Source organism: Actinomyces sp. oral taxon 897, assembly GCF_002999235.1.
GTDB lineage: Bacteria > Actinomycetota > Actinomycetes > Actinomycetales > Actinomycetaceae > Actinomyces.
In genome coordinates this window covers 2,767,253-2,824,923 of record NZ_CP027236.1, presented here as the reverse complement: position 1 = coordinate 2,824,923, position 57,671 = coordinate 2,767,253, and the positions used below count along the sequence as shown (strand labels likewise).

General features: G+C 72.2%; 42 protein-coding genes and 2 pseudogenes (2 of these 44 running past the window's edge). 19 read left to right on the top strand and 25 right to left on the bottom strand.

What is annotated here, in order from left to right:
* The 4 genes in view from C3V41_RS11120 to C3V41_RS11105 are tightly spaced (at most 21 nt apart) and all read right to left on the bottom strand, a layout consistent with a single transcriptional unit that may run on beyond the window.
* Positions 1-218: the 5' end (the start) of a vWA domain-containing protein gene (locus C3V41_RS11120; RefSeq protein ID WP_246741991.1), read on the bottom strand. It extends 844 nt beyond the left edge of the window; only the first 218 of its 1,062 coding nucleotides appear in the window; the start codon lies at positions 216-218; its stop codon lies off the left edge, out of view.
* Positions 218-739, bottom strand: coding sequence for an alpha-amylase (locus tag C3V41_RS11115; RefSeq protein WP_106110304.1), 522 nt, complete (start codon positions 737-739; stop codon positions 218-220). Before C3V41_RS11115 ends, C3V41_RS11120 begins: the two co-directional genes overlap by 1 nt.
* Entirely contained in the window at positions 740-1,732 is a 993-nt protein-coding gene (locus C3V41_RS11110; RefSeq protein ID WP_106110303.1) for a DUF58 domain-containing protein, read from the bottom strand.
* Between the two features lie 21 nt (positions 1,733-1,753).
* Entirely contained in the window at positions 1,754-2,839 is a 1,086-nt protein-coding gene (locus C3V41_RS11105; protein WP_106110302.1) for an AAA family ATPase, read from the bottom strand.
* A 160-nt stretch (positions 2,840-2,999) separates the two neighbouring features.
* Between C3V41_RS11105 and C3V41_RS12935 the strand changes: the two genes are divergently transcribed.
* From C3V41_RS12935 to C3V41_RS11070, 4 genes are all read left to right on the top strand, one after another.
* Entirely contained in the window at positions 3,000-4,199 is a 1,200-nt protein-coding gene (locus C3V41_RS12935; RefSeq protein WP_129591593.1) for a variant leucine-rich repeat-containing protein, read from the top strand.
* A 5-nt stretch (positions 4,200-4,204) separates the two neighbouring features.
* Complete coding sequence (locus C3V41_RS11080; protein ID WP_106110297.1) at positions 4,205-5,596, top strand: MFS transporter; 1,392 nt, start codon at positions 4,205-4,207, stop codon at positions 5,594-5,596.
* 314 nt (positions 5,597-5,910) lie between these two features.
* Complete coding sequence (locus C3V41_RS14025) at positions 5,911-7,404, top strand: glycosyltransferase 87 family protein (protein ID WP_441299728.1); 1,494 nt, start codon at positions 5,911-5,913, stop codon at positions 7,402-7,404.
* A 57-nt stretch (positions 7,405-7,461) separates the two neighbouring features.
* A complete protein-coding gene (locus C3V41_RS11070) occupies positions 7,462-8,694 on the top strand; it encodes an App1 family protein (RefSeq protein WP_106110296.1) in 1,233 nt (410 codons plus the stop codon).
* Between the two features lie 218 nt (positions 8,695-8,912).
* Here the strand turns inward: C3V41_RS11070 and C3V41_RS11065 are convergent, their stop codons facing one another.
* The 4 genes from C3V41_RS11065 to C3V41_RS11050 form a co-directional block, all read right to left on the bottom strand.
* On the bottom strand, positions 8,913-9,215 hold the full coding sequence (locus C3V41_RS11065; protein WP_106110295.1) for a protoporphyrinogen oxidase: 303 nt from the start codon (positions 9,213-9,215) through the stop codon (positions 8,913-8,915).
* A 602-nt stretch (positions 9,216-9,817) separates the two neighbouring features.
* On the bottom strand, positions 9,818-10,570 hold the full coding sequence (ppgK, locus tag C3V41_RS11060; protein WP_106110294.1) for a polyphosphate--glucose phosphotransferase: 753 nt from the start codon (positions 10,568-10,570) through the stop codon (positions 9,818-9,820).
* Between the two features lie 234 nt (positions 10,571-10,804).
* Positions 10,805-12,148: a hypothetical protein gene (locus tag C3V41_RS11055; RefSeq protein ID WP_106110830.1), complete on the bottom strand. Its 1,344-nt coding sequence runs from the start codon at positions 12,146-12,148 to the stop codon at positions 10,805-10,807.
* A gap of 122 nt (positions 12,149-12,270) precedes the next feature.
* Positions 12,271-13,125 (bottom strand): trimeric intracellular cation channel family protein, encoded by an 855-nt coding sequence (locus C3V41_RS11050; protein WP_441299727.1) that lies wholly within the window; start codon positions 13,123-13,125, stop codon positions 12,271-12,273.
* 349 nt (positions 13,126-13,474) lie between these two features.
* On the opposite strand from C3V41_RS11050, the gene C3V41_RS11045 reads away from it, so the two are divergent.
* The 3 genes from C3V41_RS11045 to C3V41_RS11035 all read left to right on the top strand — a co-directional run bounded on the left by C3V41_RS11045 (position 13,475) and on the right by C3V41_RS11035 (position 16,740).
* A complete protein-coding gene (locus C3V41_RS11045) occupies positions 13,475-14,431 on the top strand; it encodes a cation diffusion facilitator family transporter (RefSeq protein ID WP_106110293.1) in 957 nt (318 codons plus the stop codon).
* A gap of 399 nt (positions 14,432-14,830) precedes the next feature.
* Positions 14,831-15,748, top strand: a complete 918-nt coding sequence (locus tag C3V41_RS11040; protein ID WP_246741990.1) for a copper homeostasis protein CutC — start codon at positions 14,831-14,833, stop codon at positions 15,746-15,748.
* A gap of 167 nt (positions 15,749-15,915) precedes the next feature.
* Positions 15,916-16,740 carry an alpha/beta hydrolase family protein gene (locus C3V41_RS11035; protein ID WP_106110292.1) on the top strand — a complete coding sequence of 275 codons (825 nt, stop codon included), beginning with the start codon at positions 15,916-15,918 and terminating at the stop codon, positions 16,738-16,740.
* 182 nt (positions 16,741-16,922) lie between these two features.
* On the opposite strand, the gene C3V41_RS11030 is transcribed toward C3V41_RS11035, so the two are convergent.
* From C3V41_RS11030 to C3V41_RS14450, 6 genes and pseudogenes are all read right to left on the bottom strand, one after another.
* The gene (locus C3V41_RS11030) at positions 16,923-18,437 is read right to left on the bottom strand and encodes an MDR family MFS transporter (RefSeq protein ID WP_441299726.1); all 1,515 of its coding nucleotides are present in this window, start codon (positions 18,435-18,437) and stop codon (positions 16,923-16,925) included.
* A gap of 311 nt (positions 18,438-18,748) precedes the next feature.
* On the bottom strand, positions 18,749-19,474 hold the full coding sequence (locus tag C3V41_RS11025; RefSeq protein ID WP_106110828.1) for a TetR/AcrR family transcriptional regulator: 726 nt from the start codon (positions 19,472-19,474) through the stop codon (positions 18,749-18,751).
* Between the two features lie 117 nt (positions 19,475-19,591).
* A complete protein-coding gene (locus C3V41_RS11020) occupies positions 19,592-21,310 on the bottom strand; it encodes an ABC transporter ATP-binding protein (RefSeq protein ID WP_106110290.1) in 1,719 nt (572 codons plus the stop codon).
* Positions 21,304-23,016 (bottom strand): ABC transporter ATP-binding protein, encoded by a 1,713-nt coding sequence (locus C3V41_RS13445; RefSeq protein ID WP_254423586.1) that lies wholly within the window; start codon positions 23,014-23,016, stop codon positions 21,304-21,306. The genes C3V41_RS11020 and C3V41_RS13445 overlap by 7 nt, the downstream gene beginning before the upstream one ends.
* A gap of 12 nt (positions 23,017-23,028) precedes the next feature.
* A pseudogene (locus C3V41_RS14455) lies at positions 23,029-23,247 on the bottom strand (glycosyltransferase); the annotation flags it as partial.
* A gap of 506 nt (positions 23,248-23,753) precedes the next feature.
* A pseudogene (locus C3V41_RS14450) lies at positions 23,754-24,122 on the bottom strand (glycosyltransferase); the annotation flags it as partial.
* Positions 24,123-24,279: 157 nt separating this feature from the next.
* Here C3V41_RS14450 and C3V41_RS11005 point away from each other — a divergent pair.
* From C3V41_RS11005 to C3V41_RS10995, 3 genes are all read left to right on the top strand, one after another.
* On the top strand, positions 24,280-25,494 hold the full coding sequence (locus C3V41_RS11005) for a hypothetical protein (RefSeq protein ID WP_106110289.1): 1,215 nt from the start codon (positions 24,280-24,282) through the stop codon (positions 25,492-25,494).
* 102 nt (positions 25,495-25,596) lie between these two features.
* Entirely contained in the window at positions 25,597-26,982 is a 1,386-nt protein-coding gene (locus tag C3V41_RS11000) for a hypothetical protein (protein WP_254423584.1), read from the top strand.
* A gap of 50 nt (positions 26,983-27,032) precedes the next feature.
* On the top strand, positions 27,033-27,788 hold the full coding sequence (locus tag C3V41_RS10995; protein ID WP_106110287.1) for a uridine kinase family protein: 756 nt from the start codon (positions 27,033-27,035) through the stop codon (positions 27,786-27,788).
* A gap of 70 nt (positions 27,789-27,858) precedes the next feature.
* Here C3V41_RS10995 and C3V41_RS10990 read toward each other — a convergent pair whose 3' ends face one another.
* From C3V41_RS10990 to C3V41_RS10975, 4 genes are all read right to left on the bottom strand, one after another.
* On the bottom strand, positions 27,859-29,238 hold the full coding sequence (locus tag C3V41_RS10990; RefSeq protein WP_254423583.1) for a hypothetical protein: 1,380 nt from the start codon (positions 29,236-29,238) through the stop codon (positions 27,859-27,861).
* A 289-nt stretch (positions 29,239-29,527) separates the two neighbouring features.
* Positions 29,528-31,105, bottom strand: a complete 1,578-nt coding sequence (locus C3V41_RS10985; protein WP_254423753.1) for an MDR family MFS transporter — start codon at positions 31,103-31,105, stop codon at positions 29,528-29,530.
* Positions 31,106-31,215: 110 nt separating this feature from the next.
* A complete protein-coding gene (locus tag C3V41_RS14535; RefSeq protein WP_106110285.1) occupies positions 31,216-32,142 on the bottom strand; it encodes a TetR/AcrR family transcriptional regulator in 927 nt (308 codons plus the stop codon).
* 259 nt (positions 32,143-32,401) lie between these two features.
* Complete coding sequence (locus C3V41_RS10975) at positions 32,402-33,187, bottom strand: siderophore-interacting protein (protein ID WP_246741985.1); 786 nt, start codon at positions 33,185-33,187, stop codon at positions 32,402-32,404.
* A gap of 393 nt (positions 33,188-33,580) precedes the next feature.
* Between C3V41_RS10975 and C3V41_RS10970 the strand changes: the two genes are divergently transcribed.
* The 3 genes from C3V41_RS10970 to C3V41_RS10960 all read left to right on the top strand — a co-directional run bounded on the left by C3V41_RS10970 (position 33,581) and on the right by C3V41_RS10960 (position 36,478).
* Positions 33,581-34,903, top strand: coding sequence for a Fic family protein (locus C3V41_RS10970; protein WP_165271644.1), 1,323 nt, complete (start codon positions 33,581-33,583; stop codon positions 34,901-34,903).
* A gap of 242 nt (positions 34,904-35,145) precedes the next feature.
* Positions 35,146-35,772, top strand: coding sequence for an NAD(P)-dependent oxidoreductase (locus tag C3V41_RS10965; RefSeq protein ID WP_106110283.1), 627 nt, complete (start codon positions 35,146-35,148; stop codon positions 35,770-35,772).
* 349 nt (positions 35,773-36,121) lie between these two features.
* Positions 36,122-36,478: a DUF6176 family protein gene (locus C3V41_RS10960; RefSeq protein ID WP_217350939.1), complete on the top strand. Its 357-nt coding sequence runs from the start codon at positions 36,122-36,124 to the stop codon at positions 36,476-36,478.
* 172 nt (positions 36,479-36,650) lie between these two features.
* Here the strand turns inward: C3V41_RS10960 and C3V41_RS10955 are convergent, their stop codons facing one another.
* Positions 36,651-37,046, bottom strand: coding sequence for a VOC family protein (locus C3V41_RS10955; protein WP_106110282.1), 396 nt, complete (start codon positions 37,044-37,046; stop codon positions 36,651-36,653).
* An 851-nt stretch (positions 37,047-37,897) separates the two neighbouring features.
* Here C3V41_RS10955 and C3V41_RS10950 point away from each other — a divergent pair.
* The 3 genes from C3V41_RS10950 (at position 37,898) to C3V41_RS10940 (ending at position 41,211) form a co-directional block, all read left to right on the top strand.
* Positions 37,898-39,226 carry an ATP-binding protein gene (locus C3V41_RS10950; protein WP_106110281.1) on the top strand — a complete coding sequence of 443 codons (1,329 nt, stop codon included), beginning with the start codon at positions 37,898-37,900 and terminating at the stop codon, positions 39,224-39,226.
* 91 nt (positions 39,227-39,317) lie between these two features.
* Complete coding sequence (locus C3V41_RS10945; RefSeq protein ID WP_106110823.1) at positions 39,318-40,622, top strand: AAA family ATPase; 1,305 nt, start codon at positions 39,318-39,320, stop codon at positions 40,620-40,622.
* A gap of 1 nt (position 40,623) precedes the next feature.
* Complete coding sequence (locus C3V41_RS10940; RefSeq protein ID WP_106110280.1) at positions 40,624-41,211, top strand: RloB family protein; 588 nt, start codon at positions 40,624-40,626, stop codon at positions 41,209-41,211.
* Positions 41,212-41,760: 549 nt separating this feature from the next.
* Here the strand turns inward: C3V41_RS10940 and C3V41_RS10935 are convergent.
* On the bottom strand, positions 41,761-44,061 hold the full coding sequence (locus C3V41_RS10935) for a serine/threonine-protein kinase (RefSeq protein WP_106110279.1): 2,301 nt from the start codon (positions 44,059-44,061) through the stop codon (positions 41,761-41,763).
* 263 nt (positions 44,062-44,324) lie between these two features.
* Positions 44,325-44,768 carry an RpiB/LacA/LacB family sugar-phosphate isomerase gene (locus C3V41_RS10930; protein WP_106110278.1) on the bottom strand — a complete coding sequence of 148 codons (444 nt, stop codon included), beginning with the start codon at positions 44,766-44,768 and terminating at the stop codon, positions 44,325-44,327.
* A 546-nt stretch (positions 44,769-45,314) separates the two neighbouring features.
* On the opposite strand from C3V41_RS10930, the gene C3V41_RS10925 reads away from it, so the two are divergent.
* The 3 genes from C3V41_RS10925 (at position 45,315) to C3V41_RS10915 (ending at position 52,696) form a co-directional block, all read left to right on the top strand.
* On the top strand, positions 45,315-46,169 hold the full coding sequence (locus C3V41_RS10925; protein WP_106110277.1) for a class I SAM-dependent methyltransferase: 855 nt from the start codon (positions 45,315-45,317) through the stop codon (positions 46,167-46,169).
* A gap of 191 nt (positions 46,170-46,360) precedes the next feature.
* Positions 46,361-51,679, top strand: coding sequence for a DUF3418 domain-containing protein (locus C3V41_RS10920; RefSeq protein ID WP_254423582.1), 5,319 nt, complete (start codon positions 46,361-46,363; stop codon positions 51,677-51,679).
* A gap of 234 nt (positions 51,680-51,913) precedes the next feature.
* Positions 51,914-52,696 (top strand): potassium channel family protein, encoded by a 783-nt coding sequence (locus C3V41_RS10915; RefSeq protein ID WP_106110276.1) that lies wholly within the window; start codon positions 51,914-51,916, stop codon positions 52,694-52,696.
* A gap of 7 nt (positions 52,697-52,703) precedes the next feature.
* Here the strand turns inward: C3V41_RS10915 and C3V41_RS10910 are convergent, their stop codons facing one another.
* The 4 genes from C3V41_RS10910 to C3V41_RS10895 form a co-directional block, all read right to left on the bottom strand.
* Positions 52,704-54,554, bottom strand: coding sequence for a dipeptide ABC transporter ATP-binding protein (locus C3V41_RS10910; protein ID WP_174714775.1), 1,851 nt, complete (start codon positions 54,552-54,554; stop codon positions 52,704-52,706).
* A gap of 179 nt (positions 54,555-54,733) precedes the next feature.
* The gene (locus C3V41_RS10905) at positions 54,734-56,383 is read right to left on the bottom strand and encodes an ABC transporter substrate-binding protein (protein ID WP_106110274.1); all 1,650 of its coding nucleotides are present in this window, start codon (positions 56,381-56,383) and stop codon (positions 54,734-54,736) included.
* Positions 56,384-56,576: 193 nt separating this feature from the next.
* Positions 56,577-57,566, bottom strand: a complete 990-nt coding sequence (locus C3V41_RS10900; RefSeq protein ID WP_106110273.1) for an ABC transporter permease — start codon at positions 57,564-57,566, stop codon at positions 56,577-56,579.
* Positions 57,563-57,671, bottom strand: partial view of an ABC transporter permease gene (locus tag C3V41_RS10895; RefSeq protein WP_254423581.1) — the 3' end only. 959 nt of this gene lie beyond the right edge of the window; only the last 109 of its 1,068 coding nucleotides appear in the window; its start codon lies off the right edge, out of view — the gene reads right to left on this strand; it ends in the stop codon at positions 57,563-57,565. Before C3V41_RS10895 ends, C3V41_RS10900 begins: the two co-directional genes overlap by 4 nt.

The following is a 57,671-nucleotide window of genomic DNA, read 5'->3' as shown; positions in this document are numbered from 1 at the left end:
GCCACCGCCACCACCCCGCCCAGGGCCGCGTAGGTCCAGCGCCGGAGCCTGATCCGACGTCGGACCGCGGGGGCGGTCAGGAGCCCGGCGGAGTTGGCCACCCGCCGCAGGCCCCGGCTCGCGGCCAGGCGCACGGCCTGGCTCCCCAGCACCCCGGCGACGGCCAGGCCCGCCAGGACCAGGCCCGCCAGGACCAGGGCCCATGCCAGCCAGCTCATTACCATCGTGTCACCACCTCCATGGTCTCGTGGACGGCCTCCAGGGCGTCGGCGCGGGTGACCGCGTCAAAGGAGGGCTGCTCCCACACGGTCAGCAGCTCCCCGACGTACCCCAGGGGGTTGCGGTCCACGGGGCGACGCCGGGAGCGCAGGAAGCGGATACGGTCGATCACGCTGCGCCGGTCGGCCCCCTGGGCCAGGTCGAGGATCTCGGCCACCGTGAGCGACTCCATGGGGGTTCCGGTGCGCTGGGTGGCGAAGCCCCGCAGGACGGCGGCCAGCTCCAGGTGGAGGTCGCGCACGCTGAGCTCACCGGCCTCGTAGGCGGCAGCGGCGTCCTGCACGCAGCCCAGCCACCGGCTCCGGTCCCCGGGCGCCAGGGGGATGTCACCGACCCGGGAGGAGGTGTCCCGGGCGGTGCTCACGAACACCCAGACCAGCCAGGCCGTCACCAGCAGCAGGCCCACGATGGCGGCCATGATCCACCACAGGGGCATGAGGACGGGGGAGTTGAGCGTCACTCAGATCACCCGCCGCCTGCGGGAGGAGGCCAGGCGCTGACGGCGCAGGAGCTCGGCCAGGGCGGGTACGAGGGTCGATGAGGAGGTCACGGTGGTGTGCTCCAGGTGTCGGGAGTCGAGGAGGGCGGAGACCTGGCCGCGGCGGGAGGCGTCGGCCCCGGCCATCTCGGCGGCCAGGGAGGCGTCCTCACGCAGGAAGGCGGGCAGCTCGTGGACCATCTCCACGTCGCGGCTGCGGCCCTTGCCGGGGGCCACCGGCAGGTCGTCGGCCACCTGGACGACCATGAGCTCGTGCTGGACGCTCAGGCGGCGCAGCCAGTCGCTGGCGGAGGCGTCCGGGTGGGAGGTGTCGGTGACCAGCGCCACCAGGCTGCGGCGTCGGAAGGTCGTGGAGACCCGCTCCAGGACGCGCGAGACGTCCGAGGCGGGGGCGGCCAGGGGGTCGAGCTCATCCAGGTGCCACAGCTGGCGGGCCATAAGGGTCAGGATCATCTCGGCGTGCTCGCTGCCCGAGCGCGGGGGGCGGGAGACCAGCCGCTGGGCGTCCCCGGCCACCACGGCCACGGTGTCCCCGCGCATCCGGGCCAGGTAGGCCAGGATCTCGGCGGTGAAGAGGGCCAGGTCGCGCTTGTCCTCCCCGCTGGGGGCCTGGGCGCCCATGGTGCGCCCGGTGTCCAGGGCCAGGACCAGGGGCAGGTTGGACTCCCTCTGGAAGCGCTTGATGACCGGCTTGCCGTTGCGGGCGGTGGCCTTCCAGTCGATGTCCTCCACATCGTCCCCGGGCCGGTAGAGGCTCAGGTCGGAGAAGTCCTGGCCGTGCCCCACGAAGATGGAGCGGTTGCGCCCGTCCAGCAGCCCGGAGGCACGCCGGACCACGGGCAGGCTCATACGACGTCGCACGCCCGCCAGCCGCGAGCCGCGGCTGGGCCGGGGGACGGACTGCTCCTGGGGCGGGTAGAGCGAGGAGGCGCCGGAGGGGCTGGGAGCTGACATGGGCGGCTGGCGGTCCTGTTCTCAGGGCGTGGGGACGGCCTGGAAGACCGCGTCGATAATGGACTCGGGGGCGACGTCGTCGGCCAGGGCGTCATAGGTCAGGACCAGGCGGTGGCGCAGGACGGGGTGGCGCAGGAGGCGCACGTCGTCGGGGGTGACGTAGCCGCGGCCGTCCTGGAGGGCGATGGACTGGGCCACCTTCATGAGGGCGATGGCCCCGCGCGGGGAGGCGCCCACCCGCACGTGCCGCTCGATACCGGCCACCGGGCGGGGCCCCGAGCCCCGGGTGGTCCCCACCAGGGCCACAATGTACTGGCGGATGACGGGGGCCACGTAGACGGCGTTGACCGCCTCCTGGAGCCACATGACGTCACGGATGGAGATCGGGGGGTGCTTGATCCGCCTCTCGAACGCGCCGCTGGCGACGCGCTCCAGGATGTCGGCCTCGTCGGCAGGGCTGGGGTAGGTCAGGACCTCCTTCATGAGGAAGCGGTCCATCTGGGCCTCAGGTAGGACGTAGGTCCCTTCCTCCTCAATGGGGTTCTGCGTGGCCAGGACCATGAAGGGGGTGGGGAGAGGGTAGACAACACCGCCGATAGACGTCTGACGCTCCTGCATGGCCTCCAGCATGGCTGACTGGGTCTTGGCGCTGGAGCGGTTGATCTCGTCCAGGAGGACAATATTGGCGTGCACCGGCCCCAGCTGGGTACTCATCTCACCGGTGGAGACATTGAGGACCTGGGTGCCGATAATGTCGTTCGGCATGAGGTCGGGGGTGCACTGGATACGCCGGAACGACCCCGAGACGGCGGCGGCCAGGGCCTGGGCCGCCGTGGTCTTGGCCAGGCCGGGCACGGACTCCAGCAGCACGTGCCCCCCGGCAATGAGGGAGGAGAGCAGGGCCACCCGCAGGCGCTGCTGTCCCACCACCCGCTCGGAGTAGACGCTGGCGACCTTGGACAGCAGGTCGTCGGCCCGGTCCAGGTCCGAGGCCGACAGGGTGGAGTGGGAGGAAGAGGGGGTGGGGGCCGGTGAGGTGGCCGCCGCGGGCGGGAAGCTCGGCGCGGCGTGGCTGCCAGCACGGCGCCGGGGATCGGGGGTGGTCATATACGGTCTCCTTGGTGTCTGCCAGAGACTAACCTGTCACAGGCGCCGGGGCACCTCCACACGCACCTCGGCTACGATATAGGCCAGATCCCAGTGGTACCGCGCCACCCCTGGAAGTGGCCGGGCCGCGGTACACCCCACCCACATAAGGACCTCAATCATGTCCCAGTCTCAGGCTGACCTCCTTGCACGTGCCTCAGACCCCAACGCCCCCCTGGAGGATCTCCACCGGCTGGCGCAGGACTACCCGGGACTGCGGCCAGCCATCGCCGCTAACCCGAGTACCTACCCGGCGCTGCTGGAGTGGCTCGGCAGCCTCGGCGACCCGGCGGTCAACGCCGCCCTGGCCGCCCGCTTCGGCGGCGCGGACCCCTCGGAGGCGGCCACCATGGCGATACAGAGCCCCAGGCCGACCGCCCAGCCGGGCGTGGGCACGGACACCGCCATCAGGCCCGGCCCCCCCGGCCGGGACACCAAGGTCATCCCCGCCCAGGACTCGGCCCAGCTCGCCCAGGACCAGTGGGCGGCCCAGTCCGCCCAGTCCGCCGCGGCAGCCACCACCAGCATGGGCGCGGTCGGCACCCCGGAGCCGGTCCACTACAGCCGGACCTACACCCGCCCCACCTCCTCCGTCGTCCCGGTGGGCCCCGCCGTACCGATCAGCCCCGGGGCGGGCGCCGTTCCGGGGGCCGGGACGGGGGCCATGGGCCCGCAGGCCGACCTCCTGAGCGGCCAGCAGGACATACTGGAGGAGCACCACCAGTCCAACGCCGTCCTGTGGGTCCTCACCGGCGTCGTCGTGGTACTCGTGGCAGGCACCCTGACGTGGTTCCTCACCGCCAACAACCGCAAGCCCACGGCCGTCCAGACCACCTCCAGCACCACCCAGGAGGCCTCCGTCCCCCAGACGACCGCTACGACCGGTGCGGGCAAGCCCACCCCGACCCCCAGTGCCACGCCCACGCCCACGCCCACCGCCACCCCCACCGCGCTGCGCTACCCGGCCCCCGCCACCGCCCAGCAGCTGTCGAGCTTCACCGCCCCCAGCGGCAACATCACCTGCCGCCTGGACGGGGACACGGCCTCGTGCACCATTAAGGAGTACAACTTCACCGCCCAGGGAGCCTCCTGCTCGGCCAGCTCCAAGCCCTTCACCAGCTCGGTGGGCAAGTCCGGCCAGGCCACGGGCTCGTGCTCCCAGTCCTTCTCCCCGGTGGGGGTGACCCTGGACTACGGGGCCAGCGCCAAGAACGGGACCGTGGCCTGCACGTCCGACGAGTCCGGGATCACCTGCTGGAGCCAGATCACCGGGGAGGGCTTCACCATGGCGCGCAACGGCGCCAACTCCACCCACCGGTGAGCCCGGTGACCTCGAGCTATGCCCGGATCCTGAGCAGGCCCGGCGCCCTCCAGTTCTCGGCCGCCGGCTTCCTGGCCCGCTTCCCCATGTCCATGGTGGGTATCTCCACCATCCTGACCGTCCAGTCCCTCTACGGGAACTACACCTCCGCCGGCGGGGTGAGCGCCGCCCTGGTCGTCGCCACCGCCGTCGGGGCCCCGGTCCTGGCGCGCCTGGTGGACGCCCGCGGACAGTCCCGGGTCATGCTGCCCGCCGTGCTCGGCTCGGCCCTGGGAATGGTGGGGATGATCACTGCAGCCGGCCTCCGGGCCCCGCTGTGGGTCCTGGTGGCCCTGGCGTTGGTGGCCGGGGGCCTGGGCGGGTCCATGGGTTCCCTGGTCCGCTCCCGCTGGACCACGGTGCTGGACAGCCCCGACGACATCCACACGGCCTTCTCCCTGGAGGCGGCCCTGGACGAGGTCGTCTTCGTGGTGGGGCCGGTGGCGGCCACCGCCCTGTGCACCTCCGCGGCGCTGCCGGTGACCTCCGGGTGGGTCGCCGCCCTGTGCCTGCACCTGGGAGGCGGGCTGTGGCTCCTCTCCCAGCGTGCTACCGAGCCCCCGGCCCACGGCCCGGGACCGGCGTCCGCCTTGAGCAGACCCAGGCGCTCGCAGGGCCGGGCGGCCGGGCGGGACCAGGCGGATGCGCAGGACCGCTCGGCCGGGCGGAGCCAGGCGGCCGACCCCGCGAACGGGCGGAGCCGGGCGGACAGGGCAGGCCCCGGGCCCGACGCGACCGCCCTCCACCCGGGGCCGTCCCGCACGGCGACGTCGGCCCTGAGGCACGGCGCGGTCCTGGCGGTGGTGGCCGTGTTCCTGGGCAGCGGCGCCCTGTTCGGCGCCAATGACGTCACCGCGGTGGCCTTCGCCACCGAGCAGGGGCGTCCCTCCTCCTCCGGCTTGGTGCTGGCGGCCTGGGCGCTGGGTTCCCTGAGCGCCGCGCTCGTCTACGGCTCACGGACCTGGGCCTGGCCCATGTGGAGGCAGTTCCTCGTGGGCGTCCTCGCCCTGGCGCTGGGTGCCTCCACCTTCATCCTGGCCGGCTCGGTCCCGGTGCTCATGGTCCTCATGCTGGTCACGGGCACGTCCATCGCCCCGACCGTTACCGTGGGCAACCACATCGTCCAGGCGGTCACCCCCCGTGACCAGCTCACCGAGGGCCTGACCTGGGTGGGTACCGCCATGAACGTGGGCGTCTCCCTGGGCTCGCTGCTGGCCGGCCGCCTGGTGGACACCCACGGCTCCCGCGGCGGGTACGTGCTCGTGACCGTCTTCGCCTGGCTGTCGGTGCTCGTGGCCCTGGCCACCATTGGCGTCGTACGCCGGGCCCGGGTCCACCACCACCTGCCGGAGGCGTAGAGATGCCCGGAACACCCTCCCGGCGGCCCAGGGCCACCCGCCCGGACCCGACGGCGTCGGACCCAGCGGCCGCCCCGGCAGAGGGCGCGGCGCCCGCACCGGCACCGGGGGCAGCGGCGGCAGCCCCGGCAGCGGGCCCGGCACTGGCGCCCATCTCGGCGCCCGCCCTGACACCGCCGTCCGCACCGGCACTGAGCCCGGCGGCAGCCCCGGCGTCGGGCCTTATCCGCCTGCTGGCCACGACCCTGGGGTGGGTGGGGCTGCTGGCGTCGGCCTACCGGTGGGCGTGGAACACCGACGGCTCACCACGCTTTATGCTGGACGCCTGGATCTACCACCACGCCGTGGAGCAGTGGCACGCCGGCGGCAGCCTGTACGACTGGTACGCCAACCCCGCCGACCACCTGTGGCCCTTTACCTACCCTCCCTTTGCCGCGTGGGCCCTGACGCCCCTGACCACGGTGACGCAGGACCGCGCCTTCCAGGTGGTCATGCTGCTGGCCACGCCCGTGTGCATGGCCGTGACGGCCTGGGCCTGCCTACGGGCCCTGGGAGTGCGGCGGTGGGCCGGGGCGGCGGCGCCCTGGCTGGGCCTGATCGGCGTGCTCACCCTGGAACCGGTCTACAAGACCATGGAGTACGCCCAGGTCAACGCCGTCCTGGCGGCCCTGGTGGCGGTGGACCTGCTGGCCGTGCCCGCCAGCTCACGCTGGCGCGGGGTCCTGTGCGGCCTGGCGGCCGCCTTCAAGCTGACCCCGGCCATCGCGGTCGTGGTGCTCCTGGTGCGCAGGCAGTGGCGGGCGGCCGCGACCATGGTCGCGACGGCGTCGGGCGTGACCCTGGCGTGCTGGGCCCTCAGTCCCCGGGAGTCCGCCCGGTTCTTCCTCCAGGCGGCCTGGGATCCCACGCGCGCGGGCTTTGCCGAGTACGCGGGCAACCAGAACCTCAAGGGGATGGTGGCCCGAGCCCTGGTGGGCGACGAGAGGCTGTGGACGCCCCTGTGGGCGGTGTCGGTCGTGGCGGTCACGGTACTGGCGGTGCTCCTGGCCGTCAGGACGGACGCCCTGCGGCCGTCGCGCCAGACGGGGCTGGTCCCGGGTGGTGCGGCGCCGGTTCCTGGCACGCCAGCTCCGGGCAGTACGGCGCCGGCACCGGGCAGTATGCCGCTGACACCGGCACTGGGCACCGCGGCTCCAGCACCCGACACGCCAGCCCCAGGCAGTGCGGCGCCGGCACCGGGTGACCCCTGTGCGCGTACCGGGCGTGAGCACCACCCCGCCCCGGGTGGTCCCCGACTGCCCGACGCCGAGGGCACGGTCCTGCTGCTCCAGGTAGGGGTGGTCATGGGCCTGGGGCTGCTGGTCTCCCCCATCTCCTGGTCCCACCACTGGGTGTGGTGCCTGCCCATGGTCATGGGCCTGGCGGCGGCGGCCTGGCGCTGGCGCAGCGGCGTGCTGGGCCTGTGCGCGGCCACGGGCTGGGCGGTGTTCGCCCTGGCAATGCAGTGGTGGTTCCCCAACCAGAACCACCTGGAGGCGGGCTGGACCGCCCTCCAGCGCTGGGCCGGGTCCTCCTACACCCTGTGGGCCCTGGTGACCGGGGTCGCCCTGGCCTGGGAGGTGAGGCGTCGGGCTGCGGCGGACCCCGGTGCCTGCCCTGTCCCGACCCGGCCGGACCGCAGTACACACCCTGCCCCGACCCAGCCGGACCGCGGTACCCGCCCTGTCCCGACCTGCCCAGACCCCGGCGAGGCAGACCCGGTACCACCTCGGGAGCCCTTGTGCGGGCGTCCCCAGGACACGCCCTGAACTGCGTGGTCACCGCGCCTCAGGGGCGTCGTCGGCAAGCCCCCTAGACTTGACGGCGTGCCGATCTCCGACATCCCCCGCGCCGTAGAGAACCGCTTCCGCCGGGACATTATCCCCGTGCTACGGCGTCATGGCTGGCGGCCCCGCATCGTGCCCTACGACGGCTACGGCTCCTCGGTCCACCCCCTGGAGGACGGGCCGCAGGCCGCGGGCGGCGCTCGGCACGGCCCCGCCACCGGCGGCACCCCCGACGGCCCCGACAGCACCCCTGGTGTCACCCCTGACGACCCCGGGCGACGGAGCACAGGCACGCCGCCGTCGGACATGGCCCGGGTCCTGGCCCGGGTCGTCATGCGCGACCCCGGGGCCCCGGCCGAGGGCCCGCTCTTCCGCTCCCTGCCCGGGAACATGGCGGAGGCTCGCGACCTAGCACTGACCAGCCTGCTGGAGGTCCAGCGCGGGTGGCGGCTCTTTATCGACCTGCCGGTCCCCTTTATCCCGGTGACCGTCACGCTGGGGGCAGCGAGCGTGCGCACCCGGGCCGACCGCTCGGGCTGCGTGGACGTCGTCCTGCGGGGCCACGGCCTGCCCCCGGGATGGCACCAGGCCACCATCCAGGCGGCGGGCAGCACGGTGACCGCCGCCGTGCTCGTGGTGGCGCCGGGGCCGCGCCTGGGCGTTATCGCCGACGTGGACGACACCGTCATGATCACCCACATCCCCCGCGCCCTGCTGGCCACGTGGAACTCCATGGTCAAGTACACCTCGGCCCGCCAGCCGGTTCCCGGGATGGCGCGGATGCTCACCGACGTGCAGACCGCCCACCCGGGCGCGCCGGTCTTCTACGTCTCCACCGGTGCCTGGAACGTGCTGCCCACGCTGCGGGCGTTCTTCGAGCGCCACGGCTTCCCCGCCGGCCCCAAGCTCCTGACCGCCTGGGGGCCGACCAACACGGGCTGGTTCCGCAGCGGGATCGAGCACAAGCGCACCCAGTTCCGGCGCCTGCTCATTGACCTGCCGGAGGTGGTCTGGCTGCTCGTGGGCGACGACGGCCAGCATGATCTCCTGCTCTACGGGGAGCTGGCGCGCGAGCACCGCAACCGGGTCGCCGCCATCGCCATCCGCCAGCTCACCCCCGCCCAGCAGGTGCTCGCGGGCTCCCTGTCTGCCCACCCCCTGGGCCAGGGCCCGGAGGCGCAGATCCTTGACGAGGCCGGGGTCCCGGTGGTCTTCGGGGACAACGGCTACGAGCTGGCGTGCCTCCTGCCCCCCGAGATCCTGCCGGGGTGAGGTGCAGGGGCGAGTTGCACATTCTTCTTACGTTCCACGATCATAAAGTGGCAGGATCACGCGGAATCGCGGGCCGGGGCGGGGACTGGGAACAGGATGAATGTGCAACTCTGACGCCGTTGCACATTCATCCCGGATCCTGGAGCCCGTGGCACACTACGGATCCGCATGATCCTGCCGTTCTATGATCGCTGATTGTAAAAAGAATGTGCAGGCGCTCAGGAGGTGGTGCGGATGGTGGCGGGAACGCTGACCGGCTCCGAGGCCGCGGGCTGCGCCGGGCGGGAGGAGAACAGGCGCTCCTTGACCGCGTCGGCGACCTTGTCGGTGACCGCCTCGCCCTGGGAGCGCACGGCGTTGACGATCCTGGTGCTGACGGCGTCCACGCGGGAGCGGACGAAGGGCTGCTCCATGACCCGGACGGCCCTGGCCTTCATGCGCTCGTACCGGGCACGGCCCGCACGGGTGCCCAGGACGTAGCCGGTACCGAGCCCGAGGGCGAAGATGAGTTTTCCAGCCATGAGGCCTCCTGGTGGTTGGTCGCCCACTGCGGCGGGGCGGCGGGACTGCCCAGCGTAGTCGGCCTGAGGTCGCTAGCCACCCCACGGCCTGGCGGGTGGTGTTCGCCTCCCGCGTGGCCCCAGGCGGCGGGTACCCGCCGGACGCTGGGGCCTGGGGCTGTTGGCCGCCTCATCGCCTGGGGCTGCTGGCTGCCACTGGCTGCCGCTGGTCGCTGCGCCGGGCCCTGGGGCTGCTAGCCGCCTCGTCGCCTGGGGGCTGCTGGCCGCCGTCGTAAAACGCCACCTCGGGGAGGTGGACGCCGTCTCAGGCAGATGAACGCTACTTTGGGCGGGTAAACGCCATTTTGGGGAGATGAACGCGCGCCTAGATGGCGTTCACCTCTCTGAAACGGCGTCCACAGCCTTAAGATAGCGTTTACCTCATCAAAACGGCGTTCATCTACCTGAGGTAGCGTTCGGCCCGGCGACAGGGGCCTCCCCACGACCACCGGCTCGCTGGCGGTCGAAGGGGCCTACCGTGCGGTACGGGCCCACCTGGGACATCGGCGGCACCCGGGGCGGGCTGAGAATCGGCAGCCCCTGAGAGGCGACCTGGGCGGAGCCTACCGTGCGGTACGGGCCGCCTCGTAGGCGGCACCGACAATGCCCGCGGTGTTGAGCAACTTGGCGGGCACAATGGGGGTGCGCAGGTTGAGCAGGGGCAGGAACTTCTCGTGCTTCCTCGACACGCCCCCGCCGACGACGAACAGGTCCGGGCTGAAGAGCATCTCCACGTGGCTGTAGTAGCGCTGGAGGCGCTTGGCCCACTTCTTCCAGCTCAGGTCCAGGAGCTCCTTGCAGTGGGTGGAGGCGCGGCTCTCGGCGTCGTGGCCGTCGATCTCCAGGTGGCCGAGCTCGGTGTTGGGCACCAGGGTGCCGTCGACAATGACGGCCGAGCCGATACCCGTCCCCAGGGTGGTGACGATAGTGGTGCCGGGCACGTCCTTGGCGGCACCGTAGGCGACCTCGGCCAGCCCGGCGGCGTCGGCGTCGTTGAGGGCGTGGGAGGGGCGCCCCAGGACCCGGGTCATGAGCTCGTCCACGTTGACCCCCTCCCAGGACTTGTCGAGGTTGGCCATGAACACGACGGTGCCGCGCACGATCGGGGCGGGGAAGGTGATGCCCACGGGCACGTCCGGCCCGACGCCGAGCCTGTCGATAATCGCGCGGCAGACCTGGGCGACCGCCTCGGGCGTGGACGGCTGGGGGGTCTCAATGCGTACGCGCTCACCGATGAACTCACCGGTCCCGAGGTCGACCAGGGCGCCCTTGACGCCTGATCCGCCAATGTCGATCCCGCATGCCACCTGGGTCATCGCCCGTCTCCTGAGACTCGTCGGTCGGTACGGGTCGAGGATATCGGAGATCGACGCCGTCGGGGCGCGACTTTGTGGAACCGCAAAGGCTCAGGCCGACCAGCCCCCCGGGCCGCCTGCCGCGGACGACCGCACCAGGGCCACTGTGCCAGCCGGCGGGCGCTGGCCGCCCTGGAGGCCCTGCCAGCGCCGGGGGCCGCTGGCCACTGCCAGCCGGCAGGCACCAGCCGCACCTTACGGGGCGGTGACGAACACCGTGGGGGGCACCCCGTAGCGGGCGTAGGTCTCCTCGCAGGCGTGGCAGGGGCCAATGGGCTTGCCCTCGGGTGAGTGGGTCCTCACCCTGGTCACGGTCTCGGGCAGACGGTCGACACCCTTCTCCTGCGCGGCGTTGACGAGCAGCTTGTAGACGGAGTCGACCCGGTACTCCCAGCGGCCGAAGGGGCCGCCCTGGCGGACCGCGTTGTCCAGCCAGGCCTCGTACCAGGCCAGGAAGCCGGGGGCCACGAGCTGGAAGCCGTCGTCGCAGGCGACCGAGTCCAGCCACACGGTGCCGTCGGCGAGCTTGAGCACCCACCGGGCCCCGCAGCCGGCGTCGGCCAGCTGCCACCACCTGTCAGAGAGGGGCCGGGGTGCCAGGCCGTAGCCGGGGCCCGCCCCGTTGGCGGCGATCGTGCCCAGGAACCAGGACATGTCCCCCGGCAGCCCGGGGACGACGCCGCCAGGAGCCCCCAGGCGCATGCCGTGGTGGCGGGCGCCGCACCAGCCGGCCTCGCTGCGCGGGTTGTCGGCGCAGGCACGCAGCATATTGAGCGTGTGCTGCAGGCCGTCGCGGGTGAGGACGGGCGCTGGCTCAAGCGGCTCCAGGACCGCCCACTCGCGCAGCATGCGCATGCCCGAGCCCCCGGCGTGCCTCCGGGCCAGGGCCTCCAGCACGGCGGCCGCGGCCGGCCAGTCGCCCATGCCGAGCTTGGTCTCGCTCGTCGTCGACCGCCCGGTGCCCATGAAGCAGCCCAGGGCGACGAGGTCGTCCGAGCGCGTGGCCGGGACCGTCCCGCTCTCCAGCACGGCCCGGGTCAGCGCCGAGTACCCGCCGAGGGCCCGCCGCAGGCCCTCCACCTCCTCCATGCCCACGCCCATGCTGCGGTCGAGCCGACTCACGGTCACCCGGTAGCGGCGAGCGCCCACGCGGGCCTCGAACTGCTCGACCTCGGGGTCCTGCGTCCTGATCAGGTCGGGACGGCCGATGGCGGTCAGCAGGACGGGGCCGAAGGCGCAGGCCCAGTTGCAGCCCGCGGTGACCACGGACCCCTGCGCGCCGGGACCGTACCCGCTGGCGGTCACCAGGGCGCCCGTCTCCCCCAACCGCCCGCCCTTGACCTCCAGGAAGATGAACGCGCCGTAGGGCGGGTCCGGGCGCATGTCGTCGACGACGCACTGGATGCTGGGCATCCCCTCCCCCAGCTCGACGACCTGCGCGCCGTCGGTCTCCACCACGCGCGCGCCGTGGAAGTGGCTCGCAATCACCTCGGCGAGCAGGTGGTTGGGCTCGAAGGACTGCTGGTCGTTACCGCTCATGCGCCCCATCCCATCATGTTTCCGAGCGCGACAGGCCGTGTCTGCCCGGTCCTGACGCCGCCTGCTCGCAGGTCCTCGGGGTGGGGGCCGGTGTGGCCGTTGCCGAGGCCGACCCGGGGCAGTCACAGGTCCTCGGGGTCAAGGGGTCGGTACCGGCGTCGTCTCGTCTCCTGCCGCCCCGCCCCAGGCCGTCTGCCCCACCGGCTGGGCTCGCCGTACGGACGGCGCATGAGGGCCCGGCGCCACCCGGAGCCGGGGCCACCCCCGCGGGACGGCGGGCCGCCGACCTCCCCGGTGCGACGTCGGGCCAGGCGGCGCTCCCGATCCCCGGCCACCGGCAGCTGCCAGGAACGCCAGTAGGCCATGAGACAGGTACCGGCTCCCACCACGGTAGCCACCAGCATGGCGTAGGCGTCGGGCAGGCCCGCGGCCACCAGGGCCACCATGGTGGCGGCCGAGCACAGGGCCGGGACGGCGTAGAGCCGGTTGCCGCCGAAGACGCTGGGGGTCTCACCCACCGAGACGTCGCGGACCATGGAGCCGCCCACCGCCGTCAGGGAGCCCAGGAGGAGGGCGGGCATCACCCCCAGGCCGTTGGACAGGGCCTTGGAGGCCCCGGTGGCCGCCCAGGTGCCCAGGACGACGGCGTCGGCCACCACCAGGAAGCGGCGGGCGAGCCGAGAGGTGAAGGGGACGAACCAGGCCACCAGGGCCCCGGCGCAGGCGGTGTAGAGGTAGTAGGGGTCCGTCAGGGCGAAGGGCGGGCCGGCCTGGATCATGACGTCGCGCAGGATGCCGCCGCCGGTGGCCGTCAGGATGGCCAGGACCACGAAGCCCACCAGGTCGAAGTTCTTGCGTCGGGCAATGAGCCCGCCCAGGATGCCGTTGAGCAGGACGCCGCACAGGTCCAGGAGGCGGAAGGTCTCCGGGAGGGTGTCGGGGACGGGCAGGGCCAGCGGGCCGGGAAGGGACGGCAGGGACAGGGCCGGCAGGGCCGACGGCGTGGCGGGCAGGGCCGTAGAGGAGGCGTGGGTGAGCGCGGCGGGCAGGAGGTCCAGCACGACCCACACCCTATAGCGCGGGCGGGGCCGTTAAGACCGGCGTGGGCGGGGGCGGAACCTGCCTGCGGGGCCAGCACGCGGGGCGGGTGCCCAACCGCGCCGAGCAGGGCGGGGGCCGTCGGGACGCCTTTGTCCGCGAACCCGGAGGAGACAAGCGGGACCGTCGGGTAGCGGGGACCGGCGCGGCAGGCGCCCGCCCCGGTGCCCGACGGGCAGCCGAAACCTTGATTCGCCGTCGCCCCGCCCTGAGTGGAGCATAGTGGTTGTGACCCGCGTAACTCCTGCCGCCGTCCGCCCGGCCCCGTGCCCCTCCAGGCGCTACCCCCCGCCCACCGACCTCTCCCGCTACGCCTGGCTGTCCATTGGCGCCGCCCTGGCGACCATTGCGCTCAAGGGCACGGCAGCCTGGGTGACCGGCTCGGTGGGCCTGCTCTCGGACGCGGCGGAGTCGGTGGTCAACCTCGTGGCCGCCGTCGTGGCCCTCGTCGTCCTGAGGATCTCCATCAGGCCCGCCGACGAGGACCACCAGTTCGGCCACTCCAAGGCCGAGTACTTCTCCGCGGTGACCGAGGGCGTCATGATCTTCGTGGCGGCCACCTTCATTATCGTCTCCGCGGTGGACCGCATGATCACCCCGGTCATGCCCGAGCAGCTGGGGATCGGCCTGGTGGTGTCGGTGGTCGCCTCCTTCGTCAACGGCGCCGTGGCGTGGGTGCTCTACCGCGTCGGCCGCCAGGCGCACTCGACCACGCTGGTGGCCGACGCCAAGCACCTGGCCACCGACGTCATCACCTCCGCGGCGGTCCTGGTCGGGGTGGGGCTCGTGGTGGTCTTCGACTCCCCCGTGCTCGACGCCGTCGTGGCCCTGGGGGCCGGGCTGAACATTATGTGGACGGGCTACCGGCTCATCCACGAGTCGGTCGCCGGCCTCATGGACGCGGCCCCTGACGCCGAGCTGCTGGCCCGGGTGGAGTCCGTCCTCGAGCAGCACCGCAACCCCGGGGTCATCGACTTCCACGCCGTACGGGTGCGCGAGGCGGGAAACCGCCGTTTCATGGACCTGCACGTCCTGGTCCCGGGGGCGTGGAACGTCAAGGAGGGCCACGACTTCACCGAGTCCCTCATTGACGACCTCGTGGCCGCCGACCCCGACCTGCGCGTCTCGGCCCACCTGGAGCCGATCGAGGATCCCAAGAGCTACGAGGACGTGGCGGACATCTGACCGCGCGCTCGCACTCCTCACCTGACCGCGCCTGCGCGCCCCCGCCTGACCGCACGCCCTACCCAACAGCGCCCACCCCCGCCTGACCTCGCACCGACCGGGCCGACGTGCCTTACCACACGTCCCGCCTCGGCGCATGTTGACCGGGTGCGCACCCGGCAGCCCGACCGGGTGTGCGCCCCGACCGCGGGCCCGCACCCGACCAGCCTGACGACACCTGGCCCCGTCCCCCTCTCCCGACCCGGGCTAACCGGCTCTGACCAGCGCAGTCACGCTTACAGACGCACCAGGTAAGGGGGTATCAACCCCACGTCGCCGTCATGAACCCCACACGCGACACGGCCGCGACCTTCCGCGTGCCGCCCCCGGAAGCGTGCTCATGCGTGACACAATTCACCCATGAACGCGACGAGGCTCCCCAGGATGCTGCCCTTACGCCACCCCTCCCCCGCACCCTGGCGCGCACCTGACCACGTGGTCGTCGAGACCTGCATGGAGAACATTGACGGCGTGCGCGTCTCGGCCCAGGCCGGGGCGGACCGTGCCGAGCTGTGCGACAACGTCGCCGTCGGGGGCACGACGCCGTCGATCGGCGTGGTCGAGGCCGCCATTATCGCGGCCGCGGAGGTCAAGGCCGAGCGCCGGGCCCGGGCCGGCGCGCACTGGGCGGACACCCCGGAGGCCGAGCCCTTCGGCCTGCGCGTCATGGTCCGCCCACGGGGCGGCTCCTACGTGTTCGACGCCGACGAGGGCCGGGCCATGATCGCCGACGTACGCCGGATCGCCTCCCTGGCCGCCCAGCTGGCCGAGCACACCCGCCCCCAGGCCACCGGGGTGGTGGGCCGCACCCTGCCCCCCGCCGTCGAGCTCGGCTTCGTCACCGGGGCCCTGACCGAGGACGGGGAGCTGGACCGCGGGCTGGTGCGCCTCCTGGTGGACATGGGCGACGGCGCCCCCGTCACCCTCAACCGCGCCATTGACCACGCCGCGGACCTGGAGCGGGCCTACCGCTCCGCCGCCCGCCTCGGGCTGACCCACGTCCTGACTGACGACGTCCGGGGGCGCCGAGGGCACCGGCCTGGCCCGGCTCACGGCCCTGGAGCGCCGGGCGGCCCGGGCGGGCGAGCCGGCGCCCCGGGTCATTGCCGCGGGCGGCGTACGGCCCCAGACCATGGCGGCACTGATCGCGGCCAGCGGCGTGCGCGAGCTGCACCTGTGCTGTCCGGCACCGGCGGACGGCCGACCAGGACCGCACCGCACGGAGCAGGCCCAGGTGCGTGCCGCCGTCGAGGCCGCCCGGGCCCTCCCCCTGCCTGACTGACCCCGTCCGCCTCACCCCACCCCACGATCCCCGCGCGGGGGCGTCTTGCGTACCACCGGCGAGCAGCCCCCACGGCCACGACACCTTGTCAGGGTCACGCTGCCAGCGCAATGGGATCCACGACCCTATGACCCGTTCTTTGACCTCACCTAGGTTGGATCTCATGACTGACATCCGCATGGACACTGCTCGAGGGGTTACCCTGGCGGGCACGCTCATGCTGCCCAAGGACGCCGTCCCCCTGGACCTGGAGCTGCTGGAGGCCGACCTCGAAGCCGGTCGGCCCGCCCCCAGACGCCAGGAGGGCGTGGTCGTCCTGGCCCACGACTTCCTGACCGACCGGCACGGCCTGGACCACCGCCTGGACCGCATGGCGGCGGCCTACCGGGAAGCGGGCCTGGCCACGCTCGCTTTCGACTTCTCCGGGCAGGGCGAGTCGGACGACGACGTCGTCACCCTGTCCAGCGAGACCGAGGACCTCCAGGCGGTGGTCGGCTGGCTGTCCCTGCGGGGGTTCCGACGCATTGCCATCCACGCCAACGGCTTCGGGGCCACGGCCACGCTCCTGGCACGCCCGGACCTGGTGCGCACGGCGGTAGCGGTGGGGGCGATCACCGGGCCGCAGTCGATCCTGTGGGACCAGGTCTTCTCCTCCGTCCAGCTCGACGAGCTGGAAAGACACGGCCTGACGCGGCTGCGTGACGACAACCCCAACAGCCGCCAGTGGAACCTGCTCAGCAAGGAGACCCTGGCCGACGTCTCCCTCCAGACCCCGGAGCGCACCATGGGCGACCTGCCCTGGCCCGTGCTCATGCTCCACGGCGCCCTGACCGACGAGTTCCCGGACACGGCCGACACCGCCGCCGAGGGCTTCTCCCTGCTCCCCGACGGCAGCCAGCTGGTGCAGGTCCACGCCGGGAACGTCAACGAGGCCCAGGAGGAGGTCGCACGCCTGGGGGTGGAGTGGGTCCAACGCCGCCTGCGCTAGCCCCTCGCCGCCCCAGCCGACCCCGGCACGTACCGGGCCTGGCCGCACCGTCCCGCACTCGCACTGGGGCTGACCGTGCTGGGCCCGCTTACCGGCACGCACCGGGCCCGCTCGTACCAGATCCCGCGGCCCGCTCGCACCGGGGAGGACGGCCGCCGCACCGGGGGCGTTAGGGCGCGTACTTAAGCAGGTGAGTCCCCGGCCTCGGCGAGCTGCTCCATGCCGGTCTTGCGCGACAGGGGCTTCTCCTTGAGGAGCAGCGCCACCAGGCTCGTGGTCACGAACAGCGGGATCATCCAGGCGAAGATCGGGCTGAGCGCCTGGGCGTAGGAGCTCGCGACGGCGTCGTGCAGCACCTGAGGCAGGGACTCCACCAGGGCCGGGGTCAGGGAGGACGTGTCGGCGCCTCCGCCCTGGAAGCGGGCCAGGGCACCGGCCACCGCCGGGTCGGAGCCGGCGACCAGCGCCCCGATCCGATCGGCGAGCCCGGAGGTCAGGTTCGAGGAGAAGGCCGCGCCGATGAGCGAGACGCCCAGCGAGACCGCCACCTCCCGGAAGAAGTTGTTGCCGCTGGTGGCCGTGCCCAGGTGCCGGGCGGGCACGTCGTTCTGGACGACGGTGACCAGCAGCTGGAAGAACAGGCCGATGCCCGCGCCCATGACGAAGATGGCGGCCGAGGCCTGCCACGCGGGCGACGCCGTCGTGAGCCGGAAGAGCCAGAAGGCGCCCGCGGCCGCAATGAGCGCGCCGAGCACGGGGAAGACCCTGTAGCGGTCGTTGCGGGCCACCAGGACGCCCGACAGGATCGAGGCGAGGAGCATGCCGATGGTCATGGGCACCAGCAGCAGCCCGGAGACGGTGGCGGAGTACCCGTAGACCATCTGCAGATAGGTGGGCAGGTAGCCCATGACGCCGATCATCCCGCCCATGGCGAGCATGCCCACAATGGTTGAGATGACGAAGGTGCGGTTGGTCAGGATCGACCAGGGCAGGATCGGGTCGGCGGCGCGCTTCTGCACGAGGGCGAACAGGCCCCAGCACACGACGCCGGCGGCCCCCAGGCCGATGATGACCGGGCTGGTCCACGCGTACTGGTTGCCGCCCCAGGTGGCCATCATGACGATGGCCACGGCGCCGGCGTCCATGAGGACCAGGCCCCACCAGTCGATGGAGCCGGTCAGGCGGCGGCTGGGCAGGCGCAGCACCACGGCGATGGCGGCGAAGGCCAGGACCCCCAGCGGCAGGTTGATCCAGAAGGTCCAGCGCCACGAGACGGAGTCGGTGAGCCAGCCGCCGATAAGGGGCCCCAGGACGGAGGCGATGCCGAACATGGCCCCCATGGGCGCCATGTAGGTGCCGCGCACGCGCGGCGGGATGAGGTCACCGGTGATCGCCTGGGAGGAGACCATGAGGCCGCCGCCGCCCAGGCCCTGGATGAAGCGGTAGACGATGAGCTGGGTCATGTCCGTGGCGGTCCCGCACAGGGCCGAGCCGACCAGGAACAGGCCGATAGCCACCAGGAACAGGTTCTTGCGCCCCACCAGGTCGCCGAGCTTGCCGTAGACGGGCATGGCCACGGTGAGGGACAGGATGTAAGCGGTGAGGATCCAGGCCATATGGGCGGCCCCGCCCAGGTCGCCCACGATGGTGGGCAGGGCGGTGCCCATGATCGTCTGGTCCATGGCCGACAGGAACATGACGACCAGGAGGGAGGCGTAGACCGCCCAGAAGCGGCGGTCGGGGCGGAAGTCGCCTCCCGCCTCGGCAGGACGTGCGCCGGTGCTCTCCGACGCCGTAGCGGACTGAGTCACGAGTAGTGCCTTTACGTGTTGAATGGGCGGAATGGTTTGAGAAATCTGGAGCTGTCCCGGTGGCCCGCTGACCGGGGCGGGGCGGCTGAGCGGCCGGGACTAGACGGGACCGGCCGGGACCGGATGGTGCCGAATGGAGCGGCGAGTCAGTGGCTGGTGACTGGCCGCCGGCTGCCCGACGGCTGCCCAATGAGCGGCTACTGGGAGGTCGGGGCGATGATCTCGCCGATGGCACCAGTCACGGCGCGCACGGCGTCGGCCAGACTGAGGACCGGGTCGGACTGCTCGCCGACCGATACGGTGGCCGGCTCATGACGCCCCCCGGTCCGACCGCTTCCAGTGCCGGGCCCGTCCGGGATGCCGGCCTGCCGGTCATCCGCCGGGCCGTTGGCGCCATCGTCGGCGTCGCAGGAGGCGGCCCACATGCGGATCGCGGCCTTCTGCACCGCACTGGACAGCGCCAGCACGGCCCTCACCTGGGGGGCGGAGGAGGGCAGCCCTAAGCGCCTGGAGGCGGCGTCCTCCAGAACACGCTCGACGGCCTGGAAGCGCTCGTGCACGGCGCGCTCCACCTCGGGGTTGTCGCGCACGATCTGGGGGAAGGACATGAGCCAGGCGCGCTCGGGCTCCAGGGCCTGCGCGCCGGAGACCAGCAGCGTGCCGAGGTCCTCCAGGAGGGGGCCGCTGCCGGCGACGAAGGCCTCGATCGCCTCGGGCTCAGGGGTCTCAGGGCCGATGACGAGGAGCTCGACCTTGGAGGAGAAGTGGTTGAAGACGGTGCGCCGCGAGACTCCGGCGAGAGCGGCGACGTCGTCGATCGTCATGGCGGTGTAGCCGCGCTCACGGGTCAGCGCCAGGGCGGCCGCCCGGATGGCGGCACGAGTCCGCCGCGTGTGGGCGGCGCGCAGGTCGGTTCGAGTCACGACCCCAATCATGCACTCAGTGCAGAGTTGCACTCCATGCAGAAATGCGCGAGGTTCATCACGCGCCGGCGACCCGGCAGGGGCCCCGTCGATCCGTCGGAGATCGCCGCCCGCGGCTCACACGCGCCAGGACGAGGCCGTCCGCCACTCCTCCATGAAGCGCGCAAGCAGGCCGCCCGCGGCCTCGAGCTCCGCACGCGTCCCGACTTCGGCCACGCGCCCGCCCTCCATGACCACCACGGTATCGGCCACGGCGATTGTGGCCGGACGGTGGGTGACGACGACGGTCGTGTAGTCACTGCGCACGCGCCCCAGGGCCTGGACCACGGACCGCTCGGCCTGAAGATCCAAGGCGGAGGTGGCCTCGTCCACGAGGAGCAGGTGAGCGGGCTTGGCCAGGGCGCGGGCGATCCCCACGCGCTGGCGCTCACCGCCCGACAACTGGGAGTCCCACTCCCCCGCGGGCGCCTCCCACCCGTGCGGCAGGCGGGCGACGAGTTCGCCGACCTGCGAGTCTTCGGCTATCCGTTCCAGGTCCTCATCCGTCAGAGCGGGGTTGACGGCCAGGATGTTGTCTCGCACGGTGCCGGCGCCGAGCACGGTGGTCTGGAAGACCATGGTGGCATTGGCGGTCAGCTCATCGGCGGTGGCGGCCGCGCCATCGAGCGCCACGGTTCCGCCCGCGTAGGGCAGTACGCCCGCGAGCGCTCGCAGGAGGGTGGTCTTGCCCGAGCCGGAGCGACCGACGATCGCGGTGACGGTCCCGGGCTGCAGGTTCAGGTCAACACCTCTGTCATCATCGGCGTTCCCCAGGCCCACCGTCCCGTCGGGGTAGGTGACGCGCAGATCCCGCACCGTGATCAAGGGCGCGTGATCCAGGGGCTCGCCCCTGTTCATGGCCGGGGCCTCGACCAGTTCGCGCACCTCGGCCAGGGAGCGTCGCAGGGCCAGCAGTCCGCCGACAGCCCCGGAGACGACCGTGACCTGCTCGATCACGCGCAGCAGGATGATGACCAGAGCAGCCGCCCCCGCGCCATCGACCCGGCCATCGGCATAGGCCCTCCAGGCGGCGAACGCGAAGCCGCCCATCACCATCTGCATGGCGATACTCAGCACGAGCTGCCCGGGCACCTGGCGACCCAGGACCCGCAGTGCGCCCGATCGGCTCTCCTCCATCGCCCGGTCCACCGCTCGCCGTCCGAGGCTGATGCGGCGGGCGGTGCGCAGGGAGGGCTGCGCCCAGGCGAATTCGAAGAGGCGCGAGTCGAGCTCCTCCATGGCGTCGGAGAAGACCTCCTGAGCGCGCGCCTCCCAGGTGGTGGACAGCCACAGGGCGCCCAGGACAATCGCTCCTCCGCCGACGGTGACGGCGCTCAGGGCGGGACTGATCGGCAGCAGGCCGATTCCGAGAGCGCCTATGAAGACGACCGCGCCCACCAGGGGGCTGATGAGCAGGAGGAGTGCCGAGGTGGCCTCGATGGCGCCCGAGGAGACGAGGGTGCGCAGCCGTGCGATCTTGGCCGAGGTCAGGATGGAGGCGGGCCAGGTCATGATGGCCCGGGGCGCGCTGCCATGAATGGTCCGCATCACGCGAATTCCCAACCGCAGTCCCACTCGGGCATTGACGACGTCGAGGCACCAGGCCACGGCGATGAGCGCCACGAGGACGAGCAGCCAGCCGCCAGCGGAGGCCGGATCGGGACCGAGGAGTCGAGAGAGAATGGGCAGGAGGGACAGGACGGCGGCGGCCTGAATCACGGCCGATGCGGCGGTCAGAACGACGAAGGCCCAGAAACGGGCGCCTCCGCCGACCACCGCGTGCAGATTCCTCAGCATGCGGGATCCTCCTGCCCCTCGTGACGCTGGTCAGGGTCGCGGTCGGGAACGGTAGGGCCGACGGCGCCGACGGTGCCGACGGCGCTGGGGCCGTCAGGGTCGTCAGGGCCGTCAGGACCGACAGCAGCGGCCCATAGGGCGGCATAGGGGCCGTCGTCGGCCATGAGCGAGTCGTGCGTCCCCGTCTCGACGACCCGCCCGTGCTGCATGACGACGATCCTCCCGGCATCGCGGATGGTGTGGAGTCGATGCGCGATCATGAGAACGGTGCGCCCCTTCAGAAGGGTGCTCAGGGCCTGACGGATCTGGAGTTCGGAGTCGGGGTCGGCGGAGGCGGTGGCCTCGTCGAGGATGACGACCGGGGTGTCGGCCAGGAGGGCCCGGGCGATCCCGAGACGCTGACGCTCCCCGCCGGACAGGCGGGAGGAGTCCACGATCGTGTCGTAGCCCTGGGGCAGGGCGGTGATGGTGTCGTGGAGGCGGGCGGCACGGGCGGCGGCCTCGATCTCGGGGCCGGTGGCGTCGGGACGGGTGAGGGCGATGTTGTCGCGGACCGTGGCGCGAATGAGTTGGACGTCCTGGAGAAGGATGCTGACTCGGGCGTAGAGCTCATCCTGAGTCAGGCTGCGCAGATCGACGCCGTCGAGGGTGACGCGCCCGCCCTGGGGGTCCCACAGCCGGGCCAGGAGGGCGGCGACCGTGGACTTGCCCGACCCCGAGGGACCGACCAGCGCCGTGACGACGCCGGGCTCCAGGCTCAGGCTGACATCGCTCAGCACGGGGTGGCCGGCGTCGTAGGCGAAGGTGACGCTCTCCAGGGCGAGGCGGCCGGGACTCGATCGGGAAGATCGGGAATCGGAGGGCGGGCCGACGCCGCTCTGGGAGGGCGAGGGGGCGGGCGCCGCGGCGAGCTCCGGGGTGCCGAGGAAGGTCTCGAGGGCGTCGCGCGCTTGGAGGCTCGCCATGAGCGCTCCGATGCTGGTGGAGATGCCCAGCAGCTGTCCCCCGAAGGAGGTTCCCAGGATGAGGAAGGGCAGCAGCTCGGCCGCGTTCACCCAACCGGGGATCATCATGAGATAAGCGCTTACCAGCAGCAGCCCGAGAACCGTGGTGGGACGGTTGAGCATGACGGCGATGATCTTGACGGGACCGGTGCGCATCTGCCAGTCGGCGATGAAATCGCCCGCCTCGGACAGGGTGCCGGGGAGGTCCACGACGGAGGAGGTTCCAAGTACCCGCGCCTCCTGGCGCGAGGAGATGAAGGTCTGGGTCTGTGCGCTGATCCGGGAGGTGTAGCGCTGGGAGCGGGCGACGTTGTCGGCGTCGCGCCTCATGATGCAGACCATGACGATGACATAGGCGAGGACCGGCAGAAGGAGAACGAGCGCCAGCCGCCATTGGACGCTGAAGAGGTAGATCAGGACGATGAGCGGGGTGGCGACGACCCCCACGCAATCGGTCTCGGCATGGGTGACTACGTAGTGGAGGGAGTTCACGTCGTCGCCCACGATCTTCTTGACCTCTCCGGAGCCGCGGGAGGCGAACCAGCCCAGCGGCAGTCGGGCGAGCTTGTCCATGAGCCGACGGCGCAGGGAGGCGGAGAAGGCGGCGTCGTACACGTGGAGCGCCATGACGAGTGCGGTGGTGCCGACGGCGGCCAGGTCGTCGATGACGCGCAGGCGCTCAGCAAGGGCCTCCCCGGTCACGCGCTTGAGCGGACGCGGCGCCACCCCCAGCTCGCGGAGACGGCCGGCCCAGAAGGGCTGATCGCCGAAGAAGGGGCGGATGATCTGCGGAGTCCCCGCATGGAGCGCGGCGCCCACGGTTCCCACTCCGCCGTGGTGGACGACGGCCGCGGCCCTCGGCAGGAGCCCATCCAAAGGAGCCTCCTCGATGGCGAGGACGTCATCACCCCCGACGCGTTCAACCCCGCCCATCCGGCCAGGAGGATCCCCCTGCGCCCCGCACGGCGCAGGCCGTCCACCACCTCTCGGGCGAGCCGCGCCGGGTCGCCGTGCATCATGCTTCCGAAGCCGACGACCACGGGTGGCGGCCCGGCGGCCAGGAAGCGCTCGACGTCCGCCGGAAGAGTCCCGGTCGCACGCGACCGCCAGAACCCGAGGGGGCCCTGGGAGGGGCGCCACTCGGGCGGCGCCGCCAGCAGACGGGGGCTCCAGGCGCTGAGAATCCCCCGCGAGGCGATGATCCTGGAGAAGGGGATCGGGCGCGTCGTGAGACCGAGACGCGTCGACCGCCACTGAGCCACCATCCTTCGCCATGGCGCCTCGGACGCCCCGACCAGCGACCAGGAGGCGCGGCGCAGGGACCGCGGCGTCCCGGCCGGGGCGAACGGAACCTGGAAGTCGCTCGTCGGCGGCCCGGTGGGGATGAGTTGAGCGGGCAGCCCGGGGGTTCCGAGTCTCTCCGCGATGCTCGCTCCGCCCAGGGCCTTCTGGGTGAAGACGACGACGTCGGCCCGACCGGCCTCCTTGTTCGCGAGCTCAGCGAGATCGTCCAGCCACCGCCGCATCAGCGGCCGTATGCGACCCAGCGAGAGCGCGGCCCGGACCGGCCCCGCCCCCACGAGGTCGTCCTGGAGATCGAGGATGCTGTCGTCCAGGCCGACGAACTCGACGCCGAAGCGCGTGGCCAGGTCGCCGAAGCGCCTCGGCGCGGCGACGACGGGGCCGGCCCCGGACTCGGCGAGGGCGCAGGCCAGCGCCAGGAACGGCTGAACGTCACCGCGACTCCCAGTGGTGATGAACAGCGGTCTGCTGCCGACGATCGGCGAGGACGAGTCGGTCGTACCCATTGGCCCGCTCTCTCTCACCGTTGAAGCCTAGCGGCTCGACCGGCCCGCCCGTCCTCGGCCGGCGGGCCGACGCGAAAGCACTGGCGCCCCTGCACGACTGCCCGCCCCACTGCTACGGTTTCCGGCATCAGCGCCCCCGTCGACGGAGGATGAGACGATGCAGCTCACCACGAAGCAAGTCCTGTGGTGCGGGATCACCGCGCTTCTCCTGAGCGCGATGAGCATCGCCTTGATCGTCATCCCCCTGGAGGTCTTCGATAACGGCCTCCTCATGTGGGCACCGACCGCGTCGATGGCCCTCGCACCGCTGCCCCTGGTGATCGGCGCCCTCGGACTGGCATGCCAGCGCGACCTGCTGCCACCGAGCCATACGTCATGGGCCGCCGCCATCTCAACGCTATCGCTGATTCTCGCTGCCATTGCGCAGGTCTCGTGGACGGCGGCGTTCACCGCCGCCGACGTCGGCGATCCCATCCCGGTCTCCGGGCGTCTCTACGTACCGCTGGGCCTTGCGGCCTGGGGACTGGGAGCCGCGGCGATCGCGATCGTTCTCGACGGCGTCATCGCGGAACGGCTGCGCCCGAGGCCGCGCATGATCATCGGAATCGGGACGGGCGCGTTCCTAGCGCCCGTGGGCGGACTGGCCCTGACGATGTCCTTGTTCACGATCGCCGGAGCCTCCATCGTGCTCATGGTCCTCGCATTTTCCCGCGGGCGGGGAGTCCAGCCCGTGACCGAACCATCCGAATCGACCGATCCGCCGCAGACGCCGGTTCAGCCACGGGCGACCGCCGCCCCGTCTCCCGCGAGGACTCTCACGAGAACCCGATGGGTGCGGCCGCTCGGTGCCTGCGCCGCCCTTCTCGGACTGGTGGGGCTGGTGGGAATCGGCTGCGCGGCCGTGCGCGCGATGCTTCCGTCGTCGATGGCGCCCGATCTCATGGTCGCAGGCGTCCAGGTCGGACTATTCGCCATCCTCCCCCTGCTCGCCGCGATCGGTCTGCGGTTCTCGGACCATTCGCCGTATGCCCCGATCCACACCTGGGGTCCGATCGCGCTGGCGAGTCTGTCGGTGGTGGCGATGGCGATCGCGGAACTCCTGGACTCACCCGATCTCGACTGGATCGCCCTGGCCATGGTCGTCTCGGCCGCTTGCGGCGGCACCGCGATCGGCTGGACCATCATCCGCAGAGCGCGCATGTCCGCAGTGCGACGCGCCATTCTGGCAGTCGCCGCGGGACTGCTCTACACGCAGCTGCTGGCACTGGGAATTCCCTCCCTGACAACCCATGCCGCGCCCGCCATCCCCCTCGTCGGCGGGCTCATCCTCGCGTGCCAGCGCCCCCGCACGACATCCGCGCAGAGGGCATGACCTGCACCGGGCTCCGCGTCCCGCCCTCGGCACAGGCGGGAATCCTCGTTACGCTTGAACTCCAGGACCATCATCGCGTACTTCCAGCACAGTGAGCCCGGAATGAGCTACTTCATGTCTCCTCAGTATCCTCGCCCCGGCCCCAGCGACGACAGCGCCGGCAGCCCCGCCACCGATAGCAGCAGCAACGGGGACGCGACGAGCGCCTCCCCCGCCTATCGCATGGGGATGAGGCTCGGCAGGAAGACGGCAATGGGATGCAGCATCACTTCGCTTCTCCTGCTCGCCCTGACCCCCGTGTCCCTCGCCGTCTTCCTGGCCGGCACGTCACTCGTGCAGGCCGACGCCGATGATCACCTCCTCCGCTGGGTGACAGGCGCATCCGCCTCCCTCAGCGCCGCCTTCCTGGCCATCGGGCTTCTCAGCCTCGCCCGCGAGCGCGGCTGGCTGGCCCCACGGCACGCTCTTGCCGCCGCAATCACCTCCGTCATATCCGGCGTCATCGGGGCCGTCGCGAATATCGCCATGACGTTCAGCTACGACGCCAAGAACCTCGGCGCCCCCGAGCCGCTGCTCGGTCACCTCGACATGACACTCAATCGTGCCTCCTGGGTCGTGCTCGCCGCCGCCGTGGCGATCGCCGTCAGCGGTCTGACCGTCAGCAGGCGGCTGGACCCGGGACTGCGCGCCGTCGCCGGGATCGCAGTGGGCGCGCTGCTGGCACCGGCAGTCTGGATCGCCTTCTCATTCCTCTGGATGTACGCCATGGCCGCTCCGGTGGTGCTCCTGGTCGTCTCGACCGCTGATAAGAAGCCGGCACGGCCACCGGCCGCGGCAGCGCCGTGGGCCGCAGCACCGCGGGTCGCGGCAGCGCCGCGGGCCGTGACGACCAGGAGGATCATGAGGGACCTGCCGCAGATGGACCTGCCCCGATGGAGAGTCCGGTCGATACGGCTCCTCGGCGCCTGCGCCACGGCGCTCAGAGCAGTGGCGGCCGCGTGCGTCATCATGAGGATCATTGGGATTTCCGCCGTCGCCCCACGGGAGGTGCTCCTGACGCTCGGAGTTCCGGTCGGCCTCATCACCTTCATCCCCCTGCTGATGGCGCTCGGCCTGTGGGTGTCCGGGCGCTTCTCCCGCCCCGCGGTGCACGTCTGGGGACCGGTCGCGCTGGGGAGCGCCTCCGCCATCGGACTCGCGGTTCTGTACCGTCTGGAGGCATCGGGCACGGGTGCCGTCTCGACGTTCCCGGCCCATGCGGCGGTGGCGTCGTGCTGCGGGGCGGCTCTCATCTGGGTGGTACTCGCCTGGTTCTCCCTCAACCTGGCGTCACGGATCGTCGGAGGCATCGGCCTGGGGCTGATCTGCATGGTCCTGGCCGCGACGATGTTCCGGGACGCCATCTCCGTCCCCCCGGTCCTCGGTCTCGTCATCATCTCCATGTCGCCCGGTCTCCTCTCCCCCGAGAAGCCCCGACCGGCGGCGTGAGCGCCCGCCGGACCGACCCGCATCCGCGGTTGAGTTAGTAGCATCGACCCATGTGCTCCAACGACACGACGCAGCCCCGCTCGGGCGTCCCGGCCATCACACGGCGCGCTCTGCCGGTTCAGGATCGGGCGGCGCTCCAGCCGGAGGAGCCGCCGGTCCCCGACTGGTACGCCAGCGATGAGCGCGCATTCGCCGACCATGTCCTGGCCGTCCTCAACCGAGTGATCCAACCCGCCGGTCGTCCGGGAATCATCGCGGTGGACGGGCGCAGCGGCTCCGGCAAGACCACCGTCACCTCACGACTGACCTCCGTCGTCCCCGACGCGCAGGTGCTGCACATCGACGACCTCGACTGGAACGAGCCCCTGTTCCAGTGGGATCACCTGCTCGTCGCCGCACTCACCGAGCTGCGCCGGAACGGATCCCTCGATCTCAGGCCCCCGGCATGGCAGCGCCACGGACGCGAGGGTTCCATCACCATCACCGCGGGCGCACCGCTCGTGATCGTGGAGGGCACGGGCTCGGGGATGCGCGCGGTGGCCGACCTCGTCGATATCCACATCTGGATGCAGACCGACGACGAGGTCGCCGAGCGGCGCGGCATCGCGCGGGACATCGACGAGGGCACGAACGGCGACGAGCAGGAGTCCGTGGAGTTCTGGCACTGGTGGGCGCGCAGCGAGCGCCCGTTCTTCGCCGCCGATCGACCGTGGGAGCGCGCCCGCTTCATCGTCTCCGGTCAGGCCCTGCCCGGGCTGGCGGATGATGAGATCGCCTGGGCGGAGGGGCCGTTGGCCCGGTCCTGAGCCGATGGCGCCCCGCGAGGCTCCGCCGATCCGCTCCCGATCCCCTCCGCGCCAGTCCCCGTCGGACCCGTCAGCCCCGGTGCCCGTACATGAGAATGCGGGAATCCGCGGTCAGGATGAGGACGGGATTGCTATCGACTGATCCTCGGGGCTCCCCCGAGTTCTCCTCCCAGTGCATCTCTCCCGGAGTATCCAGGTCCCACAGCCTTCTTCCGCTATCAATGCTCCTAGCGGTCACCCGCCCATCGGAGTCGCGGGTCATGACGGCACCGCCTCTCGCCTCCCACTCGTCGTCCCCAATATCCGCACTCCACACGATCTTATGACGATCCTCGCCCTCACCATTCTTCCGAACGGAGACCATGCCGCCCCCGGAGACCATGACCCAGTATTCATCACTCTTCTCCGAGAGCCCTCCCATCGTCGTCCCCGCCACGGCGCCCTTGCCCACTTCGATTCCGTCCGTGAAGGCGTTCTCCACACGAGAACCGCGCAGATCGACGACGTCATAGGTCCACATCGACCCCTCACGCCATTCCCCGAACTCGCCGTCCGGAGTGACGCACCATCGAGTGCGCCCCCCATTTCTCCAGAGGACCGGCCTCGCTTCGTCCGCGGGCGGAGACGTCGGCACCTTCTCCGCCGGAAGCGGGACCACGCTGAAGACTGTTCGATGAGGAGGAGGGTAGGACACGTCCACCTGACTCCACTCCGACCCGCACGCCTCGTCGCCCGACAGCAGCGGGCCGCTCTCGCCAGTCCTCTCCCGAAGATCGCCGAAGCGCTGGTCGACGATCTCCCCGGTGTCCACCGCCGACAGGACCATCCACCCGTCAACAACCACCGCGGCCAGCAGATCGTGGTCGCCCACACCGGTGTGGGGGTCCACATCCTTGAAGCTCGTCCCGGAGGCCTCAGCGCACGGAGTCGGGGGCGGCGACCACGGCAGGATCACGACGCGATCCCTCTCATCGATCCACATCACCTGGTAGTCCTGGGACCGGCCGTCCACCGGTGGCAGGAGATACGTGATGCGCTCCTCCTGATTCTTGCTCACCCGGTAGTCATCGGACGGAAGCGCCGTCAGCACGGTCGTAGTCCCATCGCTCTCCGAGATGCCCACGAGCTCTCCACCCGTCGAGCACCGGAGCTCCGGACCGTACGGCACACAACGCGGTCGGGAGTCGGTCAACCACGCGTCCCACCGCACCTCGGCCGTCGCAGCATCCAGGGCGACGATCACGGATGACGCCCCATCACTCATCCCGACGTAGGTCACCGACGACCCGGGCTCATGAAGCGTGCTCCGCTCGGCGTCACCCGACAAGGGCACGATCCGCATCCTCTCCCCATAATCCGAGGCGTTGAGATCGAACAGGACCTCCGGCTCGTCTGCGACCGGATCGTATCGGGGGGAGAATGAGACGAAGGAGATAACCGCCTTCGTCATAAGAGCGACGCAGGCGAGGCAGAGCACAATGAGGCAGATCAGTACTGGACGCCGACCTCGACGACCGCTCACGATCGCCCTCCCCCTGCTCGCCGCGGATATCGTGCCATCGGGGAGAATTTCCGCCCGGATTCGATCACACTATGAATCGGAGAGCCGAGGCGTCAAGGATCATTCTCCCCATGCGCGAAGGACTCCACATCGGCATATCGAGGCATCACCGCGCGCGTCGCGTGAGCGATCGGCCGTCGGGCTCTTCGCGTGCCGGAATGCGGATCCTTGCCCGCCTCTACTGCTCGCCCACGCGTTCAGCGGCATGACCATCGGCGCCCTCGGCCGCCCCAGCCCCATCGGCCTCCCCGGCCACGGCCCCCTCGGCATCGGCGACCTGCTCCATTCCGTTCTTGCGGGACAGGGGCACCTCCGGCAGGAAGAGGGCGATGACGGCCGTGGCCGCGAACAACGGGATCATCCAGCCGAAGATCGGCAGGAGCGCATCGGCGTAGGAGCTCGCAACGGCGTCGCGCAGGGCTGCGGGCAACTGGTTGACGAGGGCAGGCGTGAGCGAGGAGGTATCGGCGTCGCCGAACCGAGCCAGCGAGTCCAGCACCGTCGGATCAGAGCCGGCGGCCAGCGCCCCGATCCGATCGGCCAGGCTGGAGGTCAGACCGGAGGAGAAGGCCGCGCCGATGAGCGAGGCCCCCAGGGAGACGCCGACCTCGCGGAAGAAGTTGTTGCCGCTGGTGGCCGTGCCCAGGTGCCGGGCAGGGACGGCGTTCTGCACCACGGTGACCAGGAGCTGGAAGAACAGGCCGATGCCCGCGCCCATGACGAAGGTGGCGGCCGAGACCTCCCAGACGGGCGACGTCGTCGACAGGCGCGAGAGCCAGAAGGAGGCGCCGGCGGCGACCAGCGGGCCCAGGACCGGGTAGACCTTGTAACGGTCGCTGCGGGCCACCAGGACGCCGGAGAGGATCGAGGAGGAGAGCATGCCCAGGGTGATGGGCACCAGGAGGAGACCGGAGGCGGTGGCCGAGTACCCGTAGACCATCTGCAGGTAGGTGGGCAGATAGCTCAACACGCCGATCATCCCGCCCATGGCGAGCATGCCCACAATGGTTGAGATGACGAAGGTGCGGTTGATCAGGATCGACCACGGCAGAATCGGGTCGGCGGCGCGCGATTCCACGAAGGCGAAGAGCCCCCAGCAGATCAGACCCGCAACCCCCAGGACGATGATGACAGGGCTGCTCCAGGCGTACTCGTTGCCTCCCCAAGTCGCCATGAGGACAATCGCCACAGCCCCGGCATTCATGAGAATCAGGCCCCACCAGTCGATCTTCTCGGTCAGCGGGCGGGTGGGCAGGCGCAGCACGATGGCGACTGCGATGAAGGCCAGGATGCCCAGCGGCAGGTTGATCCAGAAGGTCCAGCGCCAGGAGACCGAGTCGGTCAGCCGACCGCCCACGATCGGCCCCAGGATGGAGGCGATACCGAACATGGCGCCCATGGGGGCCATGTAGGTGCCGCGCACGCGCGGCGGGATGAGGTCACCGGTGATCGCCTGGGAGGAGATCATGAGACCGCCGCCGCCCAGTCCCTGGATGGCCCGGTAGATGATGAGCTGCATCATCGAGGTAGCGGTGCCGCACAATGCCGAACCGATCAGGAACAAGCCGATAGCCACCAGGAACAGGTTCTTGCGCCCCACCAGGTCGCCGAGCTTGCCGTAGACCGGCATGGCCACGGTAATGGCCAGGATGTAGGAGGTCAGGATCCAGGCCATGTGCGCGGCGCCGCCGAGGTCCCCCACAATGGTGGGCAAGGCGGTACCGACGATCGTCTGATCCATGGCGGACAGGAACATGACCACCAGCAGGGAGGCGTAGACCGCCCAGAAGCGGCGGTCGGGGCGGAAGTCGCCCCCGGCCTCGGCAGGGTTGGTGCCGGGGGGCTGCGACGCCGTAGCGGACTGAGTCACGAGGTAGTGCCTTTACGTGTTGAGGGTACAGAGTGGTCTGAGAGGCCCGGGGGCGGGCACGACGCCGCCGCGACCGGCCGGGCCTGCGCCGGACCGGGTGGCGAGCCGGGGCCTGCCGGCCGCCGCGGGGCGGCAGGTGCGAGGACCTCGTCAATAGCGGCGGCCACGGTGCGCACGGCGTCGGCCAGGCTGAGGACCGGATCGGGCTGACCACCGGGCCCGGCAGCCCGCCCCTGGCCAGCCCGGGGCCGGTCAGTGCCCGCGTCGGCCCTCCCCTGGCAGCTAGCCGTGTCGGGGGCCGGGTCGCTGGTTTCGGGTGTCGGGCCGGGGACCGGGCCGCCCGTGCTGGCTCCTCCCGGGCTGGGGGCGGGGCCGCTGGCCGGGCCGGGGGCGGAGTCGTCCGCCCCGCAGGAGGAGGCCCACATGCGGATCGAGGCCCTCTGCACCGCGTCGGCCAGCGCCAGGACGGCTCTCACCCGGGGGGCGGAGGCCGGAAGCCCCAGGCGCCTGGACGCGGCGTCCTCCAGCACCCGCTCGACGGCCTGGAAGCGCTCGTGCACGGCGCGCTCGACCTCCGGGTTGTCCCGGACGACCTGCGGGAAGGCCATGAGCCAGGCGCGCTCGGGCCCCAGGGCCTGCGCGCCGGAGACCAGCAGCGTCCCGAGATCCTCCAGGAGGGGCCCCTTGCCGGTCACGAAGGCCTCGACCGCCTCGGGCTCGGGGGGCTCCGGGCCGACGACGAGGAGCTCGGCCTTGGAGGAGAAGTGGTTGAAGACCGTGCGGCGGGAGACCCCAGCGAGAGCGGCGACGTCGTCGACCGTCATGGCCGCGTAACCGCGCTCGCGGGTCAGCGCCAGGGCGGCCGCCCGAATGGCGGCGCGGGTGCGTCGCGCGTGGGCAGCGCGCAGGTCGGTCCGAGTCACGACACCAATAATGCACTCAGTGCAGAGTTGCACTCCATGCAGAAAGTGCGAGATCAGTCACCCGTCGGTGAGCCAGCCGCCCTGGCGGTCGCGAGCGCGTCGACGGCCAGGGCACGAAGGGGCGGGCGCGCGGCCAGCCGCCCTAGGCAGTCCGTGAGCGCGTCTCCTCCCAGCCGGGCACGCGCCCCGGCGGGCCACCCCATGACCGTGAACACGCCCGGCACGCCGAGGCGCGAGGCACCCCGGTGGGCCCCGGGCCCTACTGCTCGGACTCGTGGGCGGCGTTGAGCTCGTCGAGGGTCCGGGACCTCCCCAGTGCCCTGCCACGCATCCAGTAGGCCTGGGCGTGGAGGGAGTCCTTGCCCAGGCCGTGCTCGCGCTTCAGGAAGGACTTGGCGCGCCGGGTGGCGCGGGACTCGGCGCCGATCCAGGCGAACCAGCCGGACCAGTCGCGCCCGGTGACGGCCTGGACCAGGCCCCGGCCGTCGGGGAGCTCGTCGACCCAAGCGGCCGTGACCACCGGGCCGTCGGGCAGCGGGAGGGTCTCGTCGAGCGGGTGGTGGCGCTCCAGGTAGGCCACCAGGGGGACGTCGTCGGGCACGGTGGCCGCGATCGAGGTGATGGCCGGGTAGGAGGTGAGGTCACCCAGGAGGAGGTAGCCAGCCGGGGGCGGGTCCATGAGGGCGAAGGGCCGGGCGCCGAAGCGCTGGGCCACGAGCTGCTCGCCCGCCTCGCAGCCCGAGGCCCAGTAGGAGGCCGGGCCCATGGGGTGGTGGAGGACGAAGTCGATGGCGAAGGTGCCGGCCCGCGGGTCGGGGTCCACCAGGGTGTAGCCGCGCTGGTGGAGGGTGGAGGGGGCGTCGGGGTTGGGGAACCACAGGCGGATCCAGGCGCTGGGGTAGAGGTCGCCGTCGGACAGCAGGGTGTCGGAGCGGAAGTGGATGCGCACGAAGTGCTCAGCCAGCTGGGTCCTGCCGGTGACGGCGACGACGTGCTCCTTGGCGCCGAGGAGGCGCAGCACAGCGCCCTGGAATCCCTTGCCCATAACGACCTTTCAGGTAGGTGAGATGGGGGTCATCATATCCAGGGCCACAGAGGAGACAGGGTGAGACCAGGCACACCCTGGTCCGGGGGAGGCCGGGGCGACGGCGGAGCGGGGCAGCCATGCCGGGGCCGGAGGCGCCGGAGGGGACCCGAGGAGCGCCTGCCCACGGGCGGCCGTGCCGGGGCCCGGGGTCAGGGGCCCAAGAGAGGCCCGGGACAGTCGGGCGGCCGACGTGCAGTCCCGGGCCGCGCCACGCCCCAACACGCCGGTTATGGCGCCACAACACCTTCAAGGCTAAAGTGACACCAGGATTGCAACAGAGCATGCATAAACCTATGCATAAAACGGAGGGGAACCATGGGGCACTGGGTCGACCAATTCTGGAAGGGGCAGATGACCGCGTTCGCGCCCACGTACCGGGACCGCGACCGCCGTCGGGGCACGTACAACGCCTACGTGCCAGGGTCCCTGAGCGAGGCCTCCCTGACCTTGAGCGCGACCACGCAGCTACTGGCGGCCCAGGCGGAGGCGCGCGTGAACCACCTCAACGCGTCGCCGGACGTGGCGGCGGCCGGGCAGTTCCTCCTGCGCAGCGAGGCCATTACCTCCTCGCGGATCGAGGGGATCACCCCCACGGCCCACAACGTGGTCCTGGCCGAGCTGGGCCGCCACGAGAGGGTCAAGGGGGTGACCCCGGAGGCCCACGACACCGTCCGCCACATTATGCTGCTCAAGGGCGCCACGACGCGGCTGGCCCGCACGCCGCTGGTGACCATGGCCGACCTGCTGGAGCTCCACGACGGCCTAATGCCCACCTCGCCGGACCACCACGGCCTGAGGCTGACGCAGAGCTGGCGCGGAGGCACCTCCCGCAACCCGCTGGACGCCCGGTTCGTCTCGCCGCCCCCCGAGCTGGTGCCGGAGCTGACGGAGGACCTGCTGTCCTACCTCAACGGCGCCGTCCACGCCCCGCTCATCCAGGCGGCCCTGGTCCACGCCCAGTTCGAGACGCTCCAGCCCTTCGTGGTCGACAACAGCCGGGTGGGGCGGATGCTCATCCAGATGGTGCTGGCGCGCCGTGGGCTCCTCACCGGCGCCGCGCTGCCCATGAGCCTGGTCATGGAGACCATGCGCTACAGGTACGTCGAGGAGCTGTACCCGACCTACGAGCCCGGCCAGGCCGAGGAGACCGGGACGGAGGACCTCGGCGCGGGCCACGAGAAGTGGATCATCCTCTTCCTGACACTGGTGATCCTGGCCTGCGACGAGGCCAAGCGGATCGCCGCCGAGATAGCGGACATCCGGGCCGACTGGGAGGAGCGGCTCCAGCACTGGTCCGAGCAGAACAATGACAACCGCGCGCTGCGCGAGGGCTCGGCCGCCTCCCGCATCCTGCCCGACCTGCCGGGGACCCCGATGCTGACGATCGGCACGGCGGCAAAGACCTACGGGGTCACGCGCACCGCGGCCGCCCGGGGGCTGGAGACCCTGGTGACCGCCGGCATCCTGACCACGGAGAAGGTCGGCTCGCGCCTGCGGGCCTACACAGCCCCCAGCGTGGTGAAGGCGATCACGTGGGTGGACAGCCGGCTGGAGAGGAAGCTCGCCGCCGCCCGCCTGCCCGCCCCGGCCAGGCTGGGCCCGGAGACGTACCACGGTGTCGACCGGGCTAGCCGCATGCCTCAGAGGCAGAGGAAGTCGACGACGACCTCGTAAGGGAGCGTCCGGAGCGCATGGCGGCCGCGGAGGCTCAGGTACCCGGCGCGGAGACGCGGGCACCCGGCGGTGGCCGTTGGGAAGCCCGGGCGCCCCGCCTCTCATGGACGTACCGGCATCGCCTACCTAGTAGCTCCCGGACCGCCTGCCGGGACCGCTCTCCCGCGGACGTACCGTCACCGTCCCCGAAGCCGGTCACCTAGACTGGCTGGCGAAGTTCGCACCCGGCAAGGAATACGAACGTGAAGATACTGATCCTCGGCGCCACCGGCCCGACCGGCCGCCACGTCCTGGCGAACGCGCTCAAGGCCGGCGACACCGTCTCCGTCCTCGCTCGTCATCCTGAGGCGCTGGCCGACGTCGAGGACCGGGTCACAGTCTTCCAGGGGGACGCCACCCTGGCCAACGACGTCGCCCGGGCCGCGGAGGGGCAGGACGTGGTTATCGTCACCCTCGGGCGCGGCAGGTCGCTGAAGCCGGAGGGCCTGTTCACGGGGGCCGCCACGGCCGTCGTCGAGGCGATGCAGCGTACGGACGTCAAGCGCCTGGTCTGGCTGTCCGCCTACGGCGTGGGAGAGACGATCCGCACCGCCTCGCTGCTCCAGCGCCTCGCGTATCGCACCCTTGTGCGCAGGATCTACGCCGACAAGGCCGCGTCCGAGCGGATCCTGCGCGCCAGCGGACTGGAGTGGACGATCGTCTACCCCACCGTCCTGACGAACAACCCGGCACGGGGCACCTACCGTGTGGCCGAGAGCATGAAGATGCGGGGGATGCCGCGCATCAGCCGTGCCGACGTCGGCGCCTTTATACACAAGGCGGCGCACGACTCCGCCTGGATCCGCCGGGACGCGGTCATTACCGACTGACCGGGCCCGGGCGCCTCTTCCATTTCGGTGCCGAGCGTGCGGGGAATGCCAGCCCGCACGCCGGGGGCCGGGGTGGTAGCCAGGCAGGACCAGGAGCTCCCGGCCCCGGGCTCGACCGGGCCCGGGGCCTCTTCCATTTCGGTGCCAAGCGTGCGGGGAATGCCAGCCCGCATGCCGGGCGCCGGGGGCCTCTTGCGGTGAGGGCGAGTGCTGCGGTGAGGGGGCGGGCCAGTCCGGAGCACCAGGCACCGGGGACCACCGCCCCTCGCGGGTGCGACAGGTGCTGCCGTGCGTACCAGCGGCTTCGCTGGGGGTGTGCCAACTCTTGCGGGTGTGCCATACTGGGGTCGTGGCCGTGCGAGTGGAGCTCACGCGATTCCGGGTGCTACCCGGGCGAGGCGGCGTCGTCGAGGAGTGGATGGCCTTTCTGCGCGATCACGAGCAGGCCGTCCGCCAGACCCTCGGGCCGGAGCACATGCACGTCGAGACGATCTTCTCCGAGACGGTCGACAGCGTCGAGTACCTGTACTGGTACTCGGTCCAGGGTGAGGGTGGCGACGACGTCACCTCCAGCGGGCACTGGCTCGACCGGGCCCACCTCGACTACTGGAGGCGTTGCATTGACCCGTCGTTCCCGCCGGAGGACCTCACCGTCCGCCAGCACGTGGTGACGGCCGCCGTCCAGGACGCCATTGACGACCTCTGACTTTTTTGTGCGGGGCGGGCCTGGCGTCAGGGGCGAGCCGCACGTCAGTCTCCGGCGGCATCCCGTCCCAGCCCTCTCCTTCCACACGGGGCGGGCCGCGAGCGGATGCGCCCGGGTTCGACGCCGAGCCGGGCCCCTCCCCACGGGGGCGGGCCCATTCAGGCTGGCCGCCTCAGGTCTCATTGGCCTCGTCGTAGAAGGCGAGCTCGACGAGGTTGCAGTCGGGGTCGCGCACGTACAGGTTCCGGACGGGGCCGAGCGCGCCCGCGCGGTCCACGGGCCCGAGCTCGACGGGCATGCCGCAGGTCTCCAGGTGCGCGGCCGCGGCGTCGATCCCGCCGACGGCAACCAGGCACAGGTCCGCGCTGCCGGGCTCGGGGCGGGCGGCGTGCGGGACGATCGGGGCCCGGGCATCGTGGAGGTTGATCTTCTGGTCGCCCAGCCGCAGCGCGGTGCGCCCCTGCCCGAAGGTGATGACCTCCATCCCCAGGACGCGCGAGTAGAAGTCGACGGCAGCCTCGATGGAGGCGACGGTGAGAACGAGGTGGTCAATGCCGGTGATGCGCACAGGAGGATTGTCCCGCCGTAAGTCCCACGACGAAACGCCCCGCACCAGAGCGGTGGGAGCGGGTCGCGGCGCCGCAGCACTGCGGGAGCAGGGTAGCTGCCCAGGACCTGTGCGTTCGGGTGGCCCGCAGCCTCCGCAGGGCCGAGCCAGGGGCCGCTGACCCGCTGGCAGGCCCGGCCGGGGGCCGCGGGCCCAGTGGCAAGCCGGTCAGCGACCGCGGTCAGGCCGTCGGCCGGCCCGGACGGCGGAGTCGCACATTCTTTCTACAAACCGCGATCAGTAAACGGCAGGACCACGCGGACCCGCCTATCGGCCCGGGCCCCAGGGGGCAGGATGAATGTGCAACGACGCCCCAGCCCCGACGAGGCACACCACCAGCAGGCGTCGCTCTGGCCAGCCACTGTCGCACTCGGCAGGACCCCGCCCCTCCGCACCACCAGCAGGCGCCCCGCCCACCGCAACCAGGCCCCGCCCTGCCCGCGCTGTACGGCACACAGCGGAACATTTTGTGCAGAAGGTAACCGATTGCGCACAAAGTAACCTAGATTCGTCGCTTTCTACACAAAACATTACCCTATACACAAAACGTCCCCACACACCACCCCCACCCACACGACCAGGAACCCCAACCCTCCACAGACAGACCCCACCTCATCCACGCCTTAACTCCCTCAAGAACCTCAGACCAACCCCAAAAACACGACACACAACCAGCCCCCCCACCCCACTCGCACCACAAACACCACCCCCACGAACAAGTACCGTTCTCACGAGAAATAAGTACCGTTCTCGCGAAGAGGGGCGGGGCGGGGAGGGCGGAGCCGTGCCTCGGCCTCGTCTAGACTCCTCCTATGTCCTGGGACGCCCGGTCAGCAGCCGCGCTCATTACCGCTCTGAGACGCAGGCACCACGACCTCACCGAGGTGGAGGTCAAGAGTGCTGCCGCTGGCGTCCCCGCACTGGGGCCCACGCTGTGCGCCTTCGGCAATATGCCCGAGGGCGGGACGATCATCCTGGGGCTGGACGAGTCCCGCGGTTTCGCACCCACCGGCCTGACCGAGGTCTCGGCCCTGGAGCAGGCCGTGGCCGCCCAGGCCCGCTCCGGCGTCGTCCCACCGGTCCAGGTCAGCTTCACCCAGATGGAGGTTGACGGCTCCGCCACGCTTTTCGTGGACGTCGCCGGGCTGCCGCTGGCCGACCGCCCCTGCACCTACCAGGGACGCGCCTACCTGCGCCAGGCCGACGGCGACTACGAGATGAGCCAGCAGGAGCGCACGCAGGTCGAGATCCTCAGGCTCACCAGCCGTACCCGCGTACACGATGACGCCACCCCGGTTGACGGCTCAGGCCTTGCCGACCTGGATCCGGATCTTCGTGCGACCTATACCGACCTGGTCCGACGCACCTCGAGGCGCCTCCAGGGTATTGACGAGGAGACCCTGCTGCGCCGCACTGGTGTCCTGGAGCCGCACGGCGACAGGCTGACGCTGGCGGGGGTCTACGCGCTGGGCGAGTACCCGCAGCAGTTCATCCCGTCCCTGAGCGTGACAGCAGCCGTCCACCTGCCGCGCGACGGCGGCCCCAGGCTACGCGACCTGGTGCACCTGAGCGGGCCGCTGCCCGTGCTGCTGGAGGACGCCATGGCCTGGGTCGAGCGGAACACCAGCAGCGCGGTGGCGTACCGGGACGACGGCCACGCCGTCGACGTCCCCGAGATCCCCCTGCCCGCGGTACGCGAGCTCACTGCCAACGCGCTGGTCCACCGCAGCCTCAGCCCCACGACCCGCGGCAAGCAGGTGGACATCCGGCTCAGCCGGGACCGGCTGGTCATCACCAACCCCGGTGGCCTGTACGCCCTCACCACCTCCCAGCTGGGGCACCCCGAGGGACGGTCCGCCCCCAACGAGTTCCTCTACGCTATCTGCCAGCACCTGCGTGGCCCCGACGGGATCCGCGTCGTCGAGGGCGAGGGCGGAGGTATTACGGAGGTCCGCGAGGCCCTGCGCGGGCACGGGCTGGAGGCGCCTGACTTCTACGACACGGGGGTGGCGTTCACGGCCGTGGTCCACCGGCCCCGGCCCGAGCAGGCCGGGCAGGGCCCGAGGACGCCGCACGTGGTCCTCACCCCGCAGTCCGCACCCAGTCCGGGCGAGGCCGCCCCAGGACGCACCGCGGTCTGAGTCCGCTCGAGCCAGAGGGCCTCGACAGGCCCACGAGACACCCAATGAGGAAATTTTTTCCTGATTTTGCCCTATATGCTACTATGTGACCATGTTGTTGGACTTCTCCGTGGTCAACTACCGCTGCTTCGCCGACGAGGCCGTCCTGGACCTGACCCGCAGCAGCCTCAAGACCCTCACCCCCCGCCCCGGCTCCTCCTGGGAGGACGAGACCTGGCGCGTCGCCGCCCTCTACGGCGCCAACGCCTCCGGCAAGTCCACCCTGCTCGACGCCGTCGAGTGCCTGCGCGACGCCGTGGGCGGCCGCCGTGGCCTCCTGCACCAGCCCTACCTGCTGGACACCGAGCACGCTACCGCCCCCACCTCCTACACCATTGGCTTCACCCACGCCGACCAGCGGTTCCGCTACAGCGTCGAGGCCCACTCCTGGGGCGTGGCCCGCGAGGAGCTGTGGACGGCAGGCCCCCGCTGGAGGAGGCTCTTTGTCCGCACGCAGGGCCCCGAGGACGACAGCCCGGTCATTGACGCCGGTCCCACGCTCCGGGGCGCCACCGCCGAGGTCCGGCGCATTACCACCGTCGAGGACCTGTTCCTCGCCGTCGCCCTGCGCTACCGTCACGAGACCCTGGCCCCGGTCGCCCGCAGCCTGCGCGCCATGCGCTCTATCCACCACAGCGACAGGGAACGCGAAAGGTGGTTGCGGTGGATCATGGGGCACCTGGACGACAGGCCCACCCAGTGGAGCGAGCTCAGTAATGCCATGGCGCACGCCGCCGACCTGGGCATTACCCGCGTCGAATTGGAGGAGCGGGAGATCCCCCCGCAACTACTGGAGAGCCTGAGGAATATCGCGAGGAAGGACGACAAGGACGAGGTCAGGATCCCCGAGGAGGTAATCCGGGATCTTCAACGCTCACTCGTATTCGTCCACACGGGTGCGGACGGACAGGAGCACCGCCTGGGCATAGGTGCCCAGAGCCAGGGTACGCTCACCTGGTTCACCACCATCGGCCCAGCGATCGAGGCGCTCCGACTCGGACAGGTCCTCCTGGTCGACGAGCTCGACGCCAGCCTGCACCCCGCGCTGACCGCCGAGATCGTGGAGATGTTCAAGGATACCGACCTCAACCACTCCGGCGCGCAGATCGTCTTCACCACCCACGACACCTCCCTCATGGACAACTCCCCCACCCAGCTCCTGGAGAGGGACGAGATCTGGATGTGCGAGAAGCACGCGGACGGCTCCAGCGAGCTCTTCTCCCTGGCGGACTTCACCAGCACCCGCAAGGGCACCAACAAGCAGCGCCGCTATCTCGTCGGCGCCTTTGGCGCGGTTCCGCGGGTCGATACGTCAGGCATCCGCCGCATCCTGACAGAGGGCCTGGAGGGGGACTGACATGGCCTCACGGCGCCCGCGGCGCACCGAGCGGCGCACCGTTCTCCTCGTCACCAACGGGAAGAAGACGGAGAAGTCCTACCTCACCCACCTCAAGATGATGGTCGAAAACGATATAGCGATAACCGTCCGCTCTGTCAACGGGCCTCCCGAGACCGTCGTCAAGGAGCTGAGAAGAAAACGCCCTGACATTAGCTGCTTCGCCGAGGTCTGGGTCGTCGTCGACCATGACGGCACTGACTGCCGCCCTTTTCTCGACCAGTGCCGGAAGCTGGACAAGAAACACAGGCGGACCTCGGTCCACGCTATCGTGTCTGTCCCCTGCTTCGAGGTCTGGCTCAATGCACACTACGGACCTGTCCGCCGCTACCAGGACCAGGCCGAGGCAGGTCGTCACTACCAGGAGCTGACCGGACTGCCTAAGAGGCAGTGCAAGGAGATCCCCGAGGACTTCCCCTGGGACGCCATGGCAGAGGCGGCCGGGCGCTGCTACCTGCCGCCGGGCTCCCTCCCCGAGCCGGACACCCAGGGAGAGTGTCCCTCAACGACAATGCCCTACCTCCTCAGGAGCCTCGGGCTCATCCAGTAGGAGTTGCACATTCTTTCTACAAACCGCGATCAGTAAATGGCAGGACCACGCGGATTCGCCTATCGGCCCGGACCCGGGAGGCAGGATGAATGTGCAACGCGGGCGCCGTTGCACATTCATCCTGTTCCCGGACGTCCCCGAGGGCGGGAAACCGCTGGAACTACGCCACCACCCCTGCCAGCACCCCAGGATGAATGTGCAACACCACCCCGGTCCCGACAGACCGCACCACCAGCAGACACCGCTCCGGCCAACCACTGTCGTACCCGGGAGGATCCCCGGCAGGACCCCGCCCCCACCCCACCAGCAGACACCCCGCCCACCGCAACCAGGCCCCGCCCCACCCGCACTGCACGGCACACAGCGGAACACTTTGTGCAGAAGGTAACCGATTGCGCACAAAGCGACCTAGATTCGTCACTTTCTGCACAAAACGTCACCCTACGCACAAAATGTCACCCTGTGCACAAAACGTCCCCGCACACCGCTCCCACCACGACCGTAGTGCAGGAGGCAGCCTGCGCAGAACGCTCCCACGCCAAGTCCGTCTCAGGATCCGTTGCCCGTCCTCAGGCCGCTGGGCGTGAACCCCGTGCCCGTCCAGGTCAGGTCGATACTGCCCGAGCCCGTGGAGCACAGGTGGCAGGAGCGGTCGCCCGCGGTCTCCTGGTTCACCCACTCCAGGTGGACGGTGCTACCGGAGACCGTGACCCGGGTGACCATACCGGCCTCCGCGCCACTGTGCGCCTCCCTGAGGGCGAAGTCCCCGAGCAGGGTGCGCTCGGAGGAGTAGACCGCCAGGCGCGTGTGGAAGAGGTCCCTGTTGCCACCCCGGTGGCACTCCAGGGGCACCAGGGTGACCTGCCCCTGCGCGGTGGACATGGTCGTGACCGGGTGGCGCAGGTAGACCAGGGAGGCCTCGCTCCCGCTGGACACCAGGGCGGAGCCGGAGCGGAACGACGCCGCGGCGGCCACCGCGCAGCCCTCGGGCAGGGGCAGCGTGGCGTCGCCCAGGTCGGGGACACCGGGGGCGTCCTGCACGGGCACCTGCGTGCGAGGCAGGTCGGGGGAGGCGACGGCGGGGACCGCGCCCTTGGCGGGCAGGGCGACGAGGGCGACCCGGGCGGTGCCCGAGGAGGCGTCGACCACGAGCACCGGACGGGGGCAGGTCGTGGACTCCGGGCCCGCGCACGTCACGGGGACCGTGCAGGGCACCTGCCCGGGACCCAGGGGGACACGGGGGTCGGCGTCGGCCTGCGAGCAGTGCACGGACGCGGACGTGGAGCTGACCAGGTAGGAGCGCACCGCGGTGCCGGAGCCGGGGAGCGTGTCCTCGAGCTGGAGCCGGGCCTGCTGGGTCGTGGTGTTCCAGACGGCCTGCTCGTCGTTGGCGGCCAGGGCCGTCAGCAGGGAGTTCGCGACGCCGGTGGCCTCCTGGTCGCTGGCGGCGTCGGTGGCGGGGGTCTGACCGCCGTCCGGGCTCGCAGTGCCCTGGGGGTCGTAGGTGGCCTGCCCGGCGTCCGGGCTCGTGGCCAGACTCATGGACGGGCTGCCCGCGGCCTGGGTCGGGGCGGGGTCGTCGTCCTGGCCGAGGACGGACAGGGCCACTACCCCACCACCGCAGCCCAGGACCAGCAGGACGAGGACGACGAGGAGCACGACGCGCCGCCGCCTGGGCGCGGGCAGGAGCTCTGGCGGCGTCCCGGGCGGGAGGGCTCCGGAGGCCAGGTCACCGGAGGCCAGGGCGTCGGGGGCCTGGGCGGCGCCTGCGCCGGGCGAGAGCGTGACCCCGGCCAGGACCGCCTCCGCCCCCTTGGGGAGCGTGCCGACGAGCGTGCGCGCCGTCGAGGGATCCGTGGCGTCGGCGTCGACCGGTCCCAGGACACCGGCCACCGGGGGTGAGGCCGGGCCCGCCACGGCACCCGTGGTCCCGGCGGGGCCGCTGTGGGGCAGCGCCTGACCCGGTGGGGGCTGGGTGAGCGCGGGGGCAGCTGGCAGGCCGGCCAGGGAGGTCACCATCTCGCTCAGACGGCGCTGCACCTCCAGGACACCGGGGCGCTCCTGGGGGGCCCGGGCGAGCATGGCGGCGATCAGCTCCCAGAGGGGGTCGGGGATGCCCTCCGGGCGGCCCGGCGCCTGGGTGGCCTGCGCCCGCATCACCTGCATCGGGTTGCCGACGAAGGGCGGTACCCCGCAGCACATCTGGTAGAGCACCACGCCCAGGGAGTAGACGTCCACGGCCGGCGTCTGGGGGCCGCCCTCGTACACCTCGGGGGCCATGTACAGCGGGGTACCGCCGCTCAGGGTCGAGCGCGTGGAGGCGGCCGCGTCGCAGATCCGGGCGATACCGAAGTCCGCCACCCGAGGCGTGCCCGGGGTCGTCGAGGCGTCAATGAGGATGTTCGCGGGCTTAATGTCCCGGTGGATGACCCCGGCCTGGTGGATGGCGGCCAGGCCCGTGGCGACGCAGGTGCCGATCCAGGCGGCCATGGCCGGCTCGAAGGGGCCCTGCGTGCCCATGAGCCCGCGCAGGTCCCCGCCGCCGACGTAGTCCATGACCAGGGCCAGGCGGGCGCCCTCGACGACCAGGTCGCGGAACCGCACGACCAGGGGGCTCGACACCTTCTGGAGGACCTTGCGCTCCCGCAGGAAGGCCTCCACCACGGTGTGCTCCAGGCTCAGGTCGTAGCTCAGGATCTTGAAGGCCAGCGGCTCCGAGGAGCCCCGGGCGCGGCCCTTCCAGACCTCACCCTGGGCGCCGGCCCCGATACGCTCCTCGAGGACGTACAGGCTGCCCAGGTGCCGCCCGGCGTCCTGCGGGTCGGGGCCGGGGTCGGGGGACTCGCTCATCACCACTCCTGGGAAGGGGCAGAGGACAGGGGACCTTCCACGGTAGCCCACGAGCCCGGCGCCGACAAGCAGCCAGCCGCGGCCCCGCCCCGCCGGGGTCGCCGGGGCGGCCCCGGCCGGAGGGGCGGCTCCGACCGGGTCAATGACCTGACCGAGCGGTAGCGCGGGCGCACCCGGGTGGGCACGGGAGCCGGGGCCTGGCCAGTGGGACCTGAGGCGGAGGGGGAGACCGGGCTGTCGTCGCTCAGCAGGTGCACGCCAGCTCAGTGGGCGGCCTCGTAGGCCTCGATCTCACCGACCTTGGGGCCGTAGGCGCTGGCGGGGTCGTGGCGCAGGTCGAGCCAGAGGTCGACCAGGGCCCAGGCGGCAGGGGCGGCAATGACGTTCTGTCCCATGCACAGGATCTGGGCGTCGTAGTTCTCCACCGAGCCGCGGACGGTGAGCAGGTCGTGGGCGGTGGCGGCACGCACGCCCCTGACCTTGCTGGCGGCGATGGCGGTGCCCACGCCGGTGCCGCACACCAGGATGCCGCGGTCGGCCCGCCCCTCGGTAACGGCCTGGCCAGCGAGGAAGGAGACCTGTGGGTAGGTGATGCCAGCCTCGGACAGGTCGGTGACGGCGCTGACGCGCGCGTCGTCCTCCAGGTGGGCCTTGAGCGCGTCCTTGAGGACCGCTCCGTTGTCGGGTGCACCAATGACGATTCGCATACCCCGATCCTCCCAGATCCTGGCGCGCAGCGGGCGTGCACCTGCTGGGCGGCGACGGCCTGCTCCTCACTGAGCAGAAACATCGCCAGGTCACTGTGCAGGAGTCTGGGCGGTCCCACGTAGCCGGCGATCTTGCGGAGCCGCTGCGGGCACGGCATGGCGGAGGAGTGGAGGATGAGTCCCCGGGTGCGCTCGGGGTGGTCCAGGGCGAAGCGGATTGCCGCCGTACCGCCCGCCGAGGCGCCCAGGACGAACTGGACCGGGCTGGACCGGCCGGGGCCGGGCGCTGACGCGCGGGGTAAGCTGCGCCCGAGTAAGTACCGGCGTCGGGCTCTTCGGGGGAGCGTCGCTGGAGGTAATAGCGCTACCTCCACCCCGCCCCCGACGTCGTCCCCCGCCGGGAGCACCCCCACCTCCCAACGGGACAGGACGTCAGTACCGCGCCATCCCCCGGCCTGCCGCCACCGGGCCCATACCCGGCGGCTACGACACGGACGTCATCGAGGCCGCCCGGTCCCCCGACACCGGGCCCATATACTCGCGCCCATGAGCAGCCCCTCGACCCCGGCCGCCTGGTTCGCGGACAACCGCGCCAACTGGGACGACCGGGCCGCCCTCCACGAGGCCTCCGGCTACGGCATCCAGCGCCTCGTGTCCGACCCGGCGGCCATGAGCGACGAGCTCGCCCAGGACCGCGAGCGCCTGGGTGACCTGGCCGGCAGGGACGTCATCCACCTCCAGTGCCACCTGGGCACCGACACGGTGGGCCTGGCCCGGCTGGGGGCGCGGCGCGTGGTCGGCGTCGACCTGTCCGGGGAGTCGCTGCGCAGGGCCCGGGACATCGCCCGCCGCTGCGCAGGGCCTGCCACGGGCATCGAGTACGTGGAGGCCAACGTCTACGACGCCCGCCAGGCGGTGACCGGGGACTTCGACCTGGTGTACACCTCGCTGGGCGTGCTGTGCTGGCTGCCGGACGTCGCCGCCTGGGGGCGGGTGGTGGCCTCGCTGCTGCGCCCCGGCGGGCGCCTCCTACTGCGCGACGACCACCCCGTGTTCATGACCATTGGCGAGGACGTCTCCGACGGCCTGCGCGTGGAGCAGCCCTACTTCGAGCAGGCTGAGCCCCTGACCTGGGACGATGCTGGCAGCTACGTCACCGGCCCCGAGGACGGCCCGGTGGTCTCCCACGGCGTGAACCACCAGTGGAACCACTCCGTGGGCGAGATCCTCACCTCGCTGCTGGGGGCCGGGCTGGTCCTGGACTCCTTTGAGGAGACCCGGCACGCGGCGTGGTGCCCGTGGCCCGACCTCATGGTCCTCGACGAGCAGGGCTGGCGGCTGCGCGAGAACCCTGAGCGCCTGCCCCTCCAGTTCGTCCTCACCGCCCACCGGCCCGCCTGAGGCCGGGCTGGTGGCCGCCCCCAACTGGGTAGGCCGCCCGCCAGCAGCCGGGTGCGACCACCGGGCCCGCACCCCGCACCTGGTCGCGTGGCCGGCCCAGCGCCTCGGGCTGGTGGCCGCCTACCACTGTCAGGCGAAGCACGCGCCCACACTCGGGGGCCGCACCGCCCGTGGGGGACAATGGGGCACCTATGGAGAGTCAGACGCAGCGCACCGAGGACGCCACCACACCAGCAGCCGCGAGCGTCACCGGCCCCGCCCCGAAGACGCAGGACGCCACCGGCACCAGCCGTCCCCCCGGCTCTGACCCGGGCCAGCACGCTCAGGCCCCACGGGGACAGGACCACCAGCGTGAGCACCCACCGCACCGCGGCGGCCGGGCCGGCCGGGGCGAGGGCCGCCGTCCGGGGCGCTCAGGGCGTCCCCGCCGTCCGGACCGCTCCGGCCGCCCGGAGCGCCCAGGCCGCACGCGCCGCGGCCCCTGGCCCGGGTTCACCCCCGAGCAGCTGGCCGCGCGCGCCGCGGCCGTCCCCGCCCTGACCTACCCCGCCGAGCTGCCGGTCAGTGCCCGGCGTGAGGACATTGCGGCGGCCGTGCGGGACCACCAGGTGGTCATCGTGGCCGGGGAGACCGGGTCGGGCAAGACCACCCAGATCCCCAAGATCTGCCTGGAGCTGGGCCGCGGCGTCACGGGGATGATCGGTCACACCCAGCCGCGGCGTATCGCCGCCAGAAGCGTGGCCGAGCGCATCGCCCACGAGTTGGGCACGCCGATCGGCCGTGAGGGGGTGGTGGGCTACCAGGTTCGCTTCACCGACGAGGTCGGCCCCACCACCCTGGTCAAGCTCATGACCGACGGCATCCTGCTGGCCGAGATCCAGACCGACCCCATGCTGCGCCGCTACGACACGATCATTGTGGACGAGGCCCACGAGCGCAGCCTCAATATCGACTTCATCCTGGGCTACCTGGCCCGCCTGCTGCCGAGCCGCCCGGACCTGAAGGTCATTATCACCTCCGCCACCATTGACTCGGCGCGCTTCGCCGAGCACTTCGGGCACCGCGGGGTAGGCGGGGACGGCGAGCCCCTCACCGCGCCAGCCCCCGTCATTGAGGTCTCGGGGCGCACCTACCCCGTGGAGATCCGCTACCGGCCCCTTACCCCGGAGGCCGAGGACGACGGCGCCCCCACCGACGGCGCGCCCCCTCAGGGTGCCGAGGGCTCCCGGGAGGAGGCGGGCGGGGCAGCGGCCCCGACAGGCACAGCCACAGGCACAGGCTCGACAGGCACGGCCCCGGGCTCCCCCGCCCCCGGCCCACCGGCCGCCCCCGGGGAGCTGACCGACGCCGAGCTGGAGGCCCTGACCTCACCCGACCCGGCCGTCCGCTCCGCCGCCCGGGCCCGGCGCCAGGCCGCACGCTCCGCCGTCCGCTCCGCCCCCTCCCCGCGGGGAGGGGGAGCCCGCGGCAGGGGGCAGGCCGGGGGCCAGGCGGGCGCCGGGGGGCGGACAGGCGCCGGTGACCCTGGTGAGCCCCGCGACCAGGTCACCGGGATTCTCGACGCCGTCGACGAGCTCATGGGGACGGGTAGCGGCGACATCCTCGTCTTCCTGGCCGGTGAGCGGGACATCCGTGACACCGAGGCGGCCCTGGTCGACCACCTGGGCCCCCGCTACACCGCTGACGGGCGCGCCCGCACCCCCGGGGCGGTGGAGGTCGTCCCCCTGTACTCGCGCCTGAGCGCTGCTGAGCAGCACCGGGTCTTCGAGGCGCACTCGTGCCGCCGCATCGTCCTGGCCACCAACGTGGCCGAGACCTCCCTGACGGTCCCGGGCATCCGCTACGTCATCGACCCGGGCCTGGCGCGTATCTCCCGATACTCCAACCGCACCAAGGTCCAGCGCCTGCCCATTGAGCCGGTCAGCCGGGCCAGCGCCGACCAGAGGGCGGGCCGCTGCGGGCGCGTGGCCGACGGCGTCGCCATCCGCCTGTACTCCCGCTCCGACTTCGACTCCCGCCCGCAGTACACCGAGCCGGAGATCCTGCGCACCTCCCTGGCGTCCGTCATCCTGCAGATGGCGGCCCTGGGCCTGGGGGCGGTGGAGGACTTCCCCTTCCTGGACGCCCCCGACCCCCGCCAGGTGCGCAGCGGCGTCCAGCTGCTCACCGAGATCGGGGCCATTGAGGCCGAGGGCCGCGACGCCCGGCACCACGGCACCGGCCCACGGGACGAGGCCACCGGGGACCACGGCACCAGCCACAATACCGGTCACAGTGCCAGCCACGGCACCGGCCGTGGCGCCACCCCGCGGCGGGGCCCGCGCCTGACGCCGGTCGGCCGACGCCTGGCGCGTCTGCCCATTGACCCGCGCCTGGGGCGCATGCTGCTGGAGGCCGGGGAGCGCGGCTGCGCCGGGGAGGTCCTGGTGGTGGTGGCGGCCCTGTCCATCCAGGACGTGCGCGAGCGGCCCGCGGACAGGCAGGAGGCCTCCGACGCCCTGCACCGGCGCTTCGCCGACCCCACCAGCGACTTCCTGACCTACCTCAACCTGTGGCGCTACCTGCGCACCCAGGCCCGGGAGCTGTCCGGAAGCGCCTTCCGGCGCATGTGCCGCACCGAGTTCATCCACTACCTGCGGGTGCGTGAGTGGTTTGACGTCCACGCCCAGCTGCGGCAGATGGCCCGCCCCCTGGGCCTGGACGCGGCCCCCGTGGAGCTGCCCACCGCCCGCGCCATCCGGGCCGCCGGCGACGCCCTGGAGGCGGGCACCCAGGCGGCCACCATCGCCCACGGGGACGTGGCCGCGGCTGTCGTGGCCCTGGGCCGCAGCGCGGACACCCCCGACGCCGACGCCATCCACCGCTCCCTGCTGGTGGGGCTGCTGTCCAACGTGGGCAGCTGGGACGAGCGGCGGCGCGAGTACGCGGGGGCGCGCGGCACCCGCTTTACCATCTGGCCCGGCTCGGGGCTGCGTCGCAAGACCTACGACTGGGTCATGACCGCCGAGCTGGTGGAGACGAGCCGGCTGTTCGCCCGCACCGTGGCCAAGGTGGACGCCCGCTGGGTGGAGGAGGCGGCCGGGGCGGCCGGGCTGCTCAGGCGCGTCTACGGCGAGCCGTACTGGTCCACCCGCCACGGGGCGGCCATGGTCCACGAGAAGGTCCTCCTGTACGGCATGACCCTGGTGGCCGACCGCCCCGCCACCCTGGCGAGCGTGGGCACGCAGGCGGCCCGCGAGGTGGCCCGGGAGATGTTCATCCGCTCCGGCCTGGTCGAGGGCGGCTGGCACGCCCGCCACGCCTTCGTGGAGCGCAACCGGGAGCTGGTCGAGGAGCTGGGGGACGTGGAGCAGCGGCGTCGGGTCCACGGGCTGCTGGCCGACGACGAGGTCCTGGTCCGCTTCTACGAGGACCGCCTGCCCGAGGACGTGTACGGGGCCGCCGACTTTGACGCCTGGTGGAAGCGGGAGCGGCGGCGTCGCCCCGACCTGCTGGACTTCACCCGCGACCTGCTGCTGCCCGGCGGGGACGATGCCAGCGGCTACCCCGACACCTGGGTGCAGGGGGACCTGACCCTGGGGCTGGACTACGTCTTCGAGCCCGGCCGCGGCGACGACGGCGTGAGCGTGCAGGTGCCGGTGGAGGTGCTGGGACGGCTGGAGCCTGAGGGGTTCGACTGGCTGGTGGCGGGCATGCGCCCCGAGCTGTGCGTGGCCACCATCCGGGCCCTGCCCAAGCGGGTGCGCCGCCAGCTGGTGCCCGCCCCGGACGTGGGCGCCCAGGTGTGGACGGAGATACGCGCGCAGGTCCCGGGGGCCGACGGCGCCGGGGACGTCAGTGCCCCGCCGCTGCCCTTCCGTCAGGCCTTCACCGCGGCCGTGGCGCGGCTGCGCGACGTGGAGGTCGGTGACGCCGACTGGGAGGCGGTGGAGGAGAACCTGCCCGACCACCTGCGCATGGGCTTCGTGGGCCTGGGACCCGAGGGGCAGGTGCTGGCCCGTGGCAGGGACCTGGTGGCCCTCCAGAGGCGGCTGGCGGAGCGTACCGAGGCCGCCGTGCGCTCGGTGGTACGCGGGGCCCTGGCCCAGGTCATGGCCGAGGCCCGTGAGCGCGACTCCTCCCGCCAGGCCGGACAGGGCCGGGAGGGGCGTGCGGCCCGGGGTGAGGGCGTCCGGGCCGCACGCCCCGGTGGGTCGGCCGGGGCCGGGGCCACCGGGGCGGGCCGGGGCGGGCACGGGGCCGGGCGGCCGGGGCAGGTGGGCCCCGGGGATGTCCCCGGTGCGGGGCGGGGCGCGGGAGCCGGCCTGCGCACGGGCCTGGCCGAGCGCGCGGGGCTGACCAACTGGCCCACCGGGGTACCGGGGCTGGAGGGCCCGCAGGCCTCCACCATCCCGGCCACCGTGGAGTCCACGGGGGCGGCGGGCCTGGTGGTGCGCGGCTACCCCACGCTGGTGGCCTGCGGCGGGGCGGCTCGTCTGCGCCCCGACGCCCAGGAGCGTCCCGCCGGCATCCCGGGACCGGACGCGGGCTCCACGGGCGGACCCGGCCCGGGGAAGGAGCCCGGCCCCGGGAAGGGGTCCGGCCCCCAGAGCCCCAAGAAGGGATCCGGGCCCGGGAGAGGCCCAGGGCCCGGGAAAGGAGCTGGGAAGAACCCGGGGCCCGGGAAGACGGTGGGCGCCACTGGGTCGGCACCGGGTAGCCGTACCGGGCAGGCGCCCCTGGGTGCGGACCTGACCATCCTGCCCGACGCCGGGTCCCAGGAGCGGGAGCACGGGGCGGGGGTGACGGCCCTGGCACTGGCGCGCACGGTCCTGCCGCCCGGGCGGGTGAGCAGCCGGTGGAGCGGGGACGAGGCCCTGGTCCTGGCCGCCTCCCCGTACCGCAGCACCCCGGAGCTGGTGGCCGACCTCCAGCTCGCGGCGGCCCGCAGCGTAGCCTCCCGGTGGGCCGACCAGGCCAGCCGCCCCCTGGCGCAGGTGCGCGAGCAGGCGGTCTTCGAGGACCTCGTGGCCTGGGTACGTCAGCACCTGGAGGACGAGGTCTACCGGCTCGCGGTCATGGTGGTGCGCACCCTCCAGGCGGTGCGCCGGGTGGAGCAGGCGGTGGGGGAGCACACCTCCCTGACCCTGCTCGCCACCCTCCAGGAGGTGCGCGAGCACGTGGCCGAGCTAGTGTACCCGGGGTTCGTGGTCTCCACGCCCACCGAGGAGCTGGCGCACCTGCCGCGGTTCCTGTCCGCCCTGGCCGTGCGGGTGGAACGGGCGGCCTCCTCCCCGGGCGCCGCCGCCCAGGACGCGGCCCTGTCCTACCAGGTGGGCCAGGCCGTGGACCTGGTGGAGGCCGCCCGGGCGCGGGCGTCCGCGCTGCCCCCGGACGCCCACCGCCGGGAGGTGCTGGAGGAGGCCCGGTGGATGGTCGAGGAGCTGCGGGTGAGCCTGTTCGCCCAGACCCTGGGGACCAGCCGCAAGGTCAGCCTCCAGCGGATCTCCCGGCTCCTGGCGAGCATCTGACAGACGCTCTGGGCGTGGGCCGCCACCAGGTGGAACCCGGCTCCTGACAGGCACCCTGGGCGGGTCCGCCCCGCCACGGACGTGGGGACCGGCGTCGGCGATCAGCCGGGAGCAGACGCTGGCCTCGCGCCCCGCCACGGACGTGGGGGACGGCCGCGGCCCGCGTCGTCCCCGGACCGCACAGGGGTGCCCCCGGGTCCTGCATGACCGGGACGGGCCCGTAGGATCCGTGTTATGTCCGTCCGTCCTGCCTCAGAGCGTCTGCGCAGCTGGGAGCACCTGACCGAGTGGCCGATGGCGGCCGCGGCCCTGCTCTTCCTGGGCGCCTACGCCTGGGAGGTGCTGGCCGACCTGCACGGGACCCGGCGCCTGTACGCCGAGGTGGTCATGGACGTCGTGTGGGCCCTGTTCGCCGTCGACTACGCCGCCCGCCTGTACCTGGCCCCGGAGCGGGGGCGCTGGTTCCTCCACCACCTGCTGGACCTGGCCGCGGTCCTGCTGCCGGTGCTGCGCCCCCTGCGCCTGCTGCGGCTCATCGCCCTGGTCAGCGTCCTGCACCGCGGCCCCGGGACGGCCCTGCGGGGGCGGATCACCACCTACACCGCCGGCAGCGTCCTGCTGCTGGTACTCGTCTCGGCCCTGGCGGTGCTGGACACCGAGCGGAAGGCCCCGGGGGCGTCCATCACCACCTTCGAGGACGCCTGCTGGTGGTCCCTGGCGACGGTCTCCACGGTGGGCTACGGGGATCTGTCCCCGCTGACGACCACGGGGCGCGGTATCGCCACGGTCCTCATGGTGGCCGGGGTCGCCCTCATTGGCGTGGTCACGGCGACCCTGGCCTCCTGGGTGGTCTCCCTGGTGACCGAGGAGAACGCCGAGGAGGAGGCGGCCACACGGGCGCAGGTTGCGGCCCTGAGCGCCCAGGTCGCGGCCCTGAGCGCCCAGGTGACCGCTCTGCAGGAGGGGCTGGCGGTGAGCGGGCGCCCGCCGGCCCCCGAGCCGTCGAGACGGAGCTGAGAGACGCTCAGCAGGTGGCGGCCAGGCGGCGCTCGCGACGTCCGGCCTGGAGGACCGGGTCGGGCAGCGGGACGGCCGCCACCAGGCGGCGGGTGTACTCCTGGCGGGGCGCGGCCAGGACCTGCGCCGTCGCCCCCTCCTCCACCACCCTCCCGGCCTGGAGGACCACTGTGCGCCCGGCCACCGCGTCCACCACGGCCAGGTCGTGGGAGACGAACAGGCAGGCGAAGCCCAGCTCCTGCTGCAGGTGGCGCAGGAGGTCCAGGACCACCGCCTGCACCGAGACGTCCAGGGCGCTGGTGGGCTCGTCGGCGACGACCAGGCGCGGTCCCAGGGCCAGGGCCCGGGCTATGGCCACGCGCTGACGCTGCCCGCCGCTCATCTCGTGGGGGTAGCGCTGCGCGTAGGCGGCCGGCAGGCGCACCGCCTCCAGCAGCTCACGCACCCGGGCGCGCCGGGCCGCGGCGTCGTAGCCTCCGTGCACCACCAGGGGCTCGGCCACGGAGGCCCCCACCCGACGGCGCGGGTTCAGGGACGAGGCGGGGTCCTGGTAGACCACGCCGGTGGTCCGGCGCACCGGTGCCAGGACCCGACGCCGGGCCCCGGCCACCTCGGTGCCGCCCACCCGCACGCTGCCCGCGGCCACGGGCACCAGCCCGGTCAGGGTCCCGGCGAGCGTGGACTTGCCCGACCCCGACTCCCCTACCAGCCCCAGGACCTCCCCGGGGGCGATACTCAGGCTGACGCCGCGCACCGCGTGCACGCGGCGCCTCCCGCTGCGGTAGACCACGTCCAGGTCCCGGACGCGCACCAGCGGCTCGGGCGCCGGTGACGGCCCGGACCCGGATACCGACCCCGAGCCGGACCCGGACGCCGGCCCCGACCCGGGCGAGCGCACCTGGCAGCCCGCCGACACGACCGGACGGGGCGCACGGGCCGCCGCGCCGGGCCCCTCCTGACGCAGGGAGTCCAGGCGGGGCACGGCCGCCAGCAGCTCACGGGTGTAGGGGTGGCGGGGGGAGGCGAACAGCTGGCGCACGCCGCCGCGCTCGACCACGCGGCCGTGGCGCATGACGACGACCGTGTCGGCCACGTCGGCCACCACCCCCATGTCGTGGGTAATGAGCAGGACGGCGGTGCCCTCCTTGGTCAGGGAGCGCAGCAGGTCCAGGATCCCGGCCTGCACGGTGACGTCCAGGGCCGTGGTGGGCTCGTCGGCGACCAGGACCGGGGGGTCGCAGGCCATGGCCAGGGCGATGCAGGCACGCTGGAGCTGGCCGCCGGAGAGCTGGTGGGGGTAGGAGCGGGCGATCCGCTCGACCTGCTCCCCCGCCCCCAGGCCCACGCGCCCCAGCAGGGAGCGGACCCGCTGGCCCACCTGGTGGCGGGTGGCGCGGGTGTGGGCGCGCACCGCCTCCCCGATCTGGGAGGCTATGGTCCCCAGGGGGTCCAGGGCGGTGGCCGGCTCCTGGAAGACCGTGCCCACCAGGCGCCCGCGCACGTCGTCAAGGACGTGGCGCGGCGCCCCGACCAGCTCGGTACCCGCCCCGCGCCCGGCCCCAGACCCGGACGGATCCTGGTGCCCGTACCCGGCCGAGCCGGTGGGGGACCCGGGCCCGTACAGGACGGCGGAGCCGGTGACGTGGGCGGTGGGGGCCAGGAGCCCGAGGGCGCCCATGGCGGTGACGGACTTGCCCGACCCGGACTCCCCCACCAGGGCCAGCACGCGGCCGGGCACCAGGTCCAGGTCCACGTCCGCGCTGGCCGGGGCGCTGGCGCCCGCGAAGGCGACCCCCAGGCCGCGCAGGCTCAGCGCCGGGGCGGGGGCAGAGGCAGGGGCCCCACCCGGGTCGGCCACGCCTGACCCCGGGCCAGCCCCGTCCGCCCCAAAGCCACCCGGTCCGGAGTCGGCACCACCCGGCCCGGAACCGGCACCACTGGCACCACCCGGCCCCGACCCGGAGCCACCCGGATTAGCCCCACCCGGCCCCGTGCCGTGAGCACCGCGTCCACCCGGGGCGCCGGTCCCCCGGCCCATCAGGCCCCCACCCCCACCACGAGGTAGTCGGGGTAGGCCGGGAAGGGGTTGACGAAGAAGCCGGCGACCTGTGAGCCGCGCAGGAAGGAGTTGCGGCGGTTGACGAGCGGCACCGCGGGCACGTCCTGGGCGATGCGCCGGTCCAGGGCCGCCCACTTCCGACCGGCCTCGACGGCGTCGGGCTCCGCGGTGGCCTCCGCAATGAGCCGGTCCACCTCGGCGTCGGAGTAGCGCGAGACGTTGTACCCGCCGCCGCCGATCTCCGAGGAGGCGTACAGGGGCTGGATATTGGCGTTGGCACTGGGGTAGTCGGGGTTCCAGGAGACGACGGCCAGGTCGTAGGAGGAGCCGTCCCCCTGGGTGGCGCGCTGGGAGTAGGCGTCCGAGGACTGCGGGTCCAGCCGCACCGTCAGTCCCACCTCGCTCAGGGCCTGCTGCACGGCCTGGGCGACCGCCAGGCGGGCCTCGTTGTTCTGCGTCAGGAGCACCAGCTCGGGCAGCTGCTTGCCGGCCAGGAGCGAGGTGGCCCGGGTGGTGTCCCGCGGGTAGAGGTCGTACTCCTCGCGCCCGGGGATACCGGGGGTGATGTAGGTCGTGGCGACGCCGGCGCCGAGCTCGCCGCCCAGGGCCTGCTGCACGGCGGCCTTGTCCACCGCGTAGGCAATGGCCCGGCGCACGTCCGGGTCGGTGACCCGCTCGGTGTTGACCGCCAGGTAGAGCAGCGGTCCGGGGTCGGAGGTGGCCAGGCGGGCGGAGGCGGAGGGGTCCGCGCTGACCTGGGCGAGCTTGGAGGCGGTGAGCAGCTGGGCGCTGAAGGCGTGGCGGTCGTCCCCGGAGTCGGCGATGAGGCGCTGGCTGACGGTGTCCTCGTCCTGCCCCAGGGAGAAGACGACCGTGTCGGGCAGGCCGAGCCGGACCGCGTCGGTAGCAGCCGACCAGTGCTCATTGCGACTCAACGTCACCGAGACCCCCTGCTTGTACTCGCTGACCACGTAGGGACCCGATGCGAGGGGGTTGCGCGTGTAGGTGGCCGGGTCGTCGCCCTCGGGGACGGGGGCGAAGGCCGGGGTGGAGACGATCCAGGGCCAGTCCCCGTAGGGGCGGGCCAGGGTGAGGACGACAGTCCGCTCGTCCGGGGTGGCCACGGAGTCCAGGTGGGCGCCCTCGTAGGGCCCGGTGTAGCCGCTGGTGCCCGCCAGCAGGGTCTTGTGGTAGCCCAGGCCGCCGGACAGAGCCGGGGCGAAGGAGCGCTCCAGGCCGTGCTTGACGTGGGCGGAGGTGATGGGGGTCCCGTCGGACAGGACCAGCCCCTCCTTGAGGGTGTAGGTCCAGGTCAGGCCGTCGGCGGAGACCGTGCCGGTGTCGGTGGCCAGGTCGGGCACCACCCTCGGCTCCCCGCCGGGGCTGAGCTCCCAGGTGGTCAGGCGGCGGTGGACCAGGCCCAGGGAGGTGACCGCCAGGGACTGGCTCCGGGCGGGGTCCCAGTTGACGTCCGTGTCGGAGCTGAGCACGTAGAGGGTGCCGCCCGCGCTGGGGGTGCCCGAGGCGGGCGCGGTCCCCCGGGAGTTCGCGCCGCAGGCGGCCAGGGTCAGGGTCAGGGAGGTCAGGCCGGTGAGGAAGGCACGGCGGGAGGGCGCGGGACGGGACATGTCGGTCTCCTTAACTTTCCTTGTGGTGGGGCGGGCCGGTGGCGGCCCAACAGGTCGGCGGGCCCTGGCCCCGGAGGTGCGGGCGGGTGGCAGGCGGGGTCGCCTGGCTCCTTCTCGAGGTGCGGGTGCGGGCCGGCGCGGGCGGAGGCCAGTAGCAGGCGGGCGGGGCCGCCGTCGCGCCGCCGGGGCCCGCTCAGGCGGTGCGGGGGTCAATGAGGACGGCCAGGGCGTCCACCACCAGGTTGGCCACGACCACGAAGGCGGCGGCCACCAGGGTGGTGCCCATGACCACGGGCACGTCCGTGCTGCCGACGGCGTCCATGAGCAGGGCACCCAGCCCCGGCATGGAGAAGACCCGCTCGGTGATGACGGCGCCGCCGAGCATGCCGCCCAGGTCCAGGGCGAAGTAGGTGGCCACCGGCAGGCAGACGTTGCGCATGACGTGCCGGCCTATGACCTGCCGCTCGGGCAGGCCCACGGCCCGGGCGGTGCGCACGTAGTCCTCCCCCAGGTTCTCCAGCACCTCCCCGCGCACCATGCGGGCGTAGACGGCCGCGGAGACGAGGGCCAGGACGCACCAGGGCAGGACCAGGTGCCAGGCCCAGTCCAGGGGGGAGTCGGCCAGGGGCACGTAGCCGGAGACGGGGACCACGTCCAGGGTGAAGCCGAGCAGGAGTATGCCCAGCAGCCCCAGCAGGTAGGAGGGTGCGGACACCCCCAGGACGGTGCCGCCCATAATGGCCCGGTCCCAGCGGCTGCCCCGCCTCAGGGCGGAGACGACGCCCGCGGCCACGCCGATCACGAGCCACAGGAGGGAGGCCCCCACCGCCACGGAGGCGGTCACGGGCAGGCGGGCGGCAATGAGGTCGGTCACCGGGGCGGACAGGCGGAAGGAGTAGCCCAGGCAGGGGGCGGTGCAGACGACGGCGCCGGGTCCCTGCCCGAAGGAGCGCCCCGCCACGACCCCGCGCAGGTAGTCCCAGAACTGGGTGTACCAGGGCAGGTCGTAGCCCATGAAGGCGCGGGCGCGCTCCAGGTTGGCCGGGGTGCAGGGCCGTCCGCAGGCCAGGGCGGCCGGGTCGGAGGGCCACAGGCTGAAGACCGCGAAGGTGAGGAAGGTGACGACGACCAGGACCAGGAGGGTCTGGGCCACGGAGCGCAGCAGGGGACGCAGGCGGCTCACCGGGACTCACCGGTCCTGGGGTCCAGGGCGTCGCGCAGGCCGTCGCCGAACAGGTTGAAGGCCAGGGTGACCACGAACAGGGCCGTCCCGGGGACCAGGAGGTAC

Coding starts and splice junctions, on each gene's coding strand:
- C3V41_RS11110 (WP_106110303.1), bottom strand. CDS start 1,732: ATGTCAGCTCCCAGCCCCTCCGGCGCCTCCTCGCTCTACCCGCCCCAG.
- C3V41_RS11105 (WP_106110302.1), bottom strand. CDS start 2,839: ATGACCACCCCCGATCCCCGGCGCCGTGCTGGCAGCCACGCCGCGCCG.
- C3V41_RS12935 (WP_129591593.1), top strand. CDS start 3,000: ATGTCCCAGTCTCAGGCTGACCTCCTTGCACGTGCCTCAGACCCCAAC.
- C3V41_RS14025 (WP_441299728.1), top strand. CDS start 5,911: ATGCTGGACGCCTGGATCTACCACCACGCCGTGGAGCAGTGGCACGCC.
- C3V41_RS11065 (WP_106110295.1), bottom strand. CDS start 9,215: ATGGCTGGAAAACTCATCTTCGCCCTCGGGCTCGGTACCGGCTACGTC.
- ppgK (WP_106110294.1), bottom strand. CDS start 10,570: ATGACCCAGGTGGCATGCGGGATCGACATTGGCGGATCAGGCGTCAAG.
- C3V41_RS11055 (WP_106110830.1), bottom strand. CDS start 12,148: ATGAGCGGTAACGACCAGCAGTCCTTCGAGCCCAACCACCTGCTCGCC.
- C3V41_RS11040 (WP_246741990.1), top strand. CDS start 14,831: ATGAACGCGACGAGGCTCCCCAGGATGCTGCCCTTACGCCACCCCTCC.
- C3V41_RS11035 (WP_106110292.1), top strand. CDS start 15,916: ATGACTGACATCCGCATGGACACTGCTCGAGGGGTTACCCTGGCGGGC.
- C3V41_RS11030 (WP_441299726.1), bottom strand. CDS start 18,437: ATGTTCCTGTCGGCCATGGACCAGACGATCATGGGCACCGCCCTGCCC.
- C3V41_RS11020 (WP_106110290.1), bottom strand. CDS start 21,310: ATGCTGAGGAATCTGCACGCGGTGGTCGGCGGAGGCGCCCGTTTCTGG.
- C3V41_RS11005 (WP_106110289.1), top strand. CDS start 24,280: ATGCAGCTCACCACGAAGCAAGTCCTGTGGTGCGGGATCACCGCGCTT.
- C3V41_RS11000 (WP_254423584.1), top strand. CDS start 25,597: ATGAGCTACTTCATGTCTCCTCAGTATCCTCGCCCCGGCCCCAGCGAC.
- C3V41_RS10995 (WP_106110287.1), top strand. CDS start 27,033: ATGTGCTCCAACGACACGACGCAGCCCCGCTCGGGCGTCCCGGCCATC.
- C3V41_RS10990 (WP_254423583.1), bottom strand. CDS start 29,238: ATGACGAAGGCGGTTATCTCCTTCGTCTCATTCTCCCCCCGATACGAT.
- C3V41_RS10985 (WP_254423753.1), bottom strand. CDS start 31,105: ATGTTCCTGTCCGCCATGGATCAGACGATCGTCGGTACCGCCTTGCCC.
- C3V41_RS10975 (WP_246741985.1), bottom strand. CDS start 33,187: ATGGGCAAGGGATTCCAGGGCGCTGTGCTGCGCCTCCTCGGCGCCAAG.
- C3V41_RS10970 (WP_165271644.1), top strand. CDS start 33,581: ATGACCGCGTTCGCGCCCACGTACCGGGACCGCGACCGCCGTCGGGGC.
- C3V41_RS10950 (WP_106110281.1), top strand. CDS start 37,898: ATGTCCTGGGACGCCCGGTCAGCAGCCGCGCTCATTACCGCTCTGAGA.
- C3V41_RS10945 (WP_106110823.1), top strand. CDS start 39,318: ATGTTGTTGGACTTCTCCGTGGTCAACTACCGCTGCTTCGCCGACGAG.
- C3V41_RS10940 (WP_106110280.1), top strand. CDS start 40,624: ATGGCCTCACGGCGCCCGCGGCGCACCGAGCGGCGCACCGTTCTCCTC.
- C3V41_RS10935 (WP_106110279.1), bottom strand. CDS start 44,061: ATGAGCGAGTCCCCCGACCCCGGCCCCGACCCGCAGGACGCCGGGCGG.
- C3V41_RS10930 (WP_106110278.1), bottom strand. CDS start 44,768: ATGCGAATCGTCATTGGTGCACCCGACAACGGAGCGGTCCTCAAGGAC.
- C3V41_RS10925 (WP_106110277.1), top strand. CDS start 45,315: ATGAGCAGCCCCTCGACCCCGGCCGCCTGGTTCGCGGACAACCGCGCC.
- C3V41_RS10920 (WP_254423582.1), top strand. CDS start 46,361: ATGGAGAGTCAGACGCAGCGCACCGAGGACGCCACCACACCAGCAGCC.
- C3V41_RS10915 (WP_106110276.1), top strand. CDS start 51,914: ATGTCCGTCCGTCCTGCCTCAGAGCGTCTGCGCAGCTGGGAGCACCTG.
- C3V41_RS10905 (WP_106110274.1), bottom strand. CDS start 56,383: ATGTCCCGTCCCGCGCCCTCCCGCCGTGCCTTCCTCACCGGCCTGACC.